We start from the raw sequence: 57,031 nt of genomic DNA, 5'->3' as shown, positions 1-57,031 counted from the left end.
GTGGGGCTGGATCCACCTCATCCTCGGCATCCTCGTCGCGGTGACCGGTTACGGGATTCTCAAGGGCGCGAACTGGGCCAAGGCGTGCGGTATCGCGCTCGCCTCGCTCGCCGTCGTCCTGAACTTCCTGTGGCTGCCGTACCAGCCGATCTGGGCGCTGATCTCGATCGCCATCGCCCTCTTCGTCATCTGGGCGCTCTGCACGGACCAGCCGGACGGGCCGGATGCCGGTCACGTCCCGCCGGGTGGCGGGGCGGCGGCCGGCGGCTGGGGTGCGAGGCCCACCGCCAACGGGCCCGGCCCGTTCGCCGAGGGCTCCGCCGGCACCAACCCTGGTGGTACGGGTCCCACGCCGCCGCCCGCGGCCCACTGACCGACCGCGTGCAGGAAGGTGCAGGGGGCGGTTCGGTGGCGTTCATGACACCGCGGTCCCGCGCGCTGCTGCCGCTCGTCGTGCCCGCCCTGCTCGTAGGGGTGGGGTCCAGCCTGGTCCTGCTGCTGCTCAGTGTGGTCGCCGAGCGGTTGCAGGATCTGCTGTGGGACGTGCTGCCGGACGCGGTCGGGGTTTCCGGTACGTCGGCGGGGTGGATCATCGGCGTGCTGACGGCGGCGGGGTTCGTCGTCGGGCTGATCGTGTGGAAGGTGCCGGGGCACGCCGGGCCCGATCCGGCGACGCTGGGCCTGGTCGACCCGCCGCTGCCCGTCCGGGTGCTCCCCGGCATCGCGCTCGCCGTGATCGTGGGCCTGGCGGGTGGCGTCAGCCTCGGCCCGGAGAACCCGATCACGGCGATCAACATCGCCCTCGCCTACGCGCTCGGCATGAAAGCCATGCCGCGTACCGCCGCCGCGGAATGGGTCGGCCTCGCGGCGGCCGGGACCATCGGCGCCCTCTTCGGTACGCCGGTCGCGGCGGCGCTCATCCTCTCCGAGACCGTCACCGCTCCGGGCCCCGACCCGCGCCCCTTGTGGGACCGGCTGTTCGCACCGCTGGTGGCGGCGGGCGCGGGGGCGCTGACGACGGTGCTCATCGCGCACCCGACGTTCCAGATCGACGTCGAGGCGTACCCGGGGCCGCGCTGGGCCGACGTGCTCTCCGCGATGGTCATCAGCACCGGGGCGGCGGCGGTCGGGCTGTGCGCGGTGTACGCGTTCCCCTACCTCCACCGCGTCTTCCACCAGCTCGGACACCCCGTACTGATGCTGACCGTGGGCGGTCTCGTACTCGGTGTCCTGGGCGCGCTCGGCGGCGAACTGACCCTGTTCAAGGGCCTGGACGAGGTGAAGGAGCTGACCGCGCACGCCGCCGACCACGACGCGGGGAACCTGCTCCTGCTCGCCCTGGTCAAGCTGCTCGCGCTCTGTGTGGCCGCCACCTGCGGATTCCGTGGCGGGCGGATCTTCCCCGCGGTCTTCGTGGGGGTGGCGCTAGGCATGTTCGCGCACGCGCTCGTGGACGCGGTGCCGCCCGCCCTCGCGATCACCTGCGCCGTCCTCGGCGTCCTGCTGGCCACGACGCGGCAGGGCTGGCTGAGTCTGTTCACGGCGGCGGTCGTGGTGATGGACCTGCAACTGCTGCCCGTGCTGTGCGTCGCGGCGCTGCCGGCGTGGCTCCTGGTGACGGGGCGCCGGGACATGCTGATCGAGGAGGACGTGCGGCGGCAGCCGGTGGCATGACCTGCGTGCCTCGGTTCCGTCCTCAGTACGGTGCCGGGCCGCCGTTCGCCGCGACGGCGTCGCGCACCGCGCGTACGAACTCCTCCAGGCGCGGGGTGCCTGCCGCGGCCGTACGCGAGACGAGCGCCACGTCGGCCGTCGGGACGTCGTGCAGGGGTACGAAGGCGATGTCGGGCCGTGAGTAGTACTTCTCCACGGACGCGATGACCGGCGATGCCCCCTGCCCGGTGGCGACCAGCGTCATCAGCTCCTGGAAACCGGCCACGGCCCGGCCGCGGCGGATCGGCAGGCCGCTGGGGGTGCGGGGCGGGACGTGGAAGTCCCACCAGTAGGCGGGCGCGCCGTTGACGACGCCGAAGAAGGTCTCGCCCGCGCACTCTTCCAGGGACACGCCGTCGCGACCGGCGAAACGGTGGCCGAGGGGCACGGCGAGCATGCGGGGTTCGTTGATGACGACGGGCCCGACGGTGAGGTCGGGCTCCTCCACGGGCAGGCAGGTGAACAGCACGTCGGCCTCGCCGCCACGTAGGGCGCCGAGCGGGTCGCCGAACTGCGTCTCGCGCATCCGGACGTCGCAGTTCGGGCAGCGCTCGCGGAACTTCGCCAGGATCGCGGAGGTCAGCGAGCCCGCGCCCGAGCCGAGAAAGGCGACGGTCAGTTCGCCGTCGACGCCGCGCGCCATGTCCTTGGCCCGGGCGATCGCGGCCTCCATCCGCACGTGCAGCGGGGCCAGATCGTCGTAAAGCCGGCGGCCGAGCGGGGACATCTCCACCTTGCGGCTGGTGCGCTCGAAGAGCGGGCCGCCGATCTTGCGCTCCAGTCTCTTCACGGTCTGGCTGACGCGGGCCTGGGAGAGGAGGAGGCGTTCGGCGGTGCGGCCGAAGTGGAGTTCCTCGGCGAGCGTCAGAAAGGTTTCGAGCTCCTGCCGTTCCATCGTCCAGCGCCACCCCGTCCGTCTCTGACCTGCATCTATAAGTCTGAGCGTGGCAATCGTTTCACGGATCGTCGTTGATCGGGGGTTGGTGGGGGCGGATCTTTGAGGTGTCCGGTCGAAGGGCCGGTGGTTCTCGACTCCAGCGCCTCAACTCCGGGGGAATTCCCATGCTTTCTCGTACTCGTACTCGCACTTCCGGGCCCGCCTGGGCCGCCGCCTGGGCCGCGTCGCCGCAGCGCGCCAGTACGGGCTTCAAGCCCAACTGGTCGGAGGACGGCTTCTCCGGCCACACCCTGCGCCAGGTCGTACGCGTCACCGCGGGCGGCGACAGAGCGCGCATCCGGCTGTCCAACGCGTACGGGACCTCGCCGCTGCACATCGCGGGGGCGACCATCGCTCGCACGCGGAAGGGGGCCGCCGTGGAGGAGGGGACAGTGCGGCGGCTCACCTTCGAGGGGCGGCGGTCGGTCGCGATACCGGCGCACGGCCAACTCTCCAGTGACGGTACGGACTTGGGGCTGGAGCCCTTCGAGTCGGTGACCGTCACCCTGCATCTGGCGCGTACGACGGGTCCCGCGACCTTCCACGCGCAGTCGTTCGCGACGAGTTACCGGGCGGAGGGGGAGCACACCGGGGATGTGGGGGCGAAGGCGTTCGACGAGACGTCGGAGTCCTGGTACTTCCTTGCGGGCGTGGATGTCGGAAGGAGGGACGGCGAGCGTGGGAACGCTCGCCGGAACGACGGCATCGTGCTCTTCGGCGACTCCATCACGGACGGTTTCGCGTCTTCCACGGACCTCAACCGGCGTTGGTCCGACGCGCTGGCCGAGCGCCTCGCGAAGACGGGCTCGCCCCGTCCCGTCCTGAACGCCGGGATCGGCGGCAATCTCGTCCTCAACGACTCCGCTTGGTACGGGGAGCGGGGGACCGCGCGGTTCGGGCAGGATGCGTTGGATCTGCCGGGGGTGGGGACCGTGGTCGTCCTTGAGGGGCTCAATGACATCGGGTTCAGCGAGAGCGATACGCCTACGTACAAGCCCGCGCCGGAGGTGAGCGCGGCCGAACTCATCGCGGGGCACCGGACGTTGATCCGGGCCGCCAAGGAGAGGGGGGTGCGGGTGGTGGGGGCCACTCTGCTGCCGCTCGGGGGTTCCGATCACTACGGGGAGCGGGCGGCGAAGGTCAGCGACGAGTTCAACGAGTGGGTGCGCAATTCCGGGGAGTACGACGCGTTCGTGGACTTCGACCGGGCGCTGGCCGATCCGGCGGACGGGGAGCGGATCGCCCCTGACTACGACAGCGGGGATCACCTGCATCCGAATGACGCGGGGTACGCGGCGATGGCCCGCGCGGTGGACCTGGAAGTGCTTTAGCCCCGGCCCCGCCCCTTCCCGGCTGTATCTGACGGGCCGAGCGGGGGGCCCGCGATCGCCCGCGCTGCCACCACCTCCTGGCGGAGGGGTTCCAGGACGCTGTCCCGGGGGCCCGTGGTGGAGAAGGTCGTCGAGACCTCCTCCAGGATTTCGGAGCCCCTGAGTCCCTCGGACAGTTCGCGGAGCTGGCCGGCCACCTCCCCCACCTCCGTGAGGGCCGGCTCCGGGGAGCCGTGGCGGATGCGGACCCGCGCCGCCGTGGTGGCGTCGACGATGCGCTCCACGGCGATCACCAGCGGCCACCACGCCGCGGCCCGCGCCCCCACCGGGGGCGGTTCGGTCAGGGCTCGCTGGAACTCCGTGCGGATCACCGACAGGTCCCGGTACAGGCCACGCCGCATGCGCGCCCGCTCGGCCACGTCCACCGCCGTGCCGAACGCGCTCTCGACGTACGACGCCGTATCGGCGACCGCGTCGGCGAGGCGGTCGCCGATCCGTGTGTGCCAGCTCTCCGGCCACAGCAAATAGCCCGCCACCAGCGAGATCGCACAGCCGATGAGGCTGTCAAGGAGACGGGGCAGGACCAGACCGAAACCCTGGTGATTCAGGACGTCCGAGAGCAGCAGGATCACCGGGGTGATCGCCGCCGTCTGGTAGCCGTAACCCCGCGGCGTGAGCGCCGGGATCAAGGCGGCGAGCACCACCATCACCGGCACGTCCCACCAGCCCCGCGGCACCGCGGACAGGACCGCCGCCGCCACGACAAGCCCTGCCGCCGTGCCCAGCGCCCGCAGCACCGCACGGGAGAACACCGAGCCGAAGTCGGGCTTGAGCACGAACGTGACGGTGAGCGCCACCCAGTACGAGCGGGGCACCTCGATCAGGGAGACCAGCGACTGCGCGATGCCGATGCAGAGCGCGAGGCGCAGTCCGTAGCGCCAGGACGCGCCGGACAGGATGACGTTACGGGCCGCTCGGCGCGCCCGTACGCGCAGGGCCGCCGGCCGGCCCAGGCGGTCGTCGACGTTCACGATGCCGTGCGGGTCGGGGTCGTTGAGCAGCTCGGCGACGTGGCGCAGGGCGTGGTCGACCGCGTCCGCGGAGGGGTCGCGCGACTCGGGGTGCACAGGGCCGGGGATCGGCGCACGCCCGGGCGCCGCCACCGCGTCCGCCAGGCGCCGTACCTGCGCGGGGAACTCCGGCGGCATCGGCACCCCGCACTGGTGCGCGGCGGGCGCGGCCTCGATGACGGGCGTGACCGCGTTCAACTGGGCGACCAGGCGGACCAGGTCAGGGTTGCGGCCGTGCGCGCGGGTGCGGCGGGCCAGGACCAGGTCGTACGCGTGGTTGAGGGCGGTGGTGACCGCCGAACGCGCCTCCTCGTACCCCTCGGTGCCCGCCGCTTCGAGCAGCGCGGCCACGCTGCGGTAGGTCGCGGCGACGGCGGCGCGCTCCGGGACGCCGGAGCGCAGCGGCCAGGCGAGGAGCGCCAGGAAGAGGACGAGCAGGCCGCCGCTCGTCATCAGGACCGGGGCCAGCCACCATTGCCCCGGCATCGGAAGTCCCGCGCCCACCACGGAGTTGAGCAGCAGGAGCAGCCCGCCCACGGAGGCCACGGCGCCGATCGTCGACATCATCCCGGAGACGAGGGCGACCAGCGTGACCACGCCGACGGCGACCCAGCCGTGCCCGAAGACGAGCGAGCCGATGGTGACGCCGATCGCGCCGAAGAGCTGCGGGACCGCGATGTTGAAGATCCGCATGCGGTACGCGTCGGCGGTGTCGCCGATGACTCCGGACAGGGCGCCCATCGAGGCCAGCGCGCCGTACGCGGGCTGCCCTGCCGCCAGGCCGACGAGGAGGGGCAGTGCCAGGGCGATGGACGCGCGCGCCACCGCTGCCCACGGAATCGGAGCCGCCTGCGGTTCGAGCGTCCTGACCAGCCAGGGGGGTGGGGCCAGAGCGCTCAGGGGGCCCGGTGGTGCGGGGGGATCGCGGCGGGGCATGCGGCCATTATTGCGGGCGCTGTCGCCGGTCCGCGCACTCCGAGCCCGCGTCTGACCTGCCTCTGATCTGCCGCTGACCTGCGGCTCCGTCTGACCTGCGGCTCCGCTTGCTACCCCTTCGGCTTGTGCAGCGTCAGGTCCACCACCAGAGCCCGGTGGTCCGTGTCGCCGATCTCCAGGAAGCGGGCGTCGCTCGCCGAGAAGTCCGGGGTGGCGAGGACGTGGTCGATCTGGGCGCCCAGCGGTGACATCAGGTCCGCGGGCCAGCTCGCGGTGCGGGCTGACCCCGCCAGGCGGGCGGCGTCGCGTACCCCGCCGGTGTCCAGGATGTCGCGGAACGCCGCGTGGTCCTGCGTGGCGTTGAAGTCGCCCGCGATGATGGTGGAGCGGTTCTCGCGCTTGCCCTCGGCGGCGTAGTCGCGGAGTTCGGCGAGTTCGGTGCGCCAGGTGCCGAGTTGCTCGGGCAGCGGCGGCATGGGGTGGGCGAGCTGGATGCGGACCTGGTGGCCGTTCTTCAGCTCGGCCACGGCGCCGGGCATGCCCAGCGTGCCCGCGAGGCCGCTCGCCTTCTTCAGGGGCAGTTTGCTGACGATCACCGAGCCTTCCGCGCCGCCGGCCTCGCTCGCGGTGCGGTGGGGGTAGTCGGAGCGGGGCAGTTCGTCGCGCAGGGTGTCCGAGCAGGTGTAGTCGCACTCCGGGACGAAGAGGAGGTCGGGCTTCTCCTCCCGGACCGCCTTCAGGAGACCCTGCGTGGCCTGGCCGAACTGCACGTTCGCCGCCATGACGCGTACGTCGGCGACCGCGGGGCCCTTCGGGTCGTCCGCCTTGCCGTACGGCTCCAGGAACCAGGCGACGCCGCCGAGCGCGACGACTCCCCAGACGAGGCCCACGCGCCAGCGGGCGAGCGCCGCGAGGAGCAGGGCGGCGACGGTCGGGGCGAGGAGGAGGGGCAGGAAGGCGAGGAGCTGGGGTATGGGGGTGGCGCCGTCGGAGTCGGCGGCGCGGAAGCCGAGGAGGGTGGTCACGCCTGCCAGGAGCAGGGCCGCCAGCCACGCGGAGGGGCGGTGCCTTGGCCTTGGCCTCGTGTTCGCCTCCGGCTCGGGCCAGTCCTCTTGGGATGCCGTCCTCGCTGCCGTTGCGCTGTCCAAGGCCGGCGCCTCTCCGTCTGGTCCGACTGGGGTCCTGCGCGGAATCTTCCCTTAGAGACGGCGGGGGGCCCGGGAGGGTTGCATTTTCCCCGATCCCGCCCCTTCCCGGCTGTATCTGAGCGCGGCTGCGCCGCGGGTCGCCGGCGCGAGGGCCTTGTACGTACCCTCATCACCGGCTCCGCCGAGTTCGTCCTCGAACGCCGGACGGGCTGGAGTGCCGGCCCGGCCGGGATCATCGAACATCCAGCCCGGTGGGGATCAATCAGCCTGTCCGGCGATGGCGGACGAACCAGGCGCGGCCGGTGACGGGCGGTGTCTGCGACGCCGCAGCAGCCACGCCGCCAGCGCCACCGCAAGACCCACGCCCAGAATGACCCACCCCGCCACGCTCAGCGAAGACGTCAGGGCGTCGTACACCGCCTCCGCGGCCGGGCGCGATACGTCCTTCGGCAGGTCGCTCAGGGTCAGTCCCCGGCCCACCGCGACCGCCACGGCGAGGACCGCGCCGCCGACGGCCGCCCCGAGTGCCGTGGCGATGACCGCCCTGCGGCGGCGCACCGCCAGGAAGATGCCCGCCACGGCGAGGAGGACCGCGGCGATCGGCAGCCAGAGGCCCGCGACCTGGAGCATGTGGAATCCCTTTCCGAAGGGACCGAGATCCGAGGAATGCATGAGCGTCACCTCGGTGTGCGTGACCGGGATGCGGTCCGCGAACGGCACGCCGTCGTCGCCCAGCTGTTTCTTGACCTGCTCGGTGATGGGCGCGAGGTCGATGGTGACGGCGCCGCCGTCCGCCTGGTCGGTGAGGGCCTCCTGCACCGCGGCGTGTGCCTCGCGGTTGGCGGCGTTCCAGGCCGTCCTGAACGCCGGGGTCCCGGTGAAGGACCGCACCGCGTCCCGTACGAAGGACTCGACGGTGCCCTGCAGCGGCCCTACGTCGATCTCCTTCATCACCCCGTCCGTGACCGCGTCCGCCACCGCGTCCCGCACCGCGGAGTCCGAGGCGAGCGGCGCCATCGTGGCCACGTACTGATCGGCGTCCTCGATCTCGTACTTCGCCCAGGTGGAGAGCGCGCCGAACGGCACGAGAACACAGGCGAGAACGAGGAGCACGGTGGACAGCGAGCGTCTGAGCACCCACTCACGAGAAACCCCGGTCACGCGGAGCGCGACCGGGGTACGTACAGATGGGGCAAGAAGCTCCTACTTGCGGTTGTACAGGCGCATCGTCACCGGGCCGAACACCGCCACGAGCAGCACCACCCAGCCGAGCGCCCACACGAGGGACGAGCCGGGGCCCGTGCCCGCCATCAGTTCGCGGACGGCCGACGCGAGATGCGTGATGGGGTTGTTGTTGACGAAGGCCTGGAGCCAGCCCGGCATCGTCTCCGGCTTCACGAAGATGTCGCTGAGGAACGTCAGCGGGAAGATCACCATCATGCTGACCCCCATCACGGACTTCTCGGTGCGCAGCAGCAGACCGAACATCGTCCACACCCAGGAGAAGGCGAAGGAGAAGACCAGCAGGAGCAGTACGCCGCCCAGTACGCCGAGGACGCCGCCGTCCGGGCGGAAGCCCAGGATGATGCCGACCGTCAGCATGACCACGGACGCGATCGCGTAGCGCAGGGCGTCGCCCAGGAGGTAGCCGACCATCACCGACGGGCGCCAGATCGGCAGCGTGCGGAAACGGTCGAAGACACCCTTCTCGATGTCGGTGTTGACCGAGACGCCCGTGTACATCGTGATCATGACGACGGACATCACGAGGATGCCGGGCAGCAGGTACTGGATGTACTCGCCCGGCGATCCGGCGAGCGCGCCCCCGAAGAGGTACGTGTACATCAGCACCATCATGATCGGGAACGCCGTCACGTCGAAGAGCTGCTCCGGCACGTGCTTGATCTTGAGCATGGCCCGCCAGCCGAACGTCAGGGACGCGGCGAGCGCGCTGGGGCGCGGGGGCCGGTCACCGGCGATGAGCAGTTCGGCGAGGGACTCGGTGCTGACGGGCGCCAGGTCCCGGTCCTCGGTGGGGGTGGTCGCGGTGCTCATGCCTGCGCCTCTTCCTTCTCGGCGGCGTGCGCTGTCCCGGCGGCGTGCGCCGTGTCCTTCGCGTCATGGGTGGGGGCGCCCGTGAGGGCCAGGAACACCTCGTCCAGGCTGGGCTGGCCCAGGGAGAAGTTGTCGACGGTGATTCCCGCGCGGGCCAGTTCGGCCAGGGCGCGCGCGGCCTTCTCGGCGGCGCCCTTGTCGTCGCGCTCGCCGCTGTCGCCGCCTTCGCCGTTGCCTACGCGGGCGGTGAGGGCGACCGGATCGGCTTCGGTCTTGACCTCCGCGTCGAGCGCGACGCGCAGCACCTGCGCGGCGTCCGCCCGCTGCCCCGCGTCCCGGAGCCGTACGTGCACCGAGCCGGCGCCGACCGATGCCTTCAGCTCGCCCTTGGTGCCCTCGGCGATGACCCTGCCGTCGTCGATGACGGCGATGCGGGACGCGAGGTGGTCGGCCTCGTCCAGATACTGCGTGGTCAGCAGGACGGTCGTGCCGTGCGCGACGACCGCGCGGACGATGTCCCAGACCTGGTTGCGGCTGCGCGGGTCGAGGCCGGTCGTCGGTTCGTCGAGAAAGAGCAGTTCAGGGGTGTTGAGGATGGATGCGGCGATGTCGATGCGGCGGCGCATGCCGCCGGAGTAGTTCTTCACCTGGCGGGCGGCGGCGTCGCTCAGGCCGAAGGCGTCGAGGAGCTGTGCCGCCCGGCCGTACGCCGCCTTCTTGCCGTGGCCGGTGAGGCGGGCGAGGAGCACCAGGTTCTCGGTGCCCGTCAGGTCCTCGTCGACCGAGGCGTACTGCCCGGTCAGGCTGACCCTGCTGCGTACGGCGTCGGCCTCGCGCACGACGTCGTGGCCGAAGACGTGGGCCTCGCCGCCGTCCGGGCGCAGCAGGGTGGCGAGCATCTTCACGGTGGTGGTCTTGCCCGCGCCGTTCGGCCCGAGCAGGCCGTAGACCGTGCCGGCCGGGATGGTGAGGTCCACGCCGTCGACGGCGCGGTTCGCCCCGAAGGTCTTCACCAGGCCCGCGGTCTCGATGGCCACGCTGTTCATGTCGTACGCCCTCTCCACGTCAGTGGTCCGTTACGAGGGCAGACCGTCCCCGGGGCGCAAACTCATCGTCCGGTGGAGCGTTCGCCCGAACGGGTGTTTGCTGGATGTGAGGAGGAGGGGTGGAGGGGGATGGGGGAAAGAGGAGGTCGATCATGCGGACCACTCCGGCCCGGACCAAGACACGGGCCGCCCTGGGAAGTCTCGCCACCGCGCTCCTGACCGCGGGCGCCCTGTCCCTCGGAGGCACCGCCCCGGCGTCAGCCGCGGCGCCACCCACGTATCCCGCGCAGCCCGCGCAGCCCGCGCAGCCCGCGCAGCCCGCGCAGCCCGCGCAGCCCGCGCAGCCCGCGCAGCCCGCGCAGCCCGCGCAGCCCGCGCAGCCCGCGCACAACGATCAAGAGGTCATCTGGGGGACGATCGTCGCTCCCCACGACCTGAAGATCCGGGACGCGCCCTCCACCGGCGCCCCGATCGTCGCGAAGCTCCCCGCGGAGAGCCAGGACCGCGTGGAGTGCCGGACGCGGGGTTCGAGCGTCTGGGGCGATACGACCTGGTACTGGCTGGGCGGAGTGCGGGGCTGGGCAAGCGCCGCGTACGTGGATGTCGGCGGGCAGCACGTGCCGGGTTGCGCGTCGTCGGACCCGTGCCAGGAGTACAAGCCGTGCTGGGACACCTGCCAGGGCGGCCACAACCGCCACCACTGAACTGAAGTCCGGGGGCGAAAGTGTCTGGAGGAACCGTCATGGCTCATGTGGCACCCACCTCATCAGCAGCGATACCGCACGTGTTCGGCGGCTCCGCCGTCACGAGGATCGGGACGGCCGCCGTGCTCCTCGGCCTCGTCTACGGCTACTGGGCCGCGGCGATCTCGCGCGACGCGGGTCCCATCACCGGCGGCAACGTCCTGCACGGCATCGTCTGCGCGGTCGTCGTCGCCGCGGTCTTCATGGGCCTGCGCATGATCGCGCCCGGTCTGCCGCGCGAGCTGCGGGCGGCTGCCTGGGCGGCCTTCGCCGGAATCGCGTTCGGTTATCTGTACAGCCTGACCGACGCGACCGTCCTGCGGTCCGTGGGCATGGCGCTCGCGGTGGCGGCCGGGGTGTTCGCGGTGATGTTCTACCGGTACTACACGCACGAGAAGTCGTAGCCGTAGCCGTAGCCGCGTGCGGCACTGTGCCCATCAGCGCCGAGCGAGCGCGCTGATGGGCACAGTAACTACTGATGACTGATGACTGATGGCGAAGGGCCGGAGCCCGAGCCGGAGATCAGCCGACCTTCTCCATTCTGTCCAGCTTGTCCAGCGCCTTCGCGAGTCCGTTGGCCCACAGCTGGTCCACCTTGGCCCGCTCGTTCGCGTCCGGCTGCGAGTTGGTGCACGAGGTGCCGGGGCCGCCGCCCGACATCAGCTCGCTGCACGGCCCCTCGTAGTGGTCGGGAAGGCCGAGTACGTGGCCCGTCTCGTGCGCCGTCACACGTGTCGAGTCGTACTGCTCGTTCTGCGCGTAGTCCAGGAAGATGTACCCGCTGCCGTGGCCGTCCGTGCTCGCGTACGAGCCACGCGGGTCGTTGCCCTCGCGGTACTCGAAGTTCGCACCGCTGCTGCCCGCCTGGAGCTTCACGTTGGAGACGGCGCTGTTCCAGATGGAGGTACTGCTGGCTATCTGCTGCGCGAAGGTCGGGGCACCGGAGGCGTCGTACACCACCGTGACCTGCTTCGTGCCGGGGTTGGCGGCGCGCTTCTCGGCGACCGACTTCAGGACGGCGTCGAAGAACGCCTTGTTGGCCGCGGCCTCCTCGCCGGACCCCGCGTAGTTGGCGTACGTGGCGGTGGTGGACGGCGCGGTGGGGGTCGCGGCCGTCGCGGTGGTCGTGCCGAGGCCGGCGGCGGCGAGGCCGAGGACGGCTGCGGCGGACAGGTAACGCTTGCTCATGTGGGGGGCTCCCTACTCGTTCCGTGAAAGGTGAACGGTTCGGTACCGGGAGTGTCGGGGAGCCCGGGGCGTCCGGGGATGATGGCAAGTGGCGATAGCGCGGGGCTATCACCCTCCGCCCGCCAACCTTCCGCGCTCTTCGCCGCATGCCCAACTCAGGTGGTTCACGTGGGGTTTGTGAGTCTGGTGCGGCGCCCGTCGCCGCTCTACGCTCACAGCCATGGAGCTCGAGGTGAGACACCTCCGCGCGCTGTGCGCCATCGCCGACACCGGCAGTCTGCACAAGGCGGCACGTCAACTCGGCATGAGCCAGCCCTCGTTGACGACCCAGCTGCGCCGCATCGAGCAGGAGATCGGCGGCCAGCTCTTCGCCCGCGAGCGCACCGGCTGCCGCCCGACACCGCTCGGCCGCATCACCCTCAGCCGCGCCCGCCCCCTGGTCAGCGAGATGCGGGCGCTGATCAGCGAGACCAAGGCAGCCGCCGCCCACGCCGCCGAGGGCCCGCAGCTGCGCATCGGCTCCACGGCGAGCCGTGCCATACCGGGCTGGCTGCGCCGGCTGCGCGTGCGGCTGCCCGCCACCACCGAGACCTCGCTCCAGATGGACGTCTCCGCGAACGCGCTGCTCCGCATGGTCGCGGGCGGGCAGCTCGACGTGGCGTTCGTGCACGAGGTGGAGGGGAGTCCGCTGCGGATGCCGGAAGGGCTGCGGCGGCGGGTCCTGGTCGAGCGTGAGCCGCAGTTCGTCTTCCTCGCCGCCGATCACCCGGCGGCGGCGCAGCCCGTCGTCCGTCTCACCGACCTCGCCGCCGACCGGTGGATGGTGGACCCGACCGTGGACGGCGAGTGGGACGGCCTGCTCCGGGTGCTCCGCGAGGCCGGGCTCAGCCCGCGCGTGCTGCACGGCGACTACCTCACCGCGGCGTCCCTGGTCGCCACCGGCGAGGTCGTCACGGTCTGCCAGCCCACCTCGCACGCCCGCCCCGACATGGTGGTCCGTCCGCTGCACGGCGATCCGCTCGGCGTACGGCTGCTGGTGGCGGCCCGTACGGAAGGCGAGCTCGACGCGGTCTACGGGGATCTGGAGGCCTCGTACTGGGAGGCGGCACGGCAGTCACCCGCGTACCGGGCGTGGCTCGCGGGCCGGACGGCGGCGGCCTGATCCCGGCGCCGCGCACAGTACCGCCGCGAGCGGTGCGACTGGCCTCACGGAAGCGGCGGTACGACGACGACGGGGCACCCGACGACGACGGGGCACCCCCCGCGAAGAGGGGCGCCCCGCCTGTGTCCCGCCCTCAGACGCCGATGTCGCGGCCGTCCTTGCGCCAGACGGACACGACCGACGGCCGGACGATCTTGCCGGGGCCGTCGGGCCACGCGCTCGCCGGCTTCTCGACCGACGCGCCGTCGATCTCGCCGGGGTGCTGCACGGAGACGAGCACGCGGTTGTCCTGGATGATCGGGCCGCAGGTCTCCGCGCCGTTCGGCATGGTCAGGAACTGCTTGAGCTCGCCGCGCCGCTCACCCCTGGTGGCGACACCGAACAGGCCGTCGTGCGAACCGAGTTGGTTGCCGTCCGTCGAGAGCCACAGGTTGCCGTGCGGGTCGAAGGCGACGTTGTCGGGGCATGAGATCGGGCTGACCTTGTCCTTCGGGAAGCCCGCGAAGTACGTGGCCGGGTCCTCGGGGTCGCCCGCGACGAGGAAGAGCGACCAGGCGAAGGACGTCGACTCGGCCCGGCCCAGGCGCTCGGTCAGCTCAAGGACCTGGCCGTGCTTGTTGAGGTTGCGCGGGTTGGCCTCGTCGGCTCCGGCCTTGCCCGCCTTGCCGCGGTCGGAGTTGTTCGTGAGCGCGACATAGACCTTGCCGGTGTGCGGCGACGGCTCGACGTCCTCGGGGCGGTCCATCTTCGTGGCGCCGACCTTGTCACCGGCCTGGCGCGTGAAGACGTACACCTCCTCGGCGGTCATGCCCTCGACGTGCGAGACGGCGTGACCCTTGGGGCCCGCGGTGGCGAGCGGGATCCAGACGCCGCTGCCGTCGAACTCACCGTCGGCGGGCAGCTTGCCGGTGCCGTCGATGTCGGCCGCCGGGGAGTCGCCGGTCAGCTTGGCGACGTACAGCGTGCCCTCGTCGAGCAGCGTGAGGTTGTGCTCGTGCGCGGCCCGCGACTTCCCCTTGGCGACGCGCTTGCTGCTGACGAACTTGTAGAAGTAGTCGAACTTCTCGTCGTCGCCCATGTAGACCACGGGGCGGCCGTCGCGCGTGAGGCGCGGCTGCGCGGCCTCGTGCTTGAAGCGGCCGAGCGCGGTGCGCTTGCGCGGGGTCGAGTCGGGGTCGTACGGATCGAGTTCGACGACCCAGCCGAAGCGGTTGGCCTCGTTGGGCTCCTTGGCGAGGTCGAAGCGGTCGTCGAACCGCTCCCACTTGCGCTCGGAGGCGGCGCCGATGACGCCGTAGCGCTTGAGGCGGGCGGCGGCGGTGGGCTCGGTGACCTTCTCCGCGTTGGCGAAGTACTGGTTGAAGTTCTCCTCGCCGTGCAGGGTCGTGCCCCACGGGGTGGTGCCGCCGGCGCAGTTGTTGAGCGTGCCCAGGACCTTGGTGCCGCGCGGGTCGGCCTTCGTGCGGACGTACTCGCTGCCCGCGGCGGGTCCGGTGAGCCGGAACTCGCTGGTGGCGGTGAGGCGGCGGTTGAGCTGGTGGCGGCTGACGGCGGTCAGCTTGCCGCTCCTGCGCTCCTCCTCGACGACCACGACAGAGAGGCCGTGGGCGGCCCAGGCGATCTCGACCTGCTCGCGGGTCGGCTTCTCGGCGTCGTACCCCTTGAACATCAGGATCTCGTCGGTGTACTCGTGGTTGGCCACGAGGACCTGGCGCCCGCGCTCACGGGGCAGCGGCAGAAGGCTCAGGAAGTCGTTGTTGTAGCCGAACTGTCCTGCCTGCGCCTTCGCGGTCTGCTTGGCCGGGTCGAAGGCGGGGGCGCCGCGGAGGATGGGCTCGCCCCAGCGGATGACGACGTTCTGGGCGTAGCCGTCCGGGACGGTGACGGTGTCGGCGGTGTTGGGCGCGACGGGCGTGAAGCGGAGCCCGCGCGCCCCCTTTTTGCTCTTGTGCGACGCCGATTTCTGCGGCGCGGCGGCGGCCTCCGGGGCGGCCGGGCCCGCGACGACGGCGCTGCCCGCGGCGGTCGCCACGGTCACGACCGCGGCGGCCCGCATCATCGAGCGGCGGCTGAGCGCGCCCGCTATGACGTCGCCGACGTACTCGTTGTCGCTGGTGTTGGGCACCTCGTGGAAGCAGGCATCACCACAACGGAACCGGCAGGTCAGAGCGGAACGGTTGCCGCTCCCCTGGTGCGAGGTGATGATCGGCAGCAGCTTGCGCACGGTTCCTCCGTTGTGTGGCGTTGCACGGCCTGGCTCGGGCGTGGCTTGATTCCGCCGTGACGCTAGGCGCGGAGGTCGGCAGGGCGACGGCCTGAGAATGAACGGCAGGTGAACCGAGGGCGCACAACGGGCAGTTGGCGTGCGGGGGATGTGCGGGTGCGCGGCGAGGGTGACGGTTGGGCGACCCTCACCAAGATCGCCTATTGCGGCGGCTAACCTTACGTGTCCGCCCTGGCCAGGGGTTATCGGGAATCAACTCACGCGAAGGGGTGCACCCATGGGCATTCTGAGTGTCCTGCGGAACGCGTTCGGACGGTCGTCACGCAAGGGGGGCCAGGCTTCGGAGCCTGAGGCGGTGGCCCCGGAGACGGCGGAGGCCTCGGGGCCCCCGGAGAACGGGGAGACCCCGGAGGCCGCCGCTACCGCCTCCCCCTCTGCCTCCGGCTCCCCCTCCTCCTCCGGCTCCGCGAAGGTGCCGGGGCCGTCGTCCGAGCGGGTGCCTCCGGTGGCTGAGTCCAAGCCGGTTGTGCCGGGGCCGGCGTCCGAGCCCTCGCCTTCGGCGGTGGACGATCTTGTCGCCGCGGCGTTCGACCGCGACCGCGTCACGGTCCCGTCCCCTTCCCCCGAACCGGACCTCTCCTCCCCGGAACGCTCCCCGGAGCCCGCGGCCCCGAAGCCGGAAGCTGAGCCGGAGGCTGCGACCCCGAAGCCCGAGCCCGCCACCCCGGAGTCGGAACCTGAGCCGGAGGCCGCCGCCCCGAAGCCCGAGCCCAAGCCCGCCACCCCCGACCCGGAGCCTGAGCCGGAGGCTGCCACCCCCGACCCGGCTACTGCCGACGCCGCTGACACGGAACCGTCAGTTGTGCCCACCCTCCCCCACTCTCAACTCCGTTCGAGCGGGGGGACCCCCATCGCCCAGCGGGACGAATCCCCACAACAACACACCCCCACAGAGCCCGCCCCGGCAACCGAACCCGAAGCCGAAGCCGAGAAGCCCACCGCCACCACGTCCTCGCCCGGGCCCGCACAGGACGCCCCCACCCCCGCCGAGGAGCCCGCCGCCGCCACCACCTCGCCCGAGGACGCTCAGGACGAGCCGCCCGCCGCTGTGGGCAGTCGTCCCGCTGGGCGGGACGGGTGGGCACAGCCCTCGACGCCGGGCGCCGATGAAGCAGCGCAAGCATCCGCGCCCCCGGCGGAGCCGGAAACGCCGGGCGCCGATCAAGAAGCAGAAGCACCCACCGCCCCGGCCGAGCCAGAAACGCCGGGCGCCGATCAAGAAGCAGAAGCACCCACCGCCCCGGCCGAGCCAGAAACGCCCCGCGCCGATCAAGAAGCAGACGCACCCACCGCCCCGGCCGAGCCGGAAACGCCGGGCGCCGATCAAGAAGCAGAAGCACCCACCGCACCGGCCAAGCCGGAAACCCCCCGCGCCGGAGACGCACAAGGCGCCCCCGCCAGCAAAAAGCCTGCAATCTCCCCCACCAAGCTGAAGAACCGCGCCCCCGGCCTCGTCACGGCGTACAAGGCCGCAGGCGCAGCCCTGCAGAAGAAGGGCCTCACCGGCGTCCGCGCCCCCGTGTACCTCGTGCTCGACCGCTCCGGGTCCATGCGCTCGTACTACAAGGACGGCTCCGCCCAGAGCCTGGGCGAGCAGGTCCTGGCCCTGGCCGCCCACACGGACCCCGAGGCCACCGTCCACGTCGTCTTCTTCTCCACCGACATCGACGGCACCGGCACCCTCACGCTCCCCCGCCACGAGGGCCGTGTCGACGAGCTGCACTCGGAGGCGGGCCGGATGGGCCGCACCAGCTACCACGTAGCGATCGAAGAGGTCGTGTCCCACTACGAGAAGTCGGAGCACAAGGGCAGCCCCGCCCTCGTCGTGTTCCAGACGGACGGCGCCCCGGACGCGAAGGGCCCCGCCAACCAGGCCCTCGCGGACGCGGCCGAGCACCCCCTCTTCTTCCAGTTCGTCGCGTTCGGCGAGCACGACGCGAAGGGCTTCGACTACCTCCGCAAGCTGAAGGCGGAGAACGCCGCGTTCTTCCACGCGGGCCCCACCCCCCGCGAGCTCACGGACGCGGAACTGTACGAGGGCCTGCTGTCGGCCTGGCGCCCGTAACCCCGAGGGGTGGGCCCTTCGGGGTCCACCCCCTGGAATCGAGGTGAATCGCCCGCTCCGGGGCCGTTAGGATTTCGACCATGGCGGCCACTGGATCCGAGAAGCAGGGGACGAGCGAAGGCGCAAAGGCGTTTTACGTGTCGACCCCCATTTACTACGTCAACGACGCTCCTCACCTGGGCCACGCCTACACGACCGTTGCAGGGGACGTGCTCACGCGCTGGCACCGTCAGCGCGGCGAGAAGGTGTGGTACCTCACCGGCACGGACGAGCACGGTCAGAAGATCATGCGCACTGCCGAGGCGAACGACGTCACGCCCCAGGAGTGGTGCGACAAGCTCGTGGACGAGGCCTGGCGGCCTCTCTGGGAGCACCTGAACATCGCGAACGACGACTTCATCCGTACGACGGAGAAGCGCCACACGGACCGCGTGCAGGAGTTCGTCCAGGATCTCTACGAGAAGGGCGAGATCTACAAGGGCGGCTACGAGGGCCCGTACTGCGTGGGCTGCGAGGAGTACAAGCTCCCCGGAGACCTGATCGACGGCGAGGCCGGGAGCGAGTTCGAGGGGCAGAAGCTCTGTCCCATCCACAAGAAGCCGGTGGAGCTCCTCAAGGAGGAGAACTACTTCTTCAAGCTGAGCGAGTACGGGCCCAAGCTCCTCGCCCACTACGAGGCGAACCCCGGCTTCATCCAGCCCGAGTCGGCGCGCAACGAAGTCGTGAACTTCGTCAAGCAGGGCCTTCAGGACCTGTCGATCTCCCGCTCGACGTTCGACTGGGGCGTCAAGGTCCCGTGGGACGACAAGCACGTGATCTACGTCTGGGTCGACGCCCTCCTCAATTACGCCACGGCTGTCGGTTATGGAGCGGACGAGGAGAAGTTCAAGACAACTTTCCCCGCCGACGTCCATCTGGTCGGCAAGGACATCCTCCGCTTCCACGCGGTGATCTGGCCCGCGATGCTGATGGCGCAGGGTCTGCCGCTGCCGGGCCGGGTCGCGGCGAACGGCTGGCTGATGGTCGGCGGCGAGAAGATGTCGAAGTCGAACCTGACGGGCATCAAGCCGCAGGACCTCACCTCTCACTTCGGTGTCGACGCGTACCGCTGGTACTTCCTGCGTGCCATCGCCTTCGGCCAGGACGGCTCGTTCTCGTGGGAGGACTTCGCCGCCCGCTACACGAGCGAGCTGGCGAACGACTACGGAAACCTCGCGTCGCGCGTGGCCGCCATGGTCGGCAAGTACTTCGGCGGCGCGCTGCCCGAGGCGACTGCGGTGGGCGAGGCCGAGCGGGCCGTCCAGGAGGGCCTGGCCAAGGCGGTCGAGACGGCCGATCTGAAGATCGGCGAGGAGCTGGACTTCCAGGCCGGCATCCTGGCGGTCTTCGCCTTCGTCAAGCAGGTCAACGGCTACATCACGGAGCAGGAGCCGTGGAAGGTGGCCAAGGACGAGTCCCCGGAGGGCAAGGCCCGCCTGGCGACGATCCTCTACACGGCGGCGGAATCGCTGCGCGCGGTGGCGGTCCTCCTCAACTCCGTCATGCCGGAGACCTCGCAGAAGCTGTGGGACTCGCTCGGCGCCGAGGCCGCGCTCGGCGCGCTGGCCGAGCAGCGGGTGCAGGACGCGGGCACGTGGGGTCAGCTGCCGGTCGGTGCGACCGTGACGAAGGGTGCGGTGCTGTTCCCGCGCCTGGAGGAGCCGAAGCAGTCGTAAACGGCCGTAACCGGCCGTAAACGATGGTAAGCAGTCTTCAACGGTCAGGCCGACCGAGCCGAACTGCTCTGAAAGGGCTCGCGATTGACCTCGCGGGCCCTTTCTTCTTGCCCAACTTGGCTGATTCATGCGGGTCAAATAGCGATACCGATCACATTCGACCAAAACTCACGCCGTCTTCACAGCTTCGTACGTACGCTTCACTGTATGACCACGACTCCCGACACCCCCGACCGGCCGCGCCCAGCGGCCGAGGTGAACGAGGAGATACGCGCGCTCTGGCTGCGTACCGGCGGATATCTCCGCCCCGAGCAACACCTCGAGTACGAGAAGCTCGTCGCGGAGTGGGCAGAGGCCACGTCCGCATCGGCGTCGGAACACTCGCCGGCCCTCTGAACTACCGCCCGGCAGCCGCCGTTCCGGCGTCGCGTGCCCCTTCGTTCCCGTACGTCCCGATGAGCCGCGCCATCTGACGCCCCACCATCCGCAGCGGTTCCTCGGTGCGGTTGACCTGGGCGGTCACCTCCGCGCCCTCAAGGGCGCTGATCACGGTGGTCGCCAGCTCGCGCGCGTCCGCCGCGTCGAAGCCGGCGCCGAGCAGCTTCTCCTCCACCAGACGCTCCCAGCCCCCCAGCGCGGCGGCGCACGCCCGCTGGATCTCCGACTCCGTGCCCAGCGTCTCCAGGGCCGCGGCGGTGACGGGGCAGCCGTCGATCCAGCCGGACTCCCGCAGGCCCGTGGCGAGTTCGGCCGTGCAGGCCTCGATCGCGGCGCCGGGGTCCTCGACGCTGCTCAGCGCCTCGCGCAGCAGGACCGCAAACTCCTCGCCGCTATAGGCGATCGCGGCCACCGCGACGGCTTCCTTCCCGCCGGGGAAGAAGTGGTAAACGGAGCCGAGGGTGGCCTGCGCGTCCTTCGCGATCTGCTTGATGCCGGTACCGACGTACCCCTGACGCTGCAACAGCCGCGCCGCGGCGACGACGATGCGATCGCGGGTGCCGGTCGTCGCGCCCCCGCCCGTCGTCGCGCCTGTGCCCGTGTTCGCGCCCGTGTCTGCGCCGGGGCCGGGGGTCGGGGTCGTCTGAGCCATCTGAGCCATGCAGGCAGCATACCCGGTGACTAATTAGAGCGTTCGTTCCAGCGGCGTGCTATGTTCTCCCCACGCTCTAGATAGAGCGTTCGTTCTAGCGCTGCCACCCAAGGAGAACACCCATGCCTGCCCCCTCCGCCACCCCCACTCCCGTCACCCCCGGCACCCCCGTCACCCTCATCGGCCTGGGCCCCATGGGCCACGCGATGGCGACGGCCCTGCTCGCCAGAGGCCACCGGGTCACCCTCTGGAACCGCACCGCGTCCCGCGCGGACGACCTGGTGGCGCGCGGCGCGATCCTCGCCGCCACCCCCGAGGAGGCTGTCGCCGCCAATGAGCTGGTGATCCTGAGCCTCACGGACTACACCGCGATGTACGACGTCCTCGAACCGGCGGCAGCGGCCCTTTCCGGCCGGGTGATCGTCAACCTGAGCTCGGACACCCCGAAGAAGGCCCGCGAGGCCGCGGCCTGGGCCGCCGGGCACGGAGCCGCCCATCTCACGGGCGGCGTACTCGTCCCGCCATCCGGCATCGGCAAGCCCGGCTCGTCGACGTTCTACAGCGGCCCGCGCGAGGCGTACGACAAGCACCGCGCGACCCTTGAGGTGCTGACGGCCGAGTCGGACTACCGGGGTGAGGACGCGGGCCTCGCGGCGCTGATGTACCAGCTCAACATGGTCATCTTCTGGACGAGCATCTCCAGCTACTGGTACGCGATCGCCCTCGCCGACGCCAACGGCCTCTCGGCGACGGACATCCTCCCGTACGCCTCACAGAACATGACCGGCATGCCGGAGTTCCTGTCCTTCTACGCGGCCCGCATCGACGCGGGCAACCACGAGGGCGACGTGGACCGCCTGGCCATGGGCCTGGCCAGCATGGAACACGTCGTGGAGACGCACACCGACGCCGGCGTCGACGCCGCACTGCCGTCCGCGGTGGCGGATCTGTTCCGCCGCGGCATGGAGGCGGGACACGCCAAGGACAGCTTCTCCAGCATCGTGGAGCTGCTGGGAAAGGAGGCCCCTGCGGCCTGACGGCGACCGGCGGCGGCGCGCTCGCTGGACATGACGGGCACCCGCAGATCCATGGGCGACCCGATCTGGCACCGGGGCCGCCCGGTCGTCCCGAGGTTGGCGGCTCCGGGCCAGGTGCGGACTGGCTCGTCGAGGGCGCCGTCACGGGTAGTGGCGCGCGGCTGCTCCGGGGGCAATTCCAAGGAGGCGCGTCGCACACCGCGCGCGCCCCCTTCTGCAGGAACACAACTTCGCCGCAGTAGGTGCCGCGCCGCACGCGTGAGTCGCAAGAAAATCCCACCGCTCCTGCCTCCCACGCGGCGTGTCGTGAGACTTTCCTGCAATCCTCTCTCCGACCCGCCCTTCGCGGCGCTCGGCCGCTCGTGGCGAGGCGCCTCCCGCCTCCATGGACTGCCGGTAGCGGCGCACACGCACCCTGCCCGTGACGGTCACCCCGGAAGATCCGGCCGGCAGCCGCTTGACGAGACCGGCGCCCCTCTCCGGAGCAGCCGCGCACCCCTCACCCGCTGACGGCGGCCACCCCCGACGAACCAGTCCGCAGCCGACACGACGACCGCCCCACCCCACGGCGCCTGGTCGAGAGTCCCGTCCCCGGGCCGTCCGGTCGTCTTCCCTCGCGCGGTGGAGGGACGGGAGTCAAGGGTGAAGCGCAGCGCAATCGGCGCAGCCGACGCGACGCAGGAGCGCCCTTTACACCCGGCCCGGAACCGCCAACCTCGGGACTACCGGGCGGCCCCGGTACCAACACCACCGCAGGCCCATCGAAGCCCCCGCCCGACCGGTGAGTTACGCCTGCGGGCGCAGTCCAGCGGCGTTGGCCTGCCGCAACAGGGCGGCGAGGTTGTCGCGGGTGAGGGCCAGTATTCGGGTGGGGTCATCGCTCTCGCGGAGCATCAACTCGGCGTTACTGACGGCTAGTTCCACGCAGTTACTGCCGTCGCTACCACTGGAGAATGACGACTTCTGCCACTGGATCACGTGTCACAGCTCCTTCGCCATGCGGTGGATGTAATCCCGGGAGCGCGCGGGGTCCAGGGAAACTCCCTCCACCTTACGAAAGAGCGTTCGCATGGACTGCAGCTGAGCTGCCGCGTCCATGAAGTACGGGGGGCGAGGCGTTGGCGGAGGATGTGCAGGACTCTTTCGAATGCGGACGAAACGTTCACGCCGCTTCGGTGAGCTCGCACCAGCTCCCGGACGACGCCCGCGAACGCATCACCACCTGCACCGACCTCGACACCCTCGCCCCCTGGCGCGATCGGGCCATCACGGTTACCGACGAGGAAGACCTGTTCGCCCCGGAGAAGGACTGATGACGCCGAGGGCCCGGAACCGAAAGGTTCCGGGCCCTCGACCTGCCAGCTCTTAGGGCTACTTCTCCTCGCCCTTGCCGGAGGCGACCGGCTTGCGGAGCTGGATGTTCAGCTCGCGCAGGCGGCTCTCCTCAAGCTCAGACGGCGCGCCCATCATCAGGTCCTGGGCGTTGCCGTTCAGCGGGAACGCGATCGTCTCGCGGATGTTCGGCTCGTCCGCGAGGAGCATGACGATGCGGTCGACGCCCGGCGCGATGCCGCCGTGCGGCGGGGCGCCGAGGCGGAAGGCGCGGAGCATGCCCGCGAACTCCCGCTCCACCGTCACGGCTTCGTAGCCCGCGATCGCGAAGGCCTTGAGCATGACCTCGGGCTCGTGGTTGCGGATGGCGCCGGAGGACAGCTCGATGCCGTTGCAGACGATGTCGTACTGCCAGGCGAGGATGTCGAGCGGGTCCTTCTCCTCCAGGTCCTTCATGCCGCCCTGCGGCATCGAGAAGGGGTTGTGGGAGAAGTCGATCTTGCCGGTCTCCTCGTCCTTCTCGTACATCGGGAAGTCGACGATCCAGCAGAAGCGGAAGACGCCTTCTTCGAAGTGCCCGGCGCGCTTCGCGGCCTCTACCCGCACCGCGCTCATGATCTTCGAGACCTCGTCGAACTCGCCCGCCCCGAAGAAGACCGCGTGGCCCGCCTCCAGACCCAGACGCTTCGTGAGCTCCTCGACGTTCGCCTCCGTCAGGAACTTCGCGATCGGGCCGGTCAGCGAGCCGTCCTCGGCCACACGCACCCAGGCAAGGCCCTTCGCGCCCTGCTCGACCGCGTAGTCACCGAGGCCGTCGAAGAACTTGCGGGACTGCGACGCCGTGTCCGGCACCGGCAGGGCACGCACGTGCTTGCCCGCGAACGCCTTGAACTCCGACCCCTCGAACACGTCGGTGATGTCGACGAGCTCCAGCTTCGCTCGCAGGTCGGGCTTGTCGTTGCCGTACTTCAGCATCGACTCGCGGAACGGGATGCGGGGGAACGGGGACGTGACCTCGCGGCCGCCGCCGTACTCCGTGAAGATCTCCGTCATCAGCTTCTCGATGGGCTGGAAGACGTCTTCCTGCTCCACGAAGCTCATCTCGACGTCGAGCTGGTAGAACTCGCCCGGCGAGCGGTCCGCGCGCGCGTCCTCGTCGCGGAAGCACGGCGCGATCTGGAAGTAGCGGTCGAAGCCCGAGATCATGAGCAGCTGCTTGAACTGCTGCGGGGCCTGCGGCAGGGCGTAGAACTTGCCCGGGTTCAGGCGGGACGGCACGACGAAGTCGCGGGCGCCCTCGGGGGACGTCGCGGCGAGGATCGGCGTCGCCATCTCGTTGAAGCCGAGGGCCACCATCTTCGAGCGGATCGAGGCGATGACCGAGGACCGCAGCATGATGTTGCGGTGCATGCGCTCGCGGCGCAGGTCCAGGAAGCGGTACTCAAGGCGTCGCTCTTCGTTCACGCCGTCGTCCGCGTTGATCGTGAACGGGATCTGCTGGGCGGTGCCGAGCACCTCGACCTCGGCGGCCTCGATCTCGATCTCGCCGGTGGGAAGCTCGGGGTTCACGTTCTCCGCGCCGCGCGAGACGACCTTGCCGTCGATGCGGACGACCGTCTCCTTGGAGAGCTTGTCGAGCGTCTCGGCGGCGGACGTGCCGGGGCGGGCCACCAGCTGCGTGATCCCGTAGTGGTCGCGCAGATCGATGAAGAGGATGCCGCCCAGGTCTCGGCGATTGTGCAGCCAGCCGCTCAGCCGGACGTCGGAGCCGACGTCAGAGGCGCGGAGCTCGCCGCAGGTGTGGGACCTGTACCGATGCATCTTCGTTCATCCAGTCTTCGCGTATAGGGGAGAGAGCAGACAGGCCCCAAGGCTACCGTCCGGGCGAAGATCGCTTTCCGGATTACTCCCCGCTCACCCTCTGCCCGCACTCCGCCGCACCTCCCGCACCGATGCCCGCCGCCCCCGGCGGTGGCGACTTGTCCACCGATCTTCCTAAAGTGGGTCAATGCGCACCGACGATCCCCTGCAGCCGGCGGGGGACGATCCCCTGCCTCCCGTAAGGGACGTCCTCGCCGCCATCGCGACCGGCCTCTGGCGCTGGGACAACGCGGCCGGCACCGTCACGCTCGACGCCGAGGCGGCCCGGCTCCTCGGGCTTCCTCCGCGCGCCCAGGCCCTCACCGAGGCGGGCGTGCGCTCCCGCTTCCACCCCGTCGACTGGAACGAGATCGACGGCATCGTCCAGCTCGCCGTCGCCGAGGGCACCCTGGCCGAGGCCCGCCTGCGGATCATGAACGACCAGGGCCGGGTCATCCGCATCGTCCGCAGCCGCTCCAAGCCGATCGTGGACGAGGCCACCCAGTCGTACGAGCTCATCGGCACCCTGCAAGAGGTCACCGAGCCCCCGCCGGGCGCCGCCGCACGCACCCCGGTCACCGGTGACTGGCGGCGCTCCCGCGAGGCGTTCCTGCTCGACGCGGGGCGCGCGCTTGCCGAGGCGCGGTCGACCGAGGAGGTGCTGCGCGTCGCCAGCGGGCTCTCCATGCCGGGGTTCTCGCCGGACGGGCTCGGGGTCTTCGGCGTCGAGGGCGACCGGCTGAAGATCATCGGGCATTACGGCCACCAGCCCGGCGACGACGTGCCCTTCTCCGCGATGCCGCTCGACACGGACTACCCGGCCGCCGAGGTGGTGCGCACGGGCCGCGCGGTCTATCTCTCCTCGCCCGAGGAGTACCACCGCCGCTACCCCGCCACCTGGCCGCTGGCCCAGCCCTTCGACCGGCAGTCATGGGCATTCCTGCCGCTGACGGTCGCAGGCCGCACGATGGGCGCCTGGCTGGCCGCCTTCGCCTACCCCGTCTCGTTCACGCCGGACGAGCGCTCCGTCCTGACGACGGTCGCCCGGATGCTGGCCCAGGCCCTGTCGCGGGCCGGGGTCGCCGAGTCGGAGCGGGAGCTCACGGAGGGCCTGCAACGCTCGATGCTGCCGCTGCTCGGGCCGCGCATCCCGGGGATGAACGTGGCCGCGCGGTATGTGCCGACGGGCGGCGGACTCCAGGTGGGCGGCGACTGGTACGACATGATCCCGCTGCCGAGCGGCCGTATCGCCTTCGTCATCGGCGACGTCCAGGGCCACGACGTACGGGCCGCGGGCCTGATGGGGCAGCTGCGGATCGCCCTGCGCGCCTACGCCTCCGAGGGCCACCGCCCCGACGCCGTCCTCTCCCGCGCCACGCGCTTCCTGGCCGGGATCTCGGACGGCATCGCGATCGGGTCGGACGGCGACCACGGGGGCCACGTCTCCGACCCGCGCTTCGCGACCTGCCTCTACGTGGAGGCGGACCCGGCCACCGGCGTACTGGAGATCGCCCGCGCGGGTCACCCCGAGCCCGCGATACGGATGAGTGACGGAACGGTCCTGCTGCGCCCCACGGCGGGCGGCCTGCCGCTCGGCATCGACCCGGACGCGGACTACCCCACGACCCGCCTGGTCCTGGAGCCCGGCGAGACGATGCTGGTCTGCACCGACGGCCTCATCGAGACCGGCGGCCACGACCTGGACAGCGGCTGGAAGCGCATCCGCCAGATCCTGGAGGAGCACGGCGGCGACGGCGACGACGGCCTCGAAGAGCTCGCCGACACCCTCGTACAGGCCGTGCACGGGCCCTCGTCGCACTACACGACAGGCGCCCTCGTGGACCGCCGCGAGGACGACATAGCGGTCCTGCTCCTTCGCAGATCCGGCCACCCCGCACACCGCACGCCCGCCCGCCGCACCGTCCTCACGGTCGCGCAGGCCGAGCCGGAGCGCATCGCGGGGGCGCGGCGGCACGTGCGGGAGCTGCTGCACGACTGGGCGGTCGCGGATCAGGTCGATTCGGCGGTCCTGATGGTCTCCGAGATGATCACGAACGTACTCGTGCACACGGACGGCGACGCCCTTCTCGTCGCCGAGGTCACCGGGGAGCCGGGCGAGCGCAGGCTGCGGGCCGAGGTGTCGGACGGCAGCGACGACCTGCCGCACAAGCGCCATCCCGGCGAGCTGGCGTCGTCGGGACGCGGGCTCGTCCTGATGGAGCTGCTCGCCGACGAGTGGGGCGTGGAGCCGAGGGGCGAGGGCAAGAGCATCTGGTTCGCGCTCTACGAGGGTGCCGCGGGCGACGAGGGTGACGCGGGTGACGCGGGGCCTTCGGCGGACGCGCCCGACGAGGTGCCCGACCGGGGCGGGCCCGACCCGGCCAAGCCCTCCGGATAGCGCTCCCTGAGCTCCGAGAAGACCCCGAACACGGCGGCCGTCACCGGCACCGCGAGCAGCATGCCCAAGATCCCCGCCACGGACGCCCCTGCGGCGATCGCCAGCATGACGACCGCCGGATGCATCTGGACGGTCCGCGACTGGATCACGGGCTGGAGCACGTGCCCTTCGAGGACCTGCACCGCGAGGACCACGCCGAGCGCCCACAGGGCGATGACGAACCCGCGGTCGGCGAGCGCGACGAGGACGGCGACGGCACCGGAGATGAAGGCACCCAGATAGGGGATGTAGGCGCCGATGAACACGAGCGCGCCGAGCCCCCACGCCCCCGGCACCCGGAGGATCAGCAACCCGATGGTGATGCAGACGGCGTCGATCAGCGCGATGAACGTGGTCCCGCGCATGAAGCCCTCGACGGCCTCGAAGGCGCGCCGGCCCATGGCTTCGACGATGTCGGCGGTGCCGCGCGGGGCGAGCGCGCGCATGGAGCGCATGGCCCGGTCGGAGTCGCGCAGGAAGAAGAAGACGAGCAGCAGCGCGAGTACGGCCATGGCGGTCATCTCGCCGACGACGCTGAGCCCGCTGAGCACTCCGGACGCCGCGGAACCGCCGAACTTGCCGAGCAGCTCCTTGGCGTTGGACGCCATGTCGTCGAGGGAGGTCCCCGCCGCGCCGAAGTGATCGGACAGGTCGGTCGCGGCCTGCTTCAGGGAGGCGATGATCTGGTCGCCGGTGTCCATCAGGGCCCTGACCACGATGTACACCGCGCCGCCGACGACCGCGACGACGGCCGCGCAGGTGAGCCCCGCGGCCAGCGAGCGCTGCACCTTCATCTTCAGGAGCCAGCGGTAGACGGGCCCGAGGAGTGCCGTGCCGAGCAGGGCGAGCAGCACCGGCGTCGCGGCCGCCTTGAAGGTGACGAAGAGCCAGATCGCCACGGCGGCCACGCCCGCGACGAGCAGGAGGACCACGCACCAGGCGGCGGTACGGCGTGCGGGCTCGGGCAGAAGGGTGCTCACCCCTCCTACCCGAGCACGGGCCCATCGGCCCCGCACGTTATGTACGGCTGCATGTACGGCTGCCCGCAGGTGACTTACATGCCGTGCACGGCCGGGACCGTGCCGAGCAGGCCCTTCTGGAAGTCCTCGAACGCCTGCTGGAGCTCGGCCTGACTGTTCATCACGAACGGTCCGTAGTGCGCCATCGGCTCCCGGATGGGCTGCCCGCCGAGCAGGACGACCTCCAGGTCGGGGGTGTGCCCGTCCTGCTTCTCGTCCGCGCGCACGGTCAGCGACGAGCCCGCGCCGAAGACCGCCGTCTGGCCCATGTGCACCGGGCGGCGCTCGGTACCGACCGTGCCGCGCCCGGCGAGGACGTACGCGAGGCCGTTGAAGTCCTCGCGCCAGGGCAGCGTGACCTCGGCGCCGGGGCGCACCGTCGCGTGGATCATGGTGATCGGCGTGTGCGTGACGCCGGGTCCCTGGTGGCCGTCGAGCTCACCGGCGATGACGCGCAGGAGCGCGCCGCCGTCGGGGGAGGTGAGCAGCTGGACGTTTCCGCCGCGGATGTCCTGGTAGCGGGGGTCCATCATCTTGTCCCGCGCGGGCAGGTTCACCCACAGCTGGAGGCCGTGGAAGAGGCCGCCGGACTGGACGAGGGACTCCGGGGGCGCCTCGATGTGCAGGAGGCCGCTGCCGGCGGTCATCCACTGGGTGTCGCCGTTCTGGATGGTGCCGCCGCCGCCGTTCGAGTCCTGGTGCACGAAGGTCCCGTCGATCAGGTACGTGACCGTGCCTCCTTCTTCGTACGTCCACTTTAGTTGAACGTAGAACTTCTTGCCACCGGGAACGCGGAACGCCCGGAGGGAATTCCCTCCGGGCGTCCTGAGTGGCCCCTGATCCTGCGGCCGGCGGCTAGCCGTCTGCGCAGCAATGGCGTCTAGCCGTACATCCGACGCATCGCGAAGTCGACCATCTGTTCGACGGCCTTGGCGTCGAAGACCATGCGGTGCTCGCCCTCCATGTCGAGGACGAAGCCGTAACCGGTGGGGAGCAGATCGATGACCTCCGCGCCCGTGATCACGAAGTACTTGGACTCCTTGCCCGCGTACCTGCGCAGCTCCTTGAGGGAGGTGAACATCGGGATGACCGGCTGCTGGGTGTTGTGCAGGGCGAGGAAGCCGGGGTTGTCCCCGCGCGGGCAGTAGACCTTCGAGGTGGCGAAGGCCTGCTGGAAGTCCTCGGCGGACATCGAGCCCGTGGTGAAGGCCCGCACCGCGTCCGCGAGGGACGGGGGCGACGGCTCGGGGTAGAGCGGAGGCTGCTGTGCGTACCCTTGCGCGCCGCCCGGCATCTGCTGCTGCGGCGGCGGCTGTGCCCCGGGCGGGGCGTACTGCTGCTGGGCGCCCGGGCTCTGGTCGTAGCCGTACATGCCCGCAAGAGTACTGAGCCCGCACGAGGACTGAGTCACAGATGCCCTATTAGGGGTTGCTTCTTATTACTGGCGGGTAGCATCATCGTAGCTACTTGCTGGTACTGATCCTGTTGATCCCTTTCTGCTTACGGAGCCGTCGCCATGGGGCACTACAAGTCGAATCTCCGCGACATCGAGTTCAACCTCTTCGAGGTCCTCGGCCGCGACCAGCTGTACGGCACCGGCCCGTTCGCGGAGATGGACGTCGACACCGCCAAAAGCATCCTCGAAGAGCTGCGCCGCCTCGCCGAGAACGAGCTGGCCGAGTCCTTCGAGGACGCCGACCGCAACCCGCCGGTCTTCGACCCGGCCACCAACACCGCTCCCGTACCGGCGTCCTTCAAGAAGAGCTACCAGGCCTTCATGGACTCCGAGTACTGGCGCCTCGGCCTGCCCGAGGAGATCGGCGGCACGACCTCCCCGCGCTCCCTGATCTGGGCCTACGCGGAGCTGCTGCTCGGCGCCAACCCGGCCGTCTGGATGTACTCCTCCGGTCCGGCGTTCGCGGGCATCCTGCACGAAGAGGGCAACGAGGCGCAGAAGAAGATCGCCGCGATCGCCGTCGAGAAGCAGTGGGGCTCGACGATGGTCCTGACCGAGCCGGACGCCGGTTCGGACGTGGGCGCGGGCCGCACGAAGGCGACTCTGCAGGAGGACGGCTCCTGGCACATCGAGGGCGTGAAGCGCTTCATCACGTCCGGTGAGCACGACATGTCGGAGAACATCCTCCACTACGTCCTCGCCCGCCCCGAGGGCCACGGCCCCGGCACGAAGGGCCTCTCGCTCTTCCTCGTCCCGAAGTACGAGTTCGACTGGGAGACCGGCGAGCTCGGCGAGCGCAACGGCGTGTACGCCACGAACGTCGAGCACAAGATGGGCCTCAAGGCGTCCAACACGTGCGAGATGACGTTCGGCGACCAGCACCCCGCCAAGGGCTGGCTGATCGGCGACAAGCACGACGGCATCCGCCAGATGTTCATGATCATCGAGTTCGCCCGCATGATGGTCGGCACGAAGGCCATCGCGACGCTCTCGACGGGCTACCTCAACGCCCTGGAGTACGCCAAGGAGCGCGTGCAGGGCCCGGACCTCGCCCAGTTCATGGACAAGACGGCGCCGAAGGTGACGATCACGCACCACCCCGACGTGCGCCGTTCGCTCATGACGCAGAAGGCGTACGCGGAGGGCATGCGCGCCCTGGTCCTGCACACCGCGGCCGTCCAGGACGACATCCAGATCAAGGAGGCGGCGGGCGAGGACGCGTCGGCCCTTATCGCCCTGAACGACCTCCTGCTCCCCATCGTCAAGGGCTACGGCTCGGAGAAGTCCTACGAGCTCCTCGCGCAGTCGCTCCAGACGTTCGGCGGCTCGGGGTACCTCCAGGAGTACCCCGTCGAGCAGTACATCCGTGACGCCAAGATCGACACCCTCTACGAGGGCACGACCGCCATCCAGGGCCAGGACTACTTCTTCCGGAAGATCGTCCGCAACCAGGGTGCCGCGCTGAACGGCCTCGCCGAGGAGATCAAGAAGTTCCTCGCGGTCGGCACGGGCGGCGAGAGCCTGGCCGGCGCCCGCGAGGAGCTGGCCAAGGCCGCGGTCGAGCTGGAGGCCATCGTCGGCGTCATGCTGACGGACCTCGCGGCCACCGAGCAGGACGTGAAGTCCATCTACAAGGTGGGCCTCAACACGACCCGCCTCCTGATGGTCTCGGGCGACGTCGTCGTCGGCTACCTGCTCCTGCGTGGCGCCGCTGTCGCCGCCGAGAAGCTGGCCACGGCCTCCGCCAAGGACAAGCCGTTCTACGAGGGCAAGATCGCCGCGGCCAAGTTCTTCGCCGCGAACGTCCTGCCGGGCGTCGCGGCCGAGCGGAAGCTCGCCGAGGGCGTGGAACTGGACCTGATGGAGCTGGACGAGGCCGCGTTCTAGCCTCGACGGTTCTACGGCGCGGCCCGCTTCCGGCTTCCGGGGGCGGGCCGTTCCTCGTTTTTTCGGGGGGCGGGTCGCGTGGTGCCGAGTGCCGGGTGGGTGAGAGGGAGAGATCCGCCGCGAAGCTGCGGTACAGACATCCCGGATACGGGCACATCCGGTAGAGAACCTCCCGGAAAAGGCCCCCCGCACCAGGGCTCGCCCCCTAGCTAGGCTGGAAGCATGAGCACACCCGCCCGCTTCGACCGCGGCCACTCCGACGACCTCCTGACCTTCCTCGCGGCAAGCCCCTCCCCGTATCACGCCGTGGCGAGCGCCGCGGAGCGGCTGGAGAAGGCCGGCTTCCGGCAGGTCGAGGAGACCGACGCCTGGGACGGATCGACCGGCGGGAAGTATGTGCTGCGCGGCGGCGCGATCATCGCCTGGTACGTCCCCGAAGGGGCATCCGCCCACACCCCGTACCGCATCGTCGGCGCCCACACCGACTCCCCCAACCTCCGCGTCAAGCCGAAGCCGGACGCCGGCGCGCACGGCTGGCGGCAGGTGGCGGTCGAGATCTACGGCGGCCCGCTGCTCAACTCCTGGCTCGACCGTGACCTCGGCCTCGCGGGCAGACTCTCGCTGCGGGACGGCTCGACGCGCCTGGTGAACATCGACCGGGCGCTGCTGCGCGTCCCGCAGCTGGCCATCCACATGGACCGCGGAGTGATCGCCGACGGTCTCAAGCTCGACAAGCAGAAGCACATGCAGCCCATCTGGGGCCTCGGCGACGACGTGCACGAGGGCGACCTCATCGCCTTCCTGGAGGAGGAGTCGGGGCTCGCCCCCGGCGACGTCACCGGCTGGGACCTGATGACCCACCCCATCGAGGCGCCCTCCTACCTCGGCCGCGACCGCGACCTCATCGCGGGCCCGCGCATGGACAACCTCCTGTCCGTGCACGCCTGTACGGCCGCGCTCGCCGCCGTCGCCACGGCGGACGGCGCCGACTCGTTGCCGTACATCCCCGTGCTCGCCGCCTTCGACCACGAGGAGAACGGCTCCCAGTCCGACACGGGCGCGGACGGCCCGCTGCTCGGCGGCGTCCTGGAGCGGTCCGTGTTCGCCCGCGGCGGCTCGTACGAGGACAAGGCCCGCGCCTTCGCCGGCACCGTCTGCCTCTCCTCCGACACGGGCCACGCCGTGCACCCCAACTACGCCGAGCGGCACGACCCGACGCACCACCCGCGCGCCAACGGCGGCCCGATCCTCAAGGTCAACGTCAACAACCGGTACGCCACCGACGGCGCGGGACGTGCCGTGTTCGCCGCCGCGTGCGAGAAGGCCGGCGTGCCCTTCCAGAGCTTCGTGTCGAACAACGCGATGCCCTGCGGCACGACCATCGGCCCGATCACCGCGGCCAGGCACGGCATCAAGACCGTCGACATCGGCGTCGCGATCCTCTCGATGCACAGCGTGCGCGAGCTGTGCGGGGCGGACGATCCACATCTGCTCGCCAACGCCCTGGTCGCGTTCCTCGAAGGCTGAGGGCCACTCAGGAGCGAGGCCTGAAGCGTGATTTCCGCTTCCCTGTGTGACCGTGCCGGGCCCGGGTACCCGGAGGCCCTGCCACACGACTTAGGGAGGCGGTCCTCATGGGCCTGGGCGGATGCATACTTCTGATCGCCGCGGGCGCCATTCTCGCGTTCGCCACCGACTGGGAGATGGACGGCATCAATCTCACCGTCACCGGTCTGATCATGATGGCCGTGGGCGTGATCGGTGTCGCCGCGTTCACCAACGCGCGCCGCAAGACGGTCGTGCCGCCGGGCGCGACGGTGATCGAGACGGAAGACGACCATCACCGCCACGGCTTGTGACGGGTGGGCCCGCTCGCGGGCCAAAGCACCACCGGCCAACAGGTCCACCCACTCGTCGTCGCGGGGCCCGGCAGCCACCTCCATGGCCGCCGGGCCCCGCGGCATGACGCCACGTCACGGTGAACCGCCCCGGCTTCATCCGGTGTCATGGGCGCGGCGGGGTACTCATGACCGCATGAAACTTCTCGTACGCGACCGGCTGCTCGGCATCGGTGACGACTACTGGATCGAGGACGACCAGGGCCAGAAGGTCTTCCTCGTCGACGGCAAGGCGATGCGCCTGCGCGAGACCTTCGAGCTCAAGGACATGCAGGGCCGCGTCCTCATCGACATCCACGCCAAAATGCTGTCGCTGCGCGACACGATGGTGATCGAGCGGGGCGGCGAGGCCCTCGCCACCATCAAGCGCAAACGCCTCTCACTGCTTCGCAACCACTACCGCGTCGAGCTGGTCGACGGCACCGAACTCGACGTGAGCGGCAAGATCCTGGACCGCGAGTTCGCCATCGAGTACGACGGCGAGCTCCTGGCGGACATCTCCCGCCGCTGGTTCCGCGTCCGCGACACGTACGGCGTCCAGATCGTCCGGGAGGACGCCGACGCGTCCCTCCTCCTGGCCGTCGCGGTCTGCGTGATCCGCCTGGCGGAGAAGGAGCGGGGCGACGACTAGGCCCGCGCTCCGAGGGGGCTCTCAGCGCGGCGGGGCTTCGACCCCGAGAAGCCGGTCCTTCAGCGCCGGGAACTGCTCCCGCGTGGCCGCGACCTTCGCGATGTCGAGATCGACGGTGAGGACCTCCTCACCGTCCCCCGCCTCGGCGAGCACCTCACCCCAGGGGTCGACGACGACGCTGTGCCCCGCCTGGGGGACCCCGGCGTGCGAGCCCCCGGTGCCACAGGCGAGGACGTACACCTGGTCCTCGACCGCGCGCGCCCGCGCGAACAGCGTCCAGTGCTCCCGCCGCCGCGCCGGCCACCCCGCGGGCACGACGAACATCTCGGCGCCCGCGTCGACGAGCCCCCGGAACAGCTCGGGGAAGCGCAGGTCGTAGCAGGTGGCGAGCCCGATCGCCGCGGCCGGCGTCCGTACCGTCACCAGCTCGCTGCCCGCCCCCATCAGCACGGCCTCGCCCTTGTCGAAGCCGAACCGGTGGATCTTGCGGTACGAAGCGGCGAGCGAGCCGTCGGGCGAGAAGACGAGCGAGGTGTTGTAGAGGTCCCCGGACGCGTCCCGCTCCGGAACCGACCCCGCGTGCAGCCAGACCCCCGCGTCGCTCGCGGCCTTGCCCATGGCCTCGTACGTGGGGCCCTCCAGCGACTCCGCCTCGCTCGCGAACGTCTCGTACGCGAAGGCTCCCGTGGTCCACAGTTCGGGGAGAACGACGAGATCCGGCCGCTCACGTCCGGCGACCTCACGGACCAGTGAAGAGACCCGCGAGCGGCGGGAATTGACCGATTCGCCCTCGTCTACGGCGATCTGGATGAGGGAGGCGCGCACACTACCACCGTCCTGGCATTCGAGCCGTCTGGGCAGGCCTACGATCGTCACACGAAAGCACTGCCGGGGTGCCTGTGGGCAGCGTACTGTGATTTTCCGGGGGACCCCCCCGGACCCCCATTACGCGTCTCAGACACCCACCGCCCGCGTACGACCGTCGAGGGGTCCCGTGAGTCTCCATCCCAGCCTGCAAACCTACGCCGACGCCTGGACCCAATCCGTATCAGCCATATCCGAGCTGGTGTCACCGCTCGCCGAGGGTGAGTGGAACTGGGCCACCCCCTGCCCCGGTTGGTCGGTGCGGGACATCATTTCCCACGTCATAGGCCTGGACTGCGAGATGCTGGGCGACCCGCGCCCCATCCACACCCTGCCCCGCGATCTTTACCACGTGAAGACCGAGGGCCAGCGCTACATGGAGATGCAGGTCGACGTCCGGCGGCACCACACCGCGCCCGAGATGACCTCCGAGCTGGAGTACACGATCATCCGCCGCACGCGTCAGCTGCGGAACGAATCGCGCGACCCCTCCCACAAGATCCGCGGCCCCCTCGGCACCGAGCAGACCCTCGAACTGGCTATGCGGATGCGCGCGTTCGACGTCTGGGTGCACGAGCAGGACCTGCGTACGACACTGCGGAAGCCCGGCAACCTGGACTCCCAGGGAGCGTTCGTGGCGCGGGACATGTTGCTGCACGGACTGCGGGACGTGGTCGCCAAGAAGGCCGGGGCACCGGCGAATTCGGCGGTCGTCTTCGACGTGAGCGGCCCCGTCGAGTTCCTGCGCACCGTCCGCGTGGACGCCGAGGGGCGGGCCACGGTCGACGGCGCCCCCTCGCTCGGCCCGCTCGCCACCCTGAGCCTGGACTGGGAGACGTACTTCCGCCTCGCCTGCGGCCGCGTCTCGTACGCGTCGGTGGCCGACCGCGTCAAGATCGAGGGCGATCACGGTCTCGCCGAGGCAATCCTGCGGGAGTTCGCGGTCACGCCGTAGCTCTCGCGGTCACGCCGTGGTCCTCGCGGTCACGGGCGACCGCCCCTTCCTCCCGCGTCTTCAGACGGGGACGTGCACGGCCTCCACGCGGCTGGCGACAAGCCGCTCCTTCTCCCTGCGCACCGCGCGCGTCCGCAGCCGCAGGATCTGGCTGAGGCCCACCGCTTCGAGGACGAAGACGGCGGAGAAGGCGATCCGGTAGTTGTCGCCGGTCGCGTCCAGGAGGACGCCGATGGCGAGCAGCGTCGTCATGGAGGCGACGAATCCGCCCATGTTCACGATGCCGGACGCGGTGCCCTGCCGCTCCGGCGGATTCGCGGGCCGCGCGAAGTCGAAGCCGATCATGGACGCGGGGCCGCAGGCGCCGAGCACGGTGCACAGCGTGATGAGCAGCCACATCGGCGCGTGGTCGCCGGGGTAGTGGATCGTGACCGCCCACATCGCCGCCGTCGCCGCGACGGTGCCGATGGCGAGCGGCGTGCGTGCCGCGTGGTGCCGGGCGACGATCTGGCCGTAGACCAGGCCGATCACCATGTTGGAGAGCACGACGAGGGTGAGCAGCCCCCCGGCCGTGCCGCGCGTGAGCCCCTGCGCCTCGACGAGGAACGGCAGACCCCACAGGAGCAGGAACACCATCGCCGGGAACTGCGTGGTGAAGTGCACCCAGAGGCCGAGCCGGGTGCCGGGCTCGCGCCAGCTCATGGCGATCTGCTTGCGCACGAAGGCCCCGCCGGTGTGCCGCACCGGCTCCGGCGCGTGCCCCTCCGGGTGGTCCTTGAGGAACAGCGTCATCAGTACGAGGACGACGACGCCGCACAGCGCGCTGCCGGCGAAGGCCGCGGTCCAGCCGACGGAGTGCAGGAGCCGGGCGAGGACGAGGGTGGAGACGAGGTTGCCCGCCATGCCGACGAGACCGGCGAGCTGGGCGACCAGCGGGCCGCGCCGGGCGGGGAACCAGCGGGTGCCGAGACGCAGCACGCTGATGAAGGTCAGCGCGTCACCGCAGCCGAGCAGCGCGCGGGACGCGAGCGCCATTCCGTACGAGGGCGAGAACGCGAAGCCGAGCTGTCCGACCGTGAAGAGCACGACCCCGATGGTCAGCACGCGCTTGGTGCCGAGCCGGTCGACCATCAGGCCGACGGGTATCTGCATGCCCGCGTAGACGAGCAGCTGGAGTATCGAGAAGGTCGAGAGCGCGGACGCGTTGACGTGGAACCGGTCGGCGGCGTCGAGCCCGGCGACGCCGAGGGAGGTCCGGAAGATGACGGCGACGAAGTAGACGGCGACGCCGATGCCCCAGACGAGCACGGCCTTCTTGCCGCCGGGCGGGTCGCCGGGGAGGGAGACGGGGGCGGAGGCAGCGCTCATCGGACTTCGCCCCTGGCCAGATTCTGGAACCACCCGACGTGCCGGGTGACTACCGCCTCGGCCGCTGCCGCGTCCCCGGACTTCAGGGCGCCCAGAAGCTCCTCGTGCTCGGCGAGCGTCTTGGCGATCCGGTCGGGGTGGGAGTGCATCACGGCCACGCCCATCCGCAGCTGCCGGTCACGGAGCTGGTCGTAGAGGCGGGCCAGGATCTCGTTGCCGCCGCTGCGCACGATCTCGGCGTGGAAGCAGCGGTCGGTCACTGCGGCAGCGGAGAAGTCCCCGGCGGCGGCCTGCTCCCGCTGGGTCCGCAGCAGCTCCTCCAGGCGCGCGAGCAGCGCCGGGGGCGCGGGCACCGCCTTGCGCACCGAGTGGGTCTCCACCAGGAGCCGCGTCTCGACGACGTCGGCGATCTCCTGCGCGGACACCGGCAGGACCAGGGCGCCCTTCTTGGGGTAGAGCCGCAGGAGCCCCTCGACCTCCAGCTTCAGGAGGGCCTCGCGGACCGGGGTGCGGGAGACCCCGACCGCTTCGGCGAGCTCGCCCTCGGTGAGCAGCGTGCCGCCCTCGTACCGGCGGTCGAGGACACCCTGCTTGACGTGCGCGTACACGCGCTCGGCGGCGGGCGGCTGCTTCAGGGACTGCACGGGGTCTCGCTCGCGGTCCAGCTTGGGGTCCTGAGTGAGGGACGAGGCGGGTGCGACAGGCATGCGCACAGCATAGATACAACACGTACCCATGAGGTCGTCCATTCCACGATCCGGACATCACCCCCCTCGGCGTGCATCCATTCGCCACTCTCGTGAGTCTTCATACCGAGCGGCACCCTCATGTGGCCGCATTCCAGGGGCATTTGGGCATTTTGGGAGCATTAAACTTGAAAACCCCCATCAAGGGCATTCGCCGCGCATCGGCCGTAATCGTCACCGCGAGCGCGGTCTTCGCGGGCGGAGCCCTCACGACCCCGGCCCATGCGGCCGCGCTGCCGAAGCCGTCCATCGCCGCCAAGGGCGGCTACGTGATGAACAACGGCACCGGCAAGACGCTCTACACGAAGGCCGCGGACACCCGCAGGTCCACCGGCTCGACCACCAAGATCATGACGGCGAAGGTGGTCCTCTCGCAGTCGAACCTGAACCTCGACTCCAAGGTCAAGATCGAGAAGGCCTACAGCGACTACATCGTCAGGAACACCGCCTCGTCCGCCCGGCTGATCGTCGGCGACAAGGTCACCGTCCGCCAGCTCCTGTACGGCCTCATGCTGCCGTCCGGCTGCGACGCGGCGTACGCGCTCGCGGACAAGTTCGGCAAGGGCTCCACGCGTTCCGCCCGCGTCAAGTCGTTCATCGGCAAGATGAACGCCCAGGCCAGGAGCCTCGGCATGACGAACACGCACTTCGACTCCTTCGACGGCATCGGCAACGGAAGCAACTACTCCACGCCCCGTGACCTGACGAAGCTCGCCAGCAGCGCGATGAAGAGCTCCACGTTCCGTACGGTCGTGAAGACGAAGTCGACCAAGCAGAAGGTCACCACGAAGAGCGGCGGCTACCGCTACATGTCGTGGTCGAACACGAACAACCTGCTCGGCAGCTACAGCGGCGCCATCGGCGTGAAGACCGGCTCCGGCCCCCAGGCCAAGTACTGCCTCGTCTTCGCCGCGACGCGGAACGGCAAGACGGTCATCGGCACGGTCCTCACCTCGACCTCCTCCGACGCCCGCACCAAGGACGCGAAGAAGCTGATGGACTACGGCTTCAAGAAGTAGCCCTACGCGGTACACGTACGCGTACGCCGACGGGGCCCCGCCACTGACTGTGGCGGGGCCCCGTCGGCGTATGCACGGTATCCGCGGTGTGCGCGGTGTACCCGGTGTACGCGTATGCCTCGCTACGCCCAGGTCATGAGCCGCTTGGGCTGCTCCAGGATCGCCGCCACATCGGCGAGCACCTTGGAGCCGAGCTCGCCGTCGACCAGGCGGTGGTCGAAGGAGAGCGCGAGTGTCGTCACCTGACGCGGCTTGACCTTGCCCTTGTGGACCCAGGGCTGGAGCTTGATCGCGCCGACCGCGAGGATCGCGGACTCGCCCGGGTTCAGGATCGGCGTGCCGGTGTCGACGCCGAAGACGCCGACGTTCGTGATGGTGACCGTGCCGCCCTGCATCGCGGACGGCGACGTCTTGCCGTCGCGGGCCGTGGAGACCAGCTCGCCGAGCGACTCGGCCAGTTCGGGCAGCGTCTTGGCCTGCGCGTCCTTGATGTTCGGGACGATCAGACCGCGCGGGGTCGCGGCGGCGATGCCCAGGTTCACGTAGTGCTTCTGGACGATCTCCTGGTTGGCCTCGTCCCAGGCCGCGTTGACGTCCGGGTTGCGCCGGATCGCCACGAGCAGCGCCTTGGAGATCAGCAGGAGCGGATTGACCCGCAGGCCCGCGAACGCCTTGTCCTGCTTGAGTTCCTCGACCAGCTTCATCGTCCGCGTCACGTCCACCGTCACGAACTCCGTGACGTGCGGCGCCGTGAAGGCCGAGCCGACCATCGCCTGGGCGATGGCCTTGCGGACGCCCTTGACGGGGATGCGGGTCTCGCGGGCGTCCGTGCCGGCGGCTTCTGCCGGAGCGGAGGCCTCGGCCTGCTCCGGTGCGGACGCCGGGGCCGGGGCGGCGGCGGGAGCAGGGGCGGAGACGGAGCCGGCGGACGGAGCCACCGCCGCGTGCACGTCCTCGCGCGTGATGATCCCGTCGGGGCCGGACGGAGTGATGACCGTGAGGTCGACTCCCAGATCCTTGGCGAGCTTGCGCACCGGCGGCTTGGCGAGCGGCCGGGTGCCCGCGGGGGCTGCCGGGCCTGCGGGGGCAGCGAGGGCAGCGGGAGCTGCTGCGGCCGTGCCAGAGCCGTTCAGCTCGGCCTGGACCGCTGCCGCGTAGTACGTCCCCGCGGCCTCGGCCTGGTCCTGCGCCGACTTGCGCGCGCGGCGCTTCGTCGAGGACTCCGCGACTCCATAGCCCACGAGCACGGGCTGGCGGCCTTCGGGAGCGGCTTCCTCCTCGGGGGCGGCCCCTTCTGCCGGAGCGGGGACGGCCTCTGCTGCCGGGGCGGGGGCCGCGTCCGCCACCGGAGAGGCGTCCGTCTGAGCGGGCGCGGAACCGCCGGACACGTCCACCGCGATGATCACCTGGCCGACGTCGACCGTGGTGCCCTCGGGGAAGCGCAGTTCGCGCACCACACCGTTGAAGGGGATGGGCAGCTCGACGGCGGCCTTGGCCGTCTCGACCTCGCACACCACCTGCCCGTCGGTGACCGTGTCGCCCGGCGCCACGAACCACTTGAGGATCTCTGCCTCGGTGAGTCCCTCGCCCACGTCGGGCATCTTGAACTCGGCCAGCGCGGCGCCTGTCGCCTCTGTCATAGTCGTCACGACCTTCTCCCTCAGTACGCCAGCGAGCGGTCGACAGTGTCGAGCACCCGGTCAAGGCCCGGCAGGTACTCCTCTTCCAACCGCGCCGGCGGATACGGCGCGTGGAAGCCGCCGACCCGCAGCACGGGAGCTTCGAGGTGGTAGAAGCAGCGCTCGGTGATGCGGGCCGCGATCTCCGCGCCCGTGCCCAGGAAGACCGGGGCCTCGTGGACCACGACGAGCCGCCGGGTCTTCTCGACCGAGGCCTGCACCGCGTCGAAGTCGATCGGCGACATGGAGCGCAGGTCCACGACTTCGAGGGACTTGCCCTCTTCGGCGGCAGCCGCGGCGGCCTCCAGGCAGACCTTCACCATCGGGCCGTACGCGACGAGCGTCAGGTCCGTGCCCTCACGGGCGACCCGGGCCTTGTGCAGTGGCGCCGGGATGGACTCGGTGTCGACCTCGCTCTTGTCCCAGTAACGCCGCTTCGGTTCGAAGAAGATCACCGGGTCGTCGCTCTGGATGGCCTGCTGCATCATCCAGTAGGCGTCCGACGAGTTCGAGGGCGAGACGACCTTGAGCCCCGCCACGTGCGCGAACAGCGCCTCGGGCGACTCGCTGTGGTGCTCGACGGCGCCGATCCCGCCGCCGTACGGAATGCGGATGACGACCGGCATCTTGATCTTGCCGAGCGCGCGGGCGTGCATCTTCGCGAGCTGCGTGACGATCTGGTCGTACGCCGGGAAGACGAAGCCGTCGAACTGGATCTCCACCACCGGGCGGTAGCCCCGCAGGGCCAGGCCGATGGCCGTGCCGACGATGCCCGACTCGGCGAGCGGGGTGTCGATGACCCGGTCCTCGCCGAAGTCCTTCTGCAGCCCGTCCGTCACCCGGAAGACGCCGCCGAGCTTGCCGACGTCCTCGCCCATGATGAGGACCTTGGGGTCGGTGTCGAGGGCCGTGCGCAGCGATTCGTTGATCGCCTTGGCAAGGGGAAGTTTCTGAACGCCCATGGTCACTTACCGCCTTCGTCCGCGAACGACGCCTGGTACGCGGCGAACTGCGCGCGCTCCTCGTCGACCAGCGCATGCCCGTCCGCATACGCGTTCTCGAAGATCGCCATCAGATCCGGATCCGGCATCGCCCGCACCACCTCTCGCACTCGCTTTCCCAACGCTTCGCTCTCCGCGTCGAGTTCCGCGAAAAATCCCTCATCAGCGTGACCTTCGGACTCGAGATAGGTCCGCAGGCGCAGGATCGGGTCCTTGGCCTCCCAGGCCTCGCGCTCGTCGTCGTTGCGGTACTTGGTCGGGTCGTCGGAGGTGGTGTGCGCGCCCATCCGGTAGGTGAACGCCTCGATGAGCGCCGGGCCCTCGCCCGAACGCGCCCGCTCCAGAGCCCACTTGGTAACCGCGAGGACGGCCAGCACGTCATTGCCGTCGACCCGCACGCCGGGGAAGCCGAAGCCCTGCGCGCGCTGGTAGAGCGGCACCCGGGTCTGCTTCTCGGTGGGCTCGGAGATCGCCCACTGGTTGTTCTGGCAGAAGAACACGACGGGGGCGTTGTAGACCGCGGAGAAGGTGAACGCCTCGGCGACGTCGCCCTGGCTGGAGGCACCGTCACCGAAGTACGCGATCACGGCCGAGTCCGCGCCGTCCTTGGCCACGCCCATGGCGTAGCCCGTGGCGTGCAGGGTCTGCGAGCCGATGACGATCGTGTACAGGTGGAAGTTGTTGCTGTTCGGGTCCCAGCCGCCGTTGTTCACGCCGCGGAACATGCCGAGCAGGTTCGTCGGGTCCACCCCGCGGCACCAGGCGACGCCGTGCTCGCGGTAGGTGGGGAAGACGTAGTCGTCGTCGCGCGTGGCACGGCCGGAGCCGATCTGGGCGGCCTCCTGGCCGAGCAGCGACGCCCACAGACCCAGCTCGCCCTGGCGCTGCAGGGAGGTGGCCTCGGCGTCGAAACGGCGGGTCAGGACCATGTCGCGGTACAGGGCGCGCAGGTCGTCGGCGGTGATGCCCGCGACGTACGAGTCGTACTCGGCATTCTTGACCCGCTTGCCCTCGGGGGTCAGCAGCTGGACAAGCTGGGGTTCCGTGCTCTTCTTCGGCGCGGCCTTCTTGGCGCTTGCGCGCTTCCCGCCGCTGGTCGTGCTGCGGCGCGGTGTGCGCGCGGCGGTGCTCTCCACGGTCACGTGTGCTCCTCCGTCGGTCCGGCCCCCGGGATTACCGGGAAGCTGGGGGTCCCCCCTGCTCTTTAAGAGCTTGGGGGCGCGGCTCGCCTGATCCGTGCCCGCGCACGGGGTGGGTGCGACTCGGCCGGGAACAGGCGTGACAGGTGCCCCGGCGAGCGCCCTGCACAATGCACGTTACCCAGTGCTTCCCAATTCTGTGAAACCCCATCTGACCTGCGAATTTGCTTGGATTTCCAAGTATCTGACTGCTTGGATTTCCGAGTAAATCGAGAAAGTCGGGAACAGTTCCTGGTCACAGCACTGATCACAGCCTGGCAGGGGGCCGGAACACCGGCACGTTATCCCGGCCACCCCGCGCACGGGAAGGGCTGAGCCAGGGCGCCGGTAGAGATCGTGTGTGAGACTGACTGCGTGCGCGAAGACGGAAAAATTACGGTATTTCTCCTCGACGACCACGAAGTGGTGCGCCGGGGAGTCCATGAGCTGCTCTCCGTGGAGGCCGACATCGAGGTCGTCGGCGAGGCGGGCACGGCCGCGGACGCCCTGGTCAGAATCCCGGCCACCCGACCGGACGTGGCGGTTTTGGACGTGCGCCTTCCGGATGGCAGCGGGGTCGAGGTCTGCCGCGAGATCCGTTCGCAGAACGAGGACATCAAATGCCTGATGCTGACCTCGTTCGCGGACGACGAGGCTCTCTTCGACGCGATCATGGCGGGCGCTTCCGGCTATGTCCTGAAGGCCATTCGCGGCAATGAACTTCTCTCCGCCGTGCGTGACGTGGCGGCCGGAAAGTCCCTGCTCGACCCCGTCGCCACGGCCCGCGTCCTGGAGCGGCTGCGCGACGGAAACACCCCCAAGGGAGACGACCGCCTGTCGAACCTCACGGACCAGGAGCGGAAGATCCTGGACCTGATCGGCGAGGGCCTGACCAATCGAGTGATCGGCGAACGGCTGCACCTCGCCGAAAAGACGATCAAGAATTACGTCTCCAGCCTGCTCTCGAAACTGGGCATGGAGCGGCGCTCGCAGGCGGCGGCGTATGTGGCACGTATGCAGGCGGAACAGAATCACTGACCGTGTGCCATCGAAACGGGACTTATGGCCTTGTCCCGTAGAGGCGTGCTCCCCTTCCCCGGCCCCCGACCGGTGCCACAGGGTGGATGCATGCCCACCGACGATCAGGAACAGGACGAACGGCTCGCCTTCGAACTGCTCGGCCGCACCGACTACGGCCGGGTGGCGACCAGCATGCGCGCCCTGCCCTTCCTCGCCGCGGCCCGCCACGTCGTCGTGGACGGCCGCATCCTGCTGCGGATGCACAAGGGATACGGCTACCACGAGGCCTGCATCGGCAGCGTCATCGCCTACGGGGCGGACAATCTAGGCGCCGAGACCGCGCGCACCGGTCAGTGGACCGTGCAGTTCGTCGGCCTCTGCGAGGTCATCGAGCCGACCAACGACGAGCTGGAACTTTTCGGCCCCGGCCCGCATTACGTGGACGGCGAGCTCTACGACCCGGTCTACCTGCGCCTGGAGCCCCAGCTGGCCACGGTGCACACCCTGCGGCGCGGCCGGGACCGACAGCTCCAGCACCTGCCGTGAGCCGGTAGAGCCTCTGAGACCGAGAGCGACAGACGCACGCGCGCGTGGCGCCCTTTTGGGCTCCACGCGCGCGTGCGTCTGTCTTACGGGTTTTTGTTGTCGATGCGGCGTGCGGCCTGTGGCCGGCGGCCTGTGGCGGCTCAGCCGCCCTCGACGCCCGCGGGGTCGCCGCCCGTGCCGCCGTCCGTCGTCGGCGGGTCCTCGCTCGCCGGGGGACTGTCCTCCCCGGTGGGCGTCGGCGGGTCCTCGGACGGCTCGGTGGGGTCGTCCGACGGCTCCGTCGGTTCGTCCGAGGGCTGGCTCTCGGTGGGCGAGTTCGGGGCGGTCGGCCCCGTGGTGTTCGGCTGGGTCGGGGTCCAGTCACCCTGACCGCCGGAACCGTCACCGGGCTGCGCGGTGTCCTCGTCCGAGGTCTCCTCGTCCGCGCTCTTGCTCGGCTTCTTCGTGTCCGACTGCTTCGTCGGCGGCTTGGTCGGGGTGTCCGTGTCCTTCGACTTCTTGTCGTTCGCGGTCATCGCGAACGCGACACCCACGGCGATCGCGATGACCGCGAGCACGGCGAAGATCCACATCTTGCCCCGGCCGCCCCGGCCGTTCCCGTCGCGGTGACCGCCCTCGAAACCGCCGTCGTCGCCCGGCGGACGCAGCATGGCGCCCGGGATCTGCGCGGTGCCGGAGTCGCCCGGGTGCTGCATCGCGGTCGTGCCCGCGACGCCCATCGCCGGGGTGCTGCCGCCCTCGTGCATGCCCGCCACGTCGACGGGACCGGTGTTCCAGGTCCCCGTGTGGCTGCCCTGCTCGTGCAGCATCTGCAACCCGTACTGGACCAGGCCGCGCATCTCCTCGGCCGTCTGGAACCGGTCGTCCGGGTCCTTGGCCAGCGAACGCATCACCAGGCCGTCCAGCTCCGGCGGCGCCGCGTCCGAGGTCTCGGACGGCGGCACAGGGATGTCCTGGACGTGCTGGTAGACCACGGAGAGCGGCGTCTCGCCGGTGAAGGGGGGACGCAGCGCGAGGAGCTCGTACAGCAGGCAGCCGGTCGCGTAGAGGTCGGAGCGGTGGTCGACGGCCTTGCCGAGCGCCTGCTCCGGGGAGAGGTACTGGGGCGTGCCCATGACCATGCCGGTCTGCGTCATCGTCGACTGCGCGCCGTGCAGCGCACGGGCGATGCCGAAGTCCATCACCTTGACCGCGCCGGTGTTGGTGATGATCACGTTCGCGGGCTTGATGTCTCGGTGCACGATGCCGTGCTGGTGCGAGTACGCGAGCGCCTCGAGCACCCCGGAGACGATGATCAGGGCCTGCTCGGGACCCGGCGCCTCCGCGTTGAGCAGCAGGTCGCGGATCGTCCGGCCCTCGACGATCTCCATGACGATGTACGGGACCACGCTCGGCCCGACGACGTCCTCGCCGGAGTCGTAGACCGCCACCACCGCGTGGTGGTTGAGTCCCGCGACCGACTGGGCCTCGCGCGTGAAGCGGGCCTTGGATACCGGGTCCTCCGCGAGGTCGGAGCGGAGCAGTTTGACGGCGACCGTACGGCCGAGACGTACGTCCTCGGCCGCGAACACCTCTGCCATGCCGCCCCGGCCGAGTCTGTGGGTAAGCCGATACCGGCCATCCCCTACAAGCCCGTTGTTGCCCCACAACTCAGGCGCATCCGACATTCCGCCGCCAGTCGCCTCGGGGTCGGACGGGCCCTGAGCGCGCTGCGTCTGTGCCATCAGTCCTCGCCGTCGTTTCTGGTCGTGGTGCTTGGTGGTACTGGGGGATCCCCGCCGGGCCACGCTACAGCCTCCGCGCACCGCGGCGGTTCGAGGTGGACCGGACATCAAACCCGCCGGGTGCCCTCGCGCGCAAACTTGTAACGCTTCCGAGACGCTTCTTGCGCGTACGGTCACGGAACGGGCATCGAGCTTGACGTGTCCGTGCCCTCGGGCAGACTTGGCCAGGAATAGCGGGAATCGATCACCGATCGCGGAGCCGTCCGGCACACCGCGCCGATGGGGGACGCACGACATGAGCAGCCAGGACGGCGCACAGGGACGGTATGCGGGGCGCTCGCTGGCCGGTGGCCGGTACCAGCTGCGCGATCTTCTCGGTGAGGGCGGCATGGCCTCCGTTCACCTGGCGTACGACTCCGTGCTCGACCGTCAAGTCGCGATCAAGACGCTTCACACCGAGCTCGGCCGCGAGCAGTCCTTCCGCGAGCGCTTCCGCCGCGAGGCCCAGTCGGTGGCCAAGCTCACGCACACGAACATCGTCTCGGTCTTCGACACCGGCGAGGACGAGCTGGACGGCGCGACGATGCCGTACATCGTCATGGAGTACGTGGAGGGCAAGCCGCTCGGCTCCGTGCTCGACGCGTCCGTCACCCAGTTCGGCGCGATGCCGACCGACCAGGCGCTGAAGATCACCGCCGACGTGCTCGCCGCCCTCGAGATCAGCCACGAGATGGGCTTGGTCCACCGCGACATCAAGCCCGGCAACGTGATGATGACGAAGCGCAACGTCGTCAAGGTCATGGACTTCGGCATCGCCCGCGCCATGCAGTCCGGCGTCACCTCCATGACGCAGACCGGCATGGTCGTCGGCACCCCCCAGTACCTCTCCCCGGAGCAGGCGCTCGGCCGCGGCGTGGACGCCCGGTCCGACCTCTACTCCGTCGGCATCATGCTGTTCCAGCTGACCACCGGGCGGCTGCCCTTCGAGGCGGACTCGCCGCTGGCCATAGCGTATGCGCACGTCCAGGAGGAGCCGGTCGCTCCGTCCTCGATCAACCGCTCGCTGCCGCCCGCGGTCGACGCGATCGTCGCCCGCGCGCTGAAGAAGAACCCGAACGAGCGCTTCCCCACGGCCGAGGCGATGCGCGACGAGTGCCTGCGCGTCGCCCAGTCCCTGCAGGCGGCCGCGCCGAGCATCGTGCCGGGCGCCCAGACCGCGAGTGGCGCGGGCGTCGGCGCCGCGGTCTTCCCGCCGGTCGACTCCTCGCTCCCGCAGCAGGGCGGCGTCCAGGCGCCGTACCAGCCGGGTCCGTACGGGGCGCCCACGCCGGCTCCCACTCCGGCCCCCGGCCCCGTGACTCCCGGCTACGGCTACCCGCAGCAGGGCGGCTACCAGACTCCGCCGCCCACGAACGCGTACGCCCCGCAGTCCTCGCAGACCCCGCCGCCGTACACGCTCTCGCCGCAGCCCGGACAGACGTCCGTGCAAGGGCAGGGCGGCGGCTCGGGCGGCGGCGGTAAGCGGAACATGCCGGTGATCGTCGGCTCGATCGTCGTCGCGCTGCTGGCCATCGGCGGGCTGATCACTGCGATGTCGATGAGTGGCGACGACGGCGGTGGCGGCAAGACCGGCAAGGAGAAGGAGTCGAACGCGCCGGTGGCGGGGCATCGGGGTCCGGACCGGACTCAGACGATCGAGACCGAAGAGTGCACCGAGCCCGACACGGCGTACAACGACGAGACCAAGATCAAGGTCCCGGACTTCACGTTCAGGGACTGGCGGTCCGTGCAGAAGTGCCTGCAGGCGGCCGGCTGGCAGTACGACAAGCGAACGATCGACGAGAACACCTACGGGGAGGACACGGTCATGCAGCAGTCCCCCAAGGAGGGTTCGGACGTCGACCCGGACGACGTGGACATCGAGTTCACCATTTCTACGGGTAATCCGGGCTGATCGGTTGAGGGGCGGGGCGAGGCGCTCGGTCACGAGTGGGCCGGTGCTGACCGGTTGAGCAGAGACGCGAAGGGCCCGGTCACAAGCTGACCGGGCCCTTCGCATCGTCTAATCCGGGTCGTATCTGGGTGCGTCCCGGGTCGTGTCCGGGGTCGTATCCCCTGGTTGCTGCCTGCTTACAGGTACGGGCCTCCGGTCCGGCCCGCGATGCCGCCGTCCTCTTCCTCATCGCCGCCGCCCGCACCGGGCGGCAACGCACGCCGCATCGATTCGAGTTGCGCCCGCGCCGCCATCTGCTGCGCGAAGAGTGCCGTCTGGATCCCGTGGAAGAGTCCCTCGAGCCAGCCCACCAGCTGGGCCTGCGCGATGCGCAGCTCGGCGTCGCTGGGCACGCCGTCGTCGGTGAAGGGCAGCGAAAGACGTTCCAGTTCCTCGACGAGCTCGGGGGCGAGGCCGTCCTCGAGCTCCTTGACCGAACTGGCGTGGATCTCCTTGAGCCGCACTCGGCTCGCCTCGTCGAGAGGTGCCGCCCGCACCTCCTCGAGCAGCTGCTTGATCATGCTGCCGATGCGCATGACCTTCGCAGGCTGTTCGACCATGTCCGTCACCGGGACCTCGCGGGATTCGTCGTCTCCGCCTCCGCCGAGCGCCATTCCATCCTGTCCGACAACCAGGACCTGGGGGCTCTCGGTCGACCGTTCGTTCCTCGGCATCTCCATGCCGCCATTCTCTCGCACGCGTACGTCACACATCGGTGGTGCCCCCATTTGCCGCTGATCCACCGCCTACGGAGTAGCAGGCCGCCTCGTGGCCGGTGGTGCGGGGGCCGGTGGTGCGGGGGCCGGTCGTGCGGGGGCCGGTCGTGCGGTGGCCGGTCGTGCGGTGGCCGGTCGTGCGGTGGCCGGTCGTGTCAGCCGCGGCGCAGTCTCACGGCGAGGAACCCGAGACCGAGGCCGATCAGGACGAGCCCGCTGCCGAGCGGCAGGACGCGCAGGCCGGGGAAGACGGGTTCGGCGGCGGCCTCGCGGGCGGCGCCGGTGGTCTTGGTGGTGGGCTGCTCTTCCGCGTTGTCGGCGGGGGCCGGCGGCTTCGGCGTGTGGGGTGCTACGGGCACCGCCGTGGCCGGGGGCGGCGGAGGTGCCGGGGGTGCCGGATCCGCGCGTCCCGGCCGGTCACGGCCCTCGCCGGGAGCGCTTCCCGCGCGGGTCCCACCCGGGGTGGGGTCAACGGCGTACGACGGGGACACGAGGGATCCGAAGGACCCGAGAGGTATGGGTGAGACGGGTGAGATGGGTGAGACAGCCAGGAGCACCGTCAGGATCAACAAGGGGCGAAACCATGGAGTCATCGCACTGACCCCCTCCCGCTACCGGGTCGCCAAGATCAAAGAAGATCACTGGAGCTGCATCAAGCGTCACATAGCGACACAACTCCAGCATCTTGGGCATCTTGGCCGTCGCGGTGATCGGGCAGCGGCAAGGCTTCCGCCGACCGGTGTCCGAGCTGGTGCGGAAGCCAGTGCCCGCCGTAGCGAACACTGGCTTCCGCCCGCGCTGGCGGAGACGGGTTCCCGCCCCAGCAGACACGGGTTTCCGCGCTAGCGAACGAGCAGCACCTTTCCGATGTGCGAGCTCTCCTCCAGTACGCGATGGGCGGCGGCCGCGTCACTCATCGGGATGGTCTGGTCGACGATCGGGCGCACGTGGCCCGCGCCAAGGAGCGGCCAGACGTGCTCGCGCACCGCCGCGACGATCGTTGCCTTCTCCCCGGCGGGACGGCCGCGCAGGGAGGTCGCGGTGACGGCGGCGCGCTTGTTCAGGAGCGTGGCGATGTTCAGCTCGCCCTTGACGCCGCCCTGCATACCGATGATCGCGAGACGGCCGCTGGTCGCGAGGGACTGCACGTTCCGGTCCAGGTACTTGGCGCCCATGTTGTCGAGGATGACGTCCGCGCCCGCGCCGTCCGTGGCTTTCTTGATCTCCTCGACGAAGTCCTGCTCGCGGTAGTTGATGAGGATGTCCGCGCCGAGCTCGGAGCAGAAGTCGAGCTTCACCTTGCTGCCCGCCGTGACCGCCACCGTGGCGCCGACGGCCTTGGCCAGCTGGATCGCCATGGTGCCGATGCCACTGGAGCCGCCGTGCACGAGGAGCGTCTCGCCGGGGCGGAGGTGGGAGATCATGAAGACGTTGGACCAGACCGTCGCCGTCACCTCGGGCAGCGCGGCCGCCGTGACGAGGTCGACGCCGTCGGGCACGGGCAGCAGCTGCCCCGCGGGGACGACGACCTGTTCGGCGTAGCCGCCGCCGGCGAGCAGCGCGCACACCTCGTCGCCGATCTGCCAGCCGGAGACGCCGGGGCCGATGTCGGTGACGCGGCCCGCGCATTCGAGACCCGGATACGGGGACGAGCCGGGCGGGGGGTTGTAGAAGCCCTGGCGCTGGAGCAGATCGGCGCGGTTCACGGCGCTGGCCACGACGTCGACCAGCACCTCACCCTCACCGGGTACGGGATCGGGGACCTCGGCCCATACGAGCGCTTCGGGTCCACCGGCTTCGGGGATCGTGATCGCATGCATGCGGGCGAGGCTACTCTCTGCAAATTCCACCCGGTCCGATTACGTGCGCGGGTCGCCGCGTGGCGGAAGCGACCTAGGCACGCGGAGTGCGGCGTGGCGGGGGCGGGCGGGGTACGCGGGGCGTTGCGTGACGGGATCGGCTTACACGCGGGGCGTTGCTCGGCAGGTTCGGCCTGCGTAAGCGGGGCGTGCATGGAGCGATCGGCATACGTGCGCGGAGTGCCGCGTGGCGGGTTCGGCCTGCGGCCGCAGACCGCAAGCCTCAAGCCGCAGGTCGCAGGTCGCAGTGGTGAACTTGGCCCACTCGCGCAGACCAGCCGCCCGGCGGATCCGACCTACGAACGCAGCGCCCGCGCAGCGGACCCGACTTACGAACGCGTCCGCCGCGCAGCGGATCCGACCTAAGAACGTGTCCGCCGCGCGGCAGACATGGCCTACGTACGCAGCCCCCCGCGCGGCGGGTTCGACTTGGCGTCCGGGGCCATCGGGGACGTCGGCGTCGCGCGCACGATGGTGATCAGACGGTCCATCAACTGCAGCTTTCCTACGGCAGGATCGTCGTATCCGAGGACCCGATGCCCGCGTACGACACTCACCACGAGGTCGTCCGTCTCGCGGACGCCCATCCCCACCTCGGCCTTTATCACCGGCCGCTCCACGAGATCGAGCCCGCTGCCCTGCTGGATCAGGTCCTCCATGACCATGCCCGCGCTGGGGCTGAGCACGGAGAGACCGAGCAGCCGTCCCGCCGCACTGGCGCTGGTGATCACCGCGTCAGCGCCGGACTGACGCAGCAGTGGCGCGTTCTCCTCCTCACGCACCGCGGCAACGATCTTCGCCCCGCGGTTCATCTGCCGGGCGGTCAGCGTGACCAGGACCGCGGTGTCGTCACGCTGGGTCGCGATGATGATCTGCCGGGCGCGCTGCACCTCGGCGCGGAGCAGCACATCGCTGCGCGTCGCGTCGCCGATGACGCCCGCATACCCCTCCGCTGTGGCGGCGTCGACGACCTTCGCGCTCGGGTCGACCACCACGATCTGCTCGGGCTTCAGACCGGTCGCGCAGACGGTCTGGATCGCGGAGCGGCCCTTCGTGCCGAAGCCGACGACCACGGTGTGTTCACGCAAGTTGGACCTCCAGCGGTTCAGACGCCATTCCTCGCGCGTACGTTCCGTCAGTACTTCGAGTGTGGTGCCGACCAGGATGATCAGAAAGAGCACGCGCAGCGGCGTGATCAGGAGAATGTTGCAGAGCCGCGCGCTGTCGCTGTACGGCACGATGTCGCCGTAACCGGTGGTCGAGAGCGTGACGGTGGAGTAGTAGGCGGCGTCGAGGAAGTCGAGCCGATCGTCCGAGTTGTCGTGGTAGCCGCCGCGGTCGATGTAGACGATGAAGGTCGTCAGGGCGAGCACCGCGAGCGCCATGAGCAGCCGCTTGCCCACCTGCCGCAGGGGCCGCTCGACCACCCGGCGGGGCAGCTTGATCCGGTGGGTCACCAGGTGTTCGTCGGGGTGCCGGGCGATGGCGTCATGGCCGGGAAGTTTCACGTGAAACACTCCCCGGCCGAGTCGGTGAGCAGGTCAGGCCCGGCCCACGGGAGGTCGAGGACCTCCAGCTCCTGACCTCGCCGCCCACCGCCCGGCGGAACGACCGCGAGGCCATCGGCCACCGCGATCCCGCGCAACATGGCCGGGCCGTTGTAGTGCAGCGGCACGGCGTGGTCGGCGCGGAGGGTGACGGGGACGAGCCGGGTGTCGTGCGGATGCCCGTGCACGTCCTCGCGCAGAACGGCGGCGTACGGCGACGGGGCCGGGCGCCCCGAGAGCGTACGCAGCAGGGGCTCGGCCAGGGTCAGCAGACCGGAGACCGCGGCGAGCGGATTGCCGGGCAGGCCGACGAGGTGCTGATCGGGGCGGATGCGGGCGAGCAGCATGGGGTGCCCGGGGCGTACTGCCACGCCGTCCACGAGGAGTTCGGCACCGATGCGGCGCAAGATCGGGTGAACGTGGTCGACCGGGCCTGACGCAGTGCCGCCGGTAGTGACGATGAGGTCGGCGGACGAGGTGGTGATCGCCTGATGGAGCACCTCGGCGTCGTCACCGAGCCTGCGCACGGCGATGACTTCCGCACCGAGAGAGCGCAGCCAGGGCGGCAGCATCGGCCCGAGCGCGTCACGGATGAGGCCCTCGTGGGGGAGCCCCTCGGTCAGCAACTCGTCGCCCAGGATCAGCACTTCGGCCGTGGGCCGCGGGACCACGGACAGCTCGTCGTACCCGGCGGCTGCCGCGAGCCCGAGCACCACCGGGGTCACCAGGGTGCCGCGCGGCAGGAGTTGGTCACCGGAGCGGCACTCCTGGCCACGCGGCCGGATGTCCTGACCTTGTGTGACGTCATGCCGGGGATGCAGGCGCCCCTTGTCGTCGACGAGCCCGTGCTCGCTGCGGATGACGGCGGTGGCCTCCTGCGGAATGCGGGCCCCGGTCGCGATCCGCACGGCTTCGCCGTCGGAGAGCGGGCCGGGTTGCCCGTGCCCGGCAAGAATTCCGTCGGCCCGTACATCCCAGGGACCCGGCCCGGCAACGACCCAGCCGTCCATCGCGGAGGTGTCGAAGGAGGGCAGATCGGTGAGGGCGACCAGCGGCGCGGCAAGAACGAGACCCAGCGCTTGCCCGAGCGGAACTGCGGAACGCGCGGAGAGGCTGTTCCCCGGGGCGCGCCCGGCAACGGTGCGGGCGGCGGGCCAGGGGGTGGTGGTGTCGCGGTGCTTGGTCTGGCTGGTGGAGGCAGGGGCGCGGGAGCCACTCGCGCCGGTGTGCCCGGTTGCGGGGGCGGCTGTGACGGGCGGCGTGTCGGGGGCCGCAGGCCCTGACGGAGGCTGGGGCGGGGCGTCGGGCCGTGGGGCATCCGAGTCAGCCGAGGCGGTCGAGGTGACCGAGGCGCCCCGAAGGTCGCCGCCCCCGGGCGCCCCGGCAGTGCGCCTACCGGTCCTGCGGTCATGGTCGTCGTTCACCAGGGCGAGAGCTTCGTCGAGCTCGGCGTCCGGCGCGGGCCGCCCACTCATCCGGCGTCCGGCCGCGTGTTGCCCTCAACGTCCGACCGCACGTCGCCCCGCGCGTCCTGCCCCGGGCCGGGACGACCAGCCTGCGGCGCCACATCAGAAACGGCACCGGACGCCTCACCGCGCGCGGCACCCGGCGCCCCGCCAGGAACGGCGCCCGGCGTCCCGCCGACCGCAGCGTCAGCCCCGCCCTCCTCCGCCCACCGCGTGGCCAACGCCGCTGCCTTGCGGGCGGCTTCGGCCACCGCCCCGGGCCCGCCGCCCTCCGCGGCCCGCGCCGCCGCGTACCCCACCAGGAAGGTGGTCAGCGGAGCCGCAGGCCTGGCCACGCCGTGTGCGGCGTCGCGGGCGAGGTCGAGCAGAAGGCCGGTGTCGACGTCGAGCTCGATGCCCAGTTCGTCCTTGACTGCGGAAATCCATTCATCCAACACGTGCCCATGCTCCCTGATCCGCGCCCGTGCGGCGGCGATGTCGTCCCAGGTGTCGCAGTCGAAGGACGCGACGGGGTCGGCGACCCTGGTGAGTTCGAGCCGCGCGGTGAGCGACCGCAGCGGAAGCCCCATCAGGCCGTCGTGTCCGGCGGCGAGCAGCGCCATCTCCCGCTTCAGCGAGGCGCTGCGGTAGGCCGCGACCAGTGGCTGGTCCCGGCCGCCGGGGTCCCTCAGCACCGCGCCGTCCGCGCCGCTCTCCCGCAGCGCGGCGAGCAGACTCCGGACCGTCCGCTCCTCCAGGAACGGCAGATCGGCGGAGAGCACCACCACCTGCTCCGCTCCCGTACGCCGAAGCCCCGCGTCGAGCGCGGCGAGCGGCCCCGCACCGGCGGGTTCCTCCCTGGCCCACACCACGGGGCGGGCGGTCGGGCGCGGTCCGGCGACGACCACCGTGGTGCCCGCCGCGGAACAGGCGCCGAGCACCCGGTCGAGCAGCGCCCGGCCGCCCACCCGCACGCCGGGCTTGTCCGCACCGCCGAGCCGCCTGGCGCCACCGCCGGCGAGCACCACGGCGTCGTACTGATCGACGTCCGGATCGTCGTACGGACCGGCGTTCCGATCGCCGTGCCGAACATCGGGAGGGGCTTCGGTGGGGGCATCGGTCGGGGCGGCGTTCGAGGCGGCGGATACGGCGCCACCCGGAGCCCTCTGCGCGGTCATCCCCCGAGTATGGGCGCACGAAGGATCAATGCCACCCCTCTGTACGGCGACTCACACCGCCTGTACGGGCACTCACATCACCGCGCCGGGGTCACAACCACTGCCCCGCGCCTGCTCCCACCCCACCCCGCACCTCCGCAACCCCGGGCACCCCCGCCCCCGCGCCTCCTCACACCGCCCGCAGTAGCACCGCCGGCTGCTCCACGCAGTCCGCCACGAACCGCAGGAACCCGCCGGCCGTACCGCCGTCGCACACCCGGTGATCGAAGGTGAGCGAAAGCTGCACGACGTGCCGTACCGCCAACTCGCCCTGGTGAACCCATGGCTTGGGCACGATCCTGCCCACGCCGAGCATGGCCGCCTCGGGGTGATTGATGATCGGCGTGGAGCCGTCGACCCCGAACACGCCGTAGTTGTTCAGCGTGAATGTGCCGCCCGTCAGCTGCGCCGGCGTCAGCCTCCCGTCCCGCGCGGCCTCCGTGAGCCGGACCAGCTCGGCGTTGACCTCGTCGGTGGTCCGCGTGTTCGCGTTCCTGACCACGGGCACGACCAGGCCCCGATCGGTCTGCGCGGCGAAGCCGAGGTGCACGTCGGCGAGCTGCACCACCTCGCGCGCTTCCATGTCCACGGTCGAGTTGAGCATCGGATAGCGGGCCAGGGCCGCCACGCTGATACGGGCGAACAGCGCGAGCAGCGAGATCTTCCGCCCGTCGCCACCCGCCTTCCCGGCGGCGTTCATCGCGGTGCGCGCCGCGAGCAGTTCCGTCGCGTCGGCGTCGACCCAGCAGGTGGCCTCCGGTATCTCGCGCCTGCTGCGGGACATCTTGTCCGCGACGAGGCCCCTGATGCCGGTCAGCGAGTGGCGGACTTCCGCCCCCGCCGAGACGCCGCGCTGCTCATCACTCGCAGGTGCCGAAGAAGGCGCGGGCGAATGCACGGGCGGATGCGTCGGCGCCGGCGCCGACGGGAGCGTGGCCGCCGTGGCCCCGTTCACGGACGCCGGCTCCGCCGCGATGGCCCGCTCCACGTCTGCCCGCATGATCAGCCCGTCCGGGCCCGAGCCCGTCAACTCCCGCAGCTCCACGCCGTTCTCACGGGCCAGCTTCCGTACGAGGGGCGAGATCACCGGGATCGGGCCGTCCGCGTGCGGGAGGGCGCCCGAGCCGGTCGCTTCAGCAGACACTCCGGCGAGGCCTCGCGTCTGCGGCGGCTGCTTCGCGGTGACGGGCCGCGCGGCGGGCTTCGGGGTGAACTGTGTGACGGAACCCGCCGCCCGCACCCTCCTGCGCCGCGCGGGCGCCGCGGCCGTGCCGTACCCGACCAGGACATTGCCGGAGGACTCCTCGGCGCCAGCCGCCTGCAAAGCCCGCTCGGCAGGCTCCTCCGGGGCCGCACCCAGGTCTCCGCTCAGATCCGCACCGGGGTCTCCGCTCGGAGCCGCACCCGGCTTTCCACTCGCAGCCGCACCCGCATCCCCGGCCGCAGCGCCGACAGCGACCGTCAAAAGCGGCGCCCCCACCGGCAGTTCCGTGCCCTCATCGCCGAAGCGGGCCGTCACCACGCCTCCGTACGGACAGGGCACCTCGACCATGGCCTTGGCCGTCTCCACCTCGACGACGGGCTGGTCCACGGCGACGACATCGCCGACCTGCACGAGCCAGCGGGTGATCTCCGCCTCCGTGAGCCCTTCACCGAGGTCGGGCAGCTTGAACTCAAGCACCTGCGCCATCAGCTGCCCGCCTCCCACTGCAACCGCGCGACCGCGTCCAGGATCCGGTCCACGCCCGGCAGATGGTGCCGCTCCAGCATCGGCGGCGGATACGGGATGTCGAACCCCGCGACGCGCAGGACCGGCGCCTCCAGGTGATGGAAGCACCGCTCCGTGACGCGAGCGGCGATCTCCCCGCCGGGCCCTCCGAAGCCGTTCGACTCGTGCACGACGACCGCGCGCCCGGTCCGCCGCACGGAAGCGGCCACTGTCTCGTCGTCGAAGGGCACGAGGGAGCGCAGGTCCACGACTTCGAGGTCCCACCCCTCGGCGACCGCCGCCTCCGCGGCCTCCATGCAGACGGGAACGGAGGGACCGTACGTGAGGAGGGTGGCGCTACGCCCGGTGCGCCGGACCACTGCCCTGCCTATGGGTTCAACGGCCT

At 70.5% G+C, this 57,031-nt stretch carries 49 protein-coding genes and 2 pseudogenes (2 of these 51 cut by a window edge); 21 read left to right on the top strand and 30 right to left on the bottom strand.

What is annotated here, in order from left to right:
- Window positions 1–211: pseudogene (locus IE226_RS22410) on the top strand (DUF7144 family membrane protein); its annotated part reaches 203 nt to the left of the window's first position; the annotation flags it as partial.
- 206 nt (window positions 212–417) lie between these two features.
- A complete protein-coding gene (locus IE226_RS22405; RefSeq protein ID WP_190083091.1) occupies window positions 418–1,674 on the top strand; it encodes an ion channel protein in 1,257 nt (418 codons plus the stop codon).
- 22 nt (window positions 1,675–1,696) lie between these two features.
- On the opposite strand, the gene IE226_RS22400 is transcribed toward IE226_RS22405, so the two are convergent.
- Window positions 1,697–2,608 carry a LysR family transcriptional regulator gene (locus tag IE226_RS22400; protein WP_190083090.1) on the bottom strand — a complete coding sequence of 304 codons (912 nt, stop codon included), beginning with the start codon at window positions 2,606–2,608 and terminating at the stop codon, window positions 1,697–1,699.
- Window positions 2,609–2,775: 167 nt separating this feature from the next.
- Between IE226_RS22400 and IE226_RS22395 the strand changes: the two genes are divergently transcribed.
- The gene (locus IE226_RS22395) at window positions 2,776–3,981 is read left to right on the top strand and encodes an SGNH/GDSL hydrolase family protein (protein ID WP_190083089.1); all 1,206 of its coding nucleotides are present in this window, start codon (window positions 2,776–2,778) and stop codon (window positions 3,979–3,981) included.
- Here IE226_RS22395 and IE226_RS22390 read toward each other — a convergent pair.
- The 5 genes from IE226_RS22390 to IE226_RS22370 form a co-directional block, all read right to left on the bottom strand.
- The gene (locus tag IE226_RS22390) at window positions 3,978–5,987 is read right to left on the bottom strand and encodes an FUSC family protein (RefSeq protein ID WP_190083088.1); all 2,010 of its coding nucleotides are present in this window, start codon (window positions 5,985–5,987) and stop codon (window positions 3,978–3,980) included. The genes IE226_RS22395 and IE226_RS22390 overlap by 4 nt on opposite strands.
- A gap of 110 nt (window positions 5,988–6,097) precedes the next feature.
- Window positions 6,098–7,135 (bottom strand): endonuclease/exonuclease/phosphatase family protein, encoded by a 1,038-nt coding sequence (locus IE226_RS22385; protein ID WP_190083087.1) that lies wholly within the window; start codon window positions 7,133–7,135, stop codon window positions 6,098–6,100.
- A gap of 258 nt (window positions 7,136–7,393) precedes the next feature.
- Window positions 7,394–8,272: a hypothetical protein gene (locus IE226_RS22380; RefSeq protein ID WP_229871424.1), complete on the bottom strand. Its 879-nt coding sequence runs from the start codon at window positions 8,270–8,272 to the stop codon at window positions 7,394–7,396.
- Window positions 8,273–8,338: 66 nt separating this feature from the next.
- Window positions 8,339–9,190: an ABC transporter permease gene (locus IE226_RS22375; protein WP_190083086.1), complete on the bottom strand. Its 852-nt coding sequence runs from the start codon at window positions 9,188–9,190 to the stop codon at window positions 8,339–8,341.
- Window positions 9,187–10,236 carry an ATP-binding cassette domain-containing protein gene (locus IE226_RS22370; protein ID WP_190083085.1) on the bottom strand — a complete coding sequence of 350 codons (1,050 nt, stop codon included), beginning with the start codon at window positions 10,234–10,236 and terminating at the stop codon, window positions 9,187–9,189. Before IE226_RS22370 ends, IE226_RS22375 begins: the two co-directional genes overlap by 4 nt.
- A 152-nt stretch (window positions 10,237–10,388) precedes the next feature.
- Between IE226_RS22370 and IE226_RS22365 the strand changes: the two genes are divergently transcribed.
- Both IE226_RS22365 and IE226_RS45095 read left to right on the top strand, forming a co-directional pair.
- On the top strand, window positions 10,389–10,940 hold the full coding sequence (locus tag IE226_RS22365) for an SH3 domain-containing protein (protein WP_190083084.1): 552 nt from the start codon (window positions 10,389–10,391) through the stop codon (window positions 10,938–10,940).
- A gap of 38 nt (window positions 10,941–10,978) precedes the next feature.
- On the top strand, window positions 10,979–11,383 hold the full coding sequence (locus IE226_RS45095) for a hypothetical protein (protein WP_308429516.1): 405 nt from the start codon (window positions 10,979–10,981) through the stop codon (window positions 11,381–11,383).
- A gap of 118 nt (window positions 11,384–11,501) precedes the next feature.
- Here IE226_RS45095 and snpA read toward each other — a convergent pair whose 3' ends face one another.
- The gene (gene snpA / locus IE226_RS22355; RefSeq protein WP_190083083.1) at window positions 11,502–12,167 is read right to left on the bottom strand and encodes a snapalysin; all 666 of its coding nucleotides are present in this window, start codon (window positions 12,165–12,167) and stop codon (window positions 11,502–11,504) included.
- 220 nt (window positions 12,168–12,387) lie between these two features.
- On the opposite strand from snpA, the gene IE226_RS22350 reads away from it, so the two are divergent.
- Window positions 12,388–13,329, top strand: coding sequence for a LysR family transcriptional regulator (locus IE226_RS22350; protein WP_190083082.1), 942 nt, complete (start codon window positions 12,388–12,390; stop codon window positions 13,327–13,329).
- 133 nt (window positions 13,330–13,462) lie between these two features.
- Here IE226_RS22350 and IE226_RS22345 read toward each other — a convergent pair whose 3' ends face one another.
- A complete protein-coding gene (locus IE226_RS22345; protein WP_190083081.1) occupies window positions 13,463–15,553 on the bottom strand; it encodes a PhoX family protein in 2,091 nt (696 codons plus the stop codon).
- A gap of 355 nt (window positions 15,554–15,908) precedes the next feature.
- Here IE226_RS22345 and IE226_RS22340 point away from each other — a divergent pair, with 355 nt between their 5' ends.
- The 3 genes from IE226_RS22340 (at window position 15,909) to IE226_RS22330 (ending at window position 19,789) form a co-directional block, all read left to right on the top strand.
- Entirely contained in the window at window positions 15,909–17,678 is a 1,770-nt protein-coding gene (locus tag IE226_RS22340) for a VWA domain-containing protein (protein ID WP_308429515.1), read from the top strand.
- Window positions 17,679–17,758: 80 nt separating this feature from the next.
- Window positions 17,759–19,393, top strand: a complete 1,635-nt coding sequence (gene metG / locus IE226_RS22335) for a methionine--tRNA ligase (protein WP_190083079.1) — start codon at window positions 17,759–17,761, stop codon at window positions 19,391–19,393.
- A gap of 207 nt (window positions 19,394–19,600) precedes the next feature.
- Window positions 19,601–19,789, top strand: a complete 189-nt coding sequence (locus IE226_RS22330) for a hypothetical protein (RefSeq protein WP_190083078.1) — start codon at window positions 19,601–19,603, stop codon at window positions 19,787–19,789.
- Between the two features lies 1 nt (window position 19,790).
- Here IE226_RS22330 and IE226_RS22325 read toward each other — a convergent pair whose 3' ends face one another.
- Entirely contained in the window at window positions 19,791–20,492 is a 702-nt protein-coding gene (locus IE226_RS22325; RefSeq protein WP_229871421.1) for a TetR/AcrR family transcriptional regulator, read from the bottom strand.
- 113 nt (window positions 20,493–20,605) lie between these two features.
- Between IE226_RS22325 and IE226_RS22320 the strand changes: the two genes are divergently transcribed.
- Window positions 20,606–21,520 carry an NAD(P)-dependent oxidoreductase gene (locus tag IE226_RS22320; RefSeq protein WP_190083077.1) on the top strand — a complete coding sequence of 305 codons (915 nt, stop codon included), beginning with the start codon at window positions 20,606–20,608 and terminating at the stop codon, window positions 21,518–21,520.
- 786 nt (window positions 21,521–22,306) lie between these two features.
- On the opposite strand, the gene IE226_RS22315 is transcribed toward IE226_RS22320, so the two are convergent.
- Both IE226_RS22315 and IE226_RS44185 read right to left on the bottom strand, forming a co-directional pair.
- Window positions 22,307–22,498 carry a DUF397 domain-containing protein gene (locus IE226_RS22315; protein WP_190083076.1) on the bottom strand — a complete coding sequence of 64 codons (192 nt, stop codon included), beginning with the start codon at window positions 22,496–22,498 and terminating at the stop codon, window positions 22,307–22,309.
- 3 nt (window positions 22,499–22,501) lie between these two features.
- Window positions 22,502–22,621 (bottom strand): annotated as a pseudogene (locus IE226_RS44185) (transcriptional regulator); the annotation flags it as partial.
- A 74-nt stretch (window positions 22,622–22,695) separates the two neighbouring features.
- Here IE226_RS44185 and IE226_RS22310 point away from each other — a divergent pair.
- Window positions 22,696–22,833 (top strand): hypothetical protein, encoded by a 138-nt coding sequence (locus IE226_RS22310; protein WP_190083075.1) that lies wholly within the window; start codon window positions 22,696–22,698, stop codon window positions 22,831–22,833.
- A 58-nt stretch (window positions 22,834–22,891) separates the two neighbouring features.
- Here IE226_RS22310 and aspS read toward each other — a convergent pair whose 3' ends face one another.
- On the bottom strand, window positions 22,892–24,673 hold the full coding sequence (aspS, locus tag IE226_RS22305; RefSeq protein WP_190083074.1) for an aspartate--tRNA ligase: 1,782 nt from the start codon (window positions 24,671–24,673) through the stop codon (window positions 22,892–22,894).
- A gap of 187 nt (window positions 24,674–24,860) precedes the next feature.
- Here aspS and IE226_RS22300 point away from each other — a divergent pair, with 187 nt between their 5' ends.
- A complete protein-coding gene (locus IE226_RS22300) occupies window positions 24,861–27,110 on the top strand; it encodes a SpoIIE family protein phosphatase (RefSeq protein ID WP_190083073.1) in 2,250 nt (749 codons plus the stop codon).
- On the opposite strand, the gene IE226_RS22295 is transcribed toward IE226_RS22300, so the two are convergent.
- The 3 genes from IE226_RS22295 to IE226_RS22285 form a co-directional block, all read right to left on the bottom strand.
- Entirely contained in the window at window positions 26,996–28,129 is a 1,134-nt protein-coding gene (locus IE226_RS22295; RefSeq protein WP_190083072.1) for an AI-2E family transporter, read from the bottom strand. The two genes, IE226_RS22300 and IE226_RS22295, sit on opposite strands and share 115 nt — an antisense overlap.
- 74 nt (window positions 28,130–28,203) lie before the next feature.
- Window positions 28,204–29,043 carry a pirin family protein gene (locus tag IE226_RS22290; RefSeq protein ID WP_268251290.1) on the bottom strand — a complete coding sequence of 280 codons (840 nt, stop codon included), beginning with the start codon at window positions 29,041–29,043 and terminating at the stop codon, window positions 28,204–28,206.
- Window positions 29,044–29,048: 5 nt separating this feature from the next.
- Entirely contained in the window at window positions 29,049–29,540 is a 492-nt protein-coding gene (locus IE226_RS22285; RefSeq protein ID WP_190083071.1) for an SseB family protein, read from the bottom strand.
- Between the two features lie 144 nt (window positions 29,541–29,684).
- On the opposite strand from IE226_RS22285, the gene IE226_RS22280 reads away from it, so the two are divergent.
- The 4 genes from IE226_RS22280 (at window position 29,685) to IE226_RS22265 (ending at window position 34,040) form a co-directional block, all read left to right on the top strand.
- On the top strand, window positions 29,685–31,511 hold the full coding sequence (locus IE226_RS22280; protein ID WP_190083070.1) for an acyl-CoA dehydrogenase: 1,827 nt from the start codon (window positions 29,685–29,687) through the stop codon (window positions 31,509–31,511).
- A 222-nt stretch (window positions 31,512–31,733) separates the two neighbouring features.
- Window positions 31,734–33,038: a M18 family aminopeptidase gene (locus IE226_RS22275; protein ID WP_190083069.1), complete on the top strand. Its 1,305-nt coding sequence runs from the start codon at window positions 31,734–31,736 to the stop codon at window positions 33,036–33,038.
- Window positions 33,039–33,145: 107 nt separating this feature from the next.
- The gene (locus tag IE226_RS22270) at window positions 33,146–33,370 is read left to right on the top strand and encodes a DUF6458 family protein (protein ID WP_190083068.1); all 225 of its coding nucleotides are present in this window, start codon (window positions 33,146–33,148) and stop codon (window positions 33,368–33,370) included.
- Between the two features lie 175 nt (window positions 33,371–33,545).
- Window positions 33,546–34,040, top strand: coding sequence for an LURP-one-related/scramblase family protein (locus IE226_RS22265; RefSeq protein WP_190083067.1), 495 nt, complete (start codon window positions 33,546–33,548; stop codon window positions 34,038–34,040).
- Window positions 34,041–34,061: 21 nt separating this feature from the next.
- Here IE226_RS22265 and IE226_RS22260 read toward each other — a convergent pair whose 3' ends face one another.
- Window positions 34,062–34,865 (bottom strand): carbon-nitrogen family hydrolase, encoded by an 804-nt coding sequence (locus IE226_RS22260; RefSeq protein ID WP_190083066.1) that lies wholly within the window; start codon window positions 34,863–34,865, stop codon window positions 34,062–34,064.
- A 169-nt stretch (window positions 34,866–35,034) separates the two neighbouring features.
- On the opposite strand from IE226_RS22260, the gene IE226_RS22255 reads away from it, so the two are divergent.
- Window positions 35,035–35,859, top strand: a complete 825-nt coding sequence (locus tag IE226_RS22255) for a maleylpyruvate isomerase family mycothiol-dependent enzyme (protein WP_190083065.1) — start codon at window positions 35,035–35,037, stop codon at window positions 35,857–35,859.
- Between the two features lie 60 nt (window positions 35,860–35,919).
- Here IE226_RS22255 and IE226_RS22250 read toward each other — a convergent pair whose 3' ends face one another.
- The gene (locus tag IE226_RS22250) at window positions 35,920–37,227 is read right to left on the bottom strand and encodes an MFS transporter (protein ID WP_190083064.1); all 1,308 of its coding nucleotides are present in this window, start codon (window positions 37,225–37,227) and stop codon (window positions 35,920–35,922) included.
- A complete protein-coding gene (locus IE226_RS22245) occupies window positions 37,224–37,934 on the bottom strand; it encodes a GntR family transcriptional regulator (RefSeq protein ID WP_373307009.1) in 711 nt (236 codons plus the stop codon). The genes IE226_RS22250 and IE226_RS22245 overlap by 4 nt, the downstream gene beginning before the upstream one ends.
- 167 nt (window positions 37,935–38,101) lie before the next feature.
- On the opposite strand from IE226_RS22245, the gene IE226_RS22240 reads away from it, so the two are divergent.
- A complete protein-coding gene (locus tag IE226_RS22240) occupies window positions 38,102–38,992 on the top strand; it encodes a D-alanyl-D-alanine carboxypeptidase family protein (RefSeq protein ID WP_190083063.1) in 891 nt (296 codons plus the stop codon).
- A gap of 122 nt (window positions 38,993–39,114) precedes the next feature.
- On the opposite strand, the gene IE226_RS22235 is transcribed toward IE226_RS22240, so the two are convergent.
- From IE226_RS22235 to pdhA, 3 genes are read right to left on the bottom strand one after another with little or no spacing between them, the layout of a single operon-like run.
- A complete protein-coding gene (locus IE226_RS22235) occupies window positions 39,115–40,632 on the bottom strand; it encodes a dihydrolipoamide acetyltransferase family protein (protein WP_190083113.1) in 1,518 nt (505 codons plus the stop codon).
- 20 nt (window positions 40,633–40,652) lie between these two features.
- Window positions 40,653–41,633, bottom strand: a complete 981-nt coding sequence (locus tag IE226_RS22230; protein ID WP_190083062.1) for an alpha-ketoacid dehydrogenase subunit beta — start codon at window positions 41,631–41,633, stop codon at window positions 40,653–40,655.
- Window positions 41,634–41,635: 2 nt separating this feature from the next.
- Window positions 41,636–42,814 carry a pyruvate dehydrogenase (acetyl-transferring) E1 component subunit alpha gene (gene pdhA / locus IE226_RS22225; RefSeq protein WP_190083061.1) on the bottom strand — a complete coding sequence of 393 codons (1,179 nt, stop codon included), beginning with the start codon at window positions 42,812–42,814 and terminating at the stop codon, window positions 41,636–41,638.
- Between the two features lie 411 nt (window positions 42,815–43,225).
- Between pdhA and IE226_RS22220 the strand changes: the two genes are divergently transcribed.
- A complete protein-coding gene (locus tag IE226_RS22220; protein ID WP_190083060.1) occupies window positions 43,226–43,888 on the top strand; it encodes a response regulator in 663 nt (220 codons plus the stop codon).
- Window positions 43,889–43,978: 90 nt separating this feature from the next.
- Complete coding sequence (locus tag IE226_RS22215; RefSeq protein ID WP_190083059.1) at window positions 43,979–44,416, top strand: pyridoxamine 5'-phosphate oxidase family protein; 438 nt, start codon at window positions 43,979–43,981, stop codon at window positions 44,414–44,416.
- 140 nt (window positions 44,417–44,556) lie between these two features.
- Here the strand turns inward: IE226_RS22215 and IE226_RS22210 are convergent, their stop codons facing one another.
- Window positions 44,557–46,140 carry a protein kinase domain-containing protein gene (locus IE226_RS22210; RefSeq protein ID WP_190083058.1) on the bottom strand — a complete coding sequence of 528 codons (1,584 nt, stop codon included), beginning with the start codon at window positions 46,138–46,140 and terminating at the stop codon, window positions 44,557–44,559.
- A 295-nt stretch (window positions 46,141–46,435) separates the two neighbouring features.
- On the opposite strand from IE226_RS22210, the gene IE226_RS22205 reads away from it, so the two are divergent.
- Window positions 46,436–48,094, top strand: a complete 1,659-nt coding sequence (locus tag IE226_RS22205; RefSeq protein WP_190083057.1) for a protein kinase domain-containing protein — start codon at window positions 46,436–46,438, stop codon at window positions 48,092–48,094.
- Window positions 48,095–48,270: 176 nt separating this feature from the next.
- Here the strand turns inward: IE226_RS22205 and IE226_RS22200 are convergent, their stop codons facing one another.
- The 8 genes from IE226_RS22200 to IE226_RS22165 form a co-directional block, all read right to left on the bottom strand.
- Window positions 48,271–48,813 carry a bacterial proteasome activator family protein gene (locus IE226_RS22200; RefSeq protein ID WP_190083056.1) on the bottom strand — a complete coding sequence of 181 codons (543 nt, stop codon included), beginning with the start codon at window positions 48,811–48,813 and terminating at the stop codon, window positions 48,271–48,273.
- 191 nt (window positions 48,814–49,004) lie between these two features.
- Complete coding sequence (locus IE226_RS22195) at window positions 49,005–49,208, bottom strand: hypothetical protein (protein WP_190083055.1); 204 nt, start codon at window positions 49,206–49,208, stop codon at window positions 49,005–49,007.
- A 483-nt stretch (window positions 49,209–49,691) separates the two neighbouring features.
- The gene (locus tag IE226_RS22190; RefSeq protein WP_190083054.1) at window positions 49,692–50,669 is read right to left on the bottom strand and encodes an NAD(P)H-quinone oxidoreductase; all 978 of its coding nucleotides are present in this window, start codon (window positions 50,667–50,669) and stop codon (window positions 49,692–49,694) included.
- 434 nt (window positions 50,670–51,103) lie between these two features.
- Window positions 51,104–52,216 (bottom strand): potassium channel family protein, encoded by a 1,113-nt coding sequence (locus tag IE226_RS22185; protein WP_190083053.1) that lies wholly within the window; start codon window positions 52,214–52,216, stop codon window positions 51,104–51,106.
- Window positions 52,213–53,730, bottom strand: coding sequence for a molybdopterin molybdotransferase MoeA (locus IE226_RS22180; protein ID WP_190083052.1), 1,518 nt, complete (start codon window positions 53,728–53,730; stop codon window positions 52,213–52,215). The genes IE226_RS22185 and IE226_RS22180 overlap by 4 nt, the downstream gene beginning before the upstream one ends.
- Window positions 53,727–54,878, bottom strand: coding sequence for an NTP transferase domain-containing protein (locus tag IE226_RS22175; protein WP_190083051.1), 1,152 nt, complete (start codon window positions 54,876–54,878; stop codon window positions 53,727–53,729). The genes IE226_RS22180 and IE226_RS22175 overlap by 4 nt, the downstream gene beginning before the upstream one ends.
- Before the next feature lie 169 nt (window positions 54,879–55,047).
- Window positions 55,048–56,607, bottom strand: coding sequence for a dihydrolipoamide acetyltransferase family protein (locus IE226_RS22170; protein WP_190083050.1), 1,560 nt, complete (start codon window positions 56,605–56,607; stop codon window positions 55,048–55,050).
- On the bottom strand, window positions 56,607–57,031 hold the end of the coding sequence (locus IE226_RS22165) for an alpha-ketoacid dehydrogenase subunit beta (RefSeq protein ID WP_190083049.1). Its footprint extends 604 nt past the window's final position; only the last 425 of its 1,029 coding nucleotides appear in the window; the start codon falls outside the window, past its right edge; its stop codon occupies window positions 56,607–56,609. The genes IE226_RS22170 and IE226_RS22165 overlap by 1 nt, the downstream gene beginning before the upstream one ends.

The organism is Streptomyces longisporoflavus, assembly GCF_014649775.1.
In the GTDB taxonomy this organism is placed as follows: domain Bacteria; phylum Actinomycetota; class Actinomycetes; order Streptomycetales; family Streptomycetaceae; genus Streptomyces; species Streptomyces longisporoflavus.
The sequence above is the reverse complement of the archived record's forward strand: the minus strand, read 5'-3'. Positions and strand labels throughout refer to the sequence as shown.

Bases quoted from the DNA above. Each gene is read 5' to 3' on its own strand.
- IE226_RS22405 (WP_190083091.1), top strand. From the start codon at position 418: ATGACACCGCGGTCCCGCGCGCTGCTGCCGCTCGTCGTGCCCGCCCTG.
- IE226_RS22400 (WP_190083090.1), bottom strand. From the start codon at position 2,608: ATGGAACGGCAGGAGCTCGAAACCTTTCTGACGCTCGCCGAGGAACTC.
- IE226_RS22395 (WP_190083089.1), top strand. From the start codon at position 2,776: ATGCTTTCTCGTACTCGTACTCGCACTTCCGGGCCCGCCTGGGCCGCC.
- IE226_RS22390 (WP_190083088.1), bottom strand. From the start codon at position 5,987: ATGCCCCGCCGCGATCCCCCCGCACCACCGGGCCCCCTGAGCGCTCTG.
- IE226_RS22375 (WP_190083086.1), bottom strand. From the start codon at position 9,190: ATGAGCACCGCGACCACCCCCACCGAGGACCGGGACCTGGCGCCCGTC.
- IE226_RS22370 (WP_190083085.1), bottom strand. From the start codon at position 10,236: ATGAACAGCGTGGCCATCGAGACCGCGGGCCTGGTGAAGACCTTCGGG.
- IE226_RS22365 (WP_190083084.1), top strand. From the start codon at position 10,389: ATGCGGACCACTCCGGCCCGGACCAAGACACGGGCCGCCCTGGGAAGT.
- IE226_RS45095 (WP_308429516.1), top strand. From the start codon at position 10,979: ATGGCTCATGTGGCACCCACCTCATCAGCAGCGATACCGCACGTGTTC.
- snpA (WP_190083083.1), bottom strand. From the start codon at position 12,167: ATGAGCAAGCGTTACCTGTCCGCCGCAGCCGTCCTCGGCCTCGCCGCC.
- IE226_RS22350 (WP_190083082.1), top strand. From the start codon at position 12,388: ATGGAGCTCGAGGTGAGACACCTCCGCGCGCTGTGCGCCATCGCCGAC.
- metG (WP_190083079.1), top strand. From the start codon at position 17,759: ATGGCGGCCACTGGATCCGAGAAGCAGGGGACGAGCGAAGGCGCAAAG.
- IE226_RS22330 (WP_190083078.1), top strand. From the start codon at position 19,601: ATGACCACGACTCCCGACACCCCCGACCGGCCGCGCCCAGCGGCCGAG.
- IE226_RS22325 (WP_229871421.1), bottom strand. From the start codon at position 20,492: ATGGCTCAGATGGCTCAGACGACCCCGACCCCCGGCCCCGGCGCAGAC.
- IE226_RS22320 (WP_190083077.1), top strand. From the start codon at position 20,606: ATGCCTGCCCCCTCCGCCACCCCCACTCCCGTCACCCCCGGCACCCCC.
- aspS (WP_190083074.1), bottom strand. From the start codon at position 24,673: ATGCATCGGTACAGGTCCCACACCTGCGGCGAGCTCCGCGCCTCTGAC.
- IE226_RS22300 (WP_190083073.1), top strand. From the start codon at position 24,861: ATGCGCACCGACGATCCCCTGCAGCCGGCGGGGGACGATCCCCTGCCT.
- IE226_RS22285 (WP_190083071.1), bottom strand. From the start codon at position 29,540: ATGTACGGCTACGACCAGAGCCCGGGCGCCCAGCAGCAGTACGCCCCG.
- IE226_RS22280 (WP_190083070.1), top strand. From the start codon at position 29,685: ATGGGGCACTACAAGTCGAATCTCCGCGACATCGAGTTCAACCTCTTC.
- IE226_RS22275 (WP_190083069.1), top strand. From the start codon at position 31,734: ATGAGCACACCCGCCCGCTTCGACCGCGGCCACTCCGACGACCTCCTG.
- IE226_RS22270 (WP_190083068.1), top strand. From the start codon at position 33,146: ATGGGCCTGGGCGGATGCATACTTCTGATCGCCGCGGGCGCCATTCTC.
- IE226_RS22265 (WP_190083067.1), top strand. From the start codon at position 33,546: ATGAAACTTCTCGTACGCGACCGGCTGCTCGGCATCGGTGACGACTAC.
- IE226_RS22250 (WP_190083064.1), bottom strand. From the start codon at position 37,227: ATGAGCGCTGCCTCCGCCCCCGTCTCCCTCCCCGGCGACCCGCCCGGC.
- IE226_RS22245 (WP_373307009.1), bottom strand. From the start codon at position 37,934: ATGCCTGTCGCACCCGCCTCGTCCCTCACTCAGGACCCCAAGCTGGAC.
- IE226_RS22235 (WP_190083113.1), bottom strand. From the start codon at position 40,632: ATGACAGAGGCGACAGGCGCCGCGCTGGCCGAGTTCAAGATGCCCGAC.
- IE226_RS22230 (WP_190083062.1), bottom strand. From the start codon at position 41,633: ATGGGCGTTCAGAAACTTCCCCTTGCCAAGGCGATCAACGAATCGCTG.
- IE226_RS22215 (WP_190083059.1), top strand. From the start codon at position 43,979: ATGCCCACCGACGATCAGGAACAGGACGAACGGCTCGCCTTCGAACTG.
- IE226_RS22210 (WP_190083058.1), bottom strand. From the start codon at position 46,140: ATGGCACAGACGCAGCGCGCTCAGGGCCCGTCCGACCCCGAGGCGACT.
- IE226_RS22205 (WP_190083057.1), top strand. From the start codon at position 46,436: ATGAGCAGCCAGGACGGCGCACAGGGACGGTATGCGGGGCGCTCGCTG.
- IE226_RS22200 (WP_190083056.1), bottom strand. From the start codon at position 48,813: ATGGAGATGCCGAGGAACGAACGGTCGACCGAGAGCCCCCAGGTCCTG.
- IE226_RS22190 (WP_190083054.1), bottom strand. From the start codon at position 50,669: ATGCATGCGATCACGATCCCCGAAGCCGGTGGACCCGAAGCGCTCGTA.
- IE226_RS22180 (WP_190083052.1), bottom strand. From the start codon at position 53,730: ATGAGTGGGCGGCCCGCGCCGGACGCCGAGCTCGACGAAGCTCTCGCC.
- IE226_RS22175 (WP_190083051.1), bottom strand. From the start codon at position 54,878: ATGACCGCGCAGAGGGCTCCGGGTGGCGCCGTATCCGCCGCCTCGAAC.
- IE226_RS22170 (WP_190083050.1), bottom strand. From the start codon at position 56,607: ATGGCGCAGGTGCTTGAGTTCAAGCTGCCCGACCTCGGTGAAGGGCTC.